Origin of the sequence: Pseudoalteromonas sp. SG41-5, from assembly GCF_014164495.1 — a bacterium.
GTDB classification, from domain to species: Bacteria; Pseudomonadota; Gammaproteobacteria; order Enterobacterales; family Alteromonadaceae; genus Pseudoalteromonas; species Pseudoalteromonas rhizosphaerae.
Map to the genome: position 1 here is coordinate 1 of NZ_JACJFH010000035.1, position 45,298 is coordinate 45,298.

Annotated in this window: 46 protein-coding genes; 14 read left to right on the top strand and 32 right to left on the bottom strand. The window is 37.1% G+C overall.

What is annotated here, in order from left to right:
- Nucleotides 1-226: 226 nt before the first annotated feature.
- Nucleotides 227-1,240 (bottom strand): hypothetical protein, encoded by a 1,014-nt coding sequence (locus H5232_RS11000; RefSeq protein ID WP_182830866.1) that lies wholly within the window; start codon nt 1,238-1,240, stop codon nt 227-229.
- 303 nt (nt 1,241-1,543) lie between these two features.
- Between H5232_RS11000 and H5232_RS11005 the strand changes: the two genes are divergently transcribed.
- The 4 genes from H5232_RS11005 to H5232_RS11020 are packed head-to-tail and all read left to right on the top strand — an operon-like array spanning nt 1,544 to nt 4,881.
- Nucleotides 1,544-1,876, top strand: coding sequence for a hypothetical protein (locus tag H5232_RS11005; protein ID WP_182830867.1), 333 nt, complete (start codon nt 1,544-1,546; stop codon nt 1,874-1,876).
- 2 nt (nt 1,877-1,878) lie between these two features.
- Entirely contained in the window at nt 1,879-2,532 is a 654-nt protein-coding gene (locus H5232_RS11010) for a hypothetical protein (protein WP_182830868.1), read from the top strand.
- 10 nt (nt 2,533-2,542) lie between these two features.
- Complete coding sequence (gene traF / locus H5232_RS11015; RefSeq protein ID WP_182830869.1) at nt 2,543-3,523, top strand: conjugal transfer protein TraF; 981 nt, start codon at nt 2,543-2,545, stop codon at nt 3,521-3,523.
- Nucleotides 3,523-4,881: a conjugal transfer protein TraH gene (locus H5232_RS11020; protein WP_182830870.1), complete on the top strand. Its 1,359-nt coding sequence runs from the start codon at nt 3,523-3,525 to the stop codon at nt 4,879-4,881. The genes traF and H5232_RS11020 overlap by 1 nt, the downstream gene beginning before the upstream one ends.
- A 442-nt stretch (nt 4,882-5,323) precedes the next feature.
- Here the strand turns inward: H5232_RS11020 and H5232_RS11025 are convergent, their stop codons facing one another.
- The 6 genes from H5232_RS11025 to H5232_RS11050 all read right to left on the bottom strand — a co-directional run bounded on the left by H5232_RS11025 (nt 5,324) and on the right by H5232_RS11050 (nt 13,433).
- Nucleotides 5,324-6,565, bottom strand: coding sequence for an LAGLIDADG family homing endonuclease (locus H5232_RS11025; protein ID WP_182830871.1), 1,242 nt, complete (start codon nt 6,563-6,565; stop codon nt 5,324-5,326).
- Between the two features lie 671 nt (nt 6,566-7,236).
- Complete coding sequence (locus H5232_RS11030) at nt 7,237-7,986, bottom strand: RES family NAD+ phosphorylase (protein WP_182830872.1); 750 nt, start codon at nt 7,984-7,986, stop codon at nt 7,237-7,239.
- 73 nt (nt 7,987-8,059) lie between these two features.
- Entirely contained in the window at nt 8,060-8,923 is an 864-nt protein-coding gene (locus tag H5232_RS11035) for a DNA replication terminus site-binding protein (RefSeq protein ID WP_182830873.1), read from the bottom strand.
- 152 nt (nt 8,924-9,075) lie between these two features.
- Complete coding sequence (locus H5232_RS11040; RefSeq protein WP_182830874.1) at nt 9,076-12,060, bottom strand: Tn3-like element ISKox2 family transposase; 2,985 nt, start codon at nt 12,058-12,060, stop codon at nt 9,076-9,078.
- 780 nt (nt 12,061-12,840) lie between these two features.
- Nucleotides 12,841-13,023 (bottom strand): hypothetical protein, encoded by a 183-nt coding sequence (locus H5232_RS11045; protein ID WP_182830875.1) that lies wholly within the window; start codon nt 13,021-13,023, stop codon nt 12,841-12,843.
- 95 nt (nt 13,024-13,118) lie between these two features.
- Entirely contained in the window at nt 13,119-13,433 is a 315-nt protein-coding gene (locus H5232_RS11050; protein WP_182830876.1) for a hypothetical protein, read from the bottom strand.
- A 423-nt stretch (nt 13,434-13,856) separates the two neighbouring features.
- Between H5232_RS11050 and H5232_RS11055 the strand changes: the two genes are divergently transcribed.
- From H5232_RS11055 to H5232_RS11065, 3 genes are all read left to right on the top strand, one after another.
- The gene (locus H5232_RS11055; protein WP_182830877.1) at nt 13,857-14,132 is read left to right on the top strand and encodes a hypothetical protein; all 276 of its coding nucleotides are present in this window, start codon (nt 13,857-13,859) and stop codon (nt 14,130-14,132) included.
- 15 nt (nt 14,133-14,147) lie between these two features.
- Nucleotides 14,148-14,291, top strand: coding sequence for a hypothetical protein (locus H5232_RS11060; protein WP_182830878.1), 144 nt, complete (start codon nt 14,148-14,150; stop codon nt 14,289-14,291).
- An 86-nt stretch (nt 14,292-14,377) separates the two neighbouring features.
- Nucleotides 14,378-14,728, top strand: a complete 351-nt coding sequence (locus tag H5232_RS11065) for a hypothetical protein (protein ID WP_182830879.1) — start codon at nt 14,378-14,380, stop codon at nt 14,726-14,728.
- Between the two features lie 639 nt (nt 14,729-15,367).
- Here H5232_RS11065 and H5232_RS11070 read toward each other — a convergent pair.
- The 7 genes from H5232_RS11070 to H5232_RS11100 all read right to left on the bottom strand — a co-directional run bounded on the left by H5232_RS11070 (nt 15,368) and on the right by H5232_RS11100 (nt 20,687).
- On the bottom strand, nt 15,368-15,820 hold the full coding sequence (locus H5232_RS11070) for a hypothetical protein (RefSeq protein WP_182830880.1): 453 nt from the start codon (nt 15,818-15,820) through the stop codon (nt 15,368-15,370).
- Between the two features lie 168 nt (nt 15,821-15,988).
- Nucleotides 15,989-16,996, bottom strand: a complete 1,008-nt coding sequence (locus H5232_RS11075) for a site-specific integrase (RefSeq protein WP_182830881.1) — start codon at nt 16,994-16,996, stop codon at nt 15,989-15,991.
- A 251-nt stretch (nt 16,997-17,247) separates the two neighbouring features.
- Nucleotides 17,248-17,841 (bottom strand): hypothetical protein, encoded by a 594-nt coding sequence (locus H5232_RS11080; RefSeq protein WP_182830882.1) that lies wholly within the window; start codon nt 17,839-17,841, stop codon nt 17,248-17,250.
- Between the two features lie 253 nt (nt 17,842-18,094).
- Nucleotides 18,095-18,298: a hypothetical protein gene (locus tag H5232_RS11085; protein ID WP_182830883.1), complete on the bottom strand. Its 204-nt coding sequence runs from the start codon at nt 18,296-18,298 to the stop codon at nt 18,095-18,097.
- Between the two features lies 1 nt (nt 18,299).
- On the bottom strand, nt 18,300-18,668 hold the full coding sequence (locus tag H5232_RS11090) for a hypothetical protein (protein ID WP_182830884.1): 369 nt from the start codon (nt 18,666-18,668) through the stop codon (nt 18,300-18,302).
- Nucleotides 18,669-18,790: 122 nt separating this feature from the next.
- Entirely contained in the window at nt 18,791-20,212 is a 1,422-nt protein-coding gene (locus H5232_RS11095) for a hypothetical protein (RefSeq protein ID WP_182830885.1), read from the bottom strand.
- A gap of 88 nt (nt 20,213-20,300) precedes the next feature.
- Complete coding sequence (locus tag H5232_RS11100) at nt 20,301-20,687, bottom strand: hypothetical protein (protein WP_182830886.1); 387 nt, start codon at nt 20,685-20,687, stop codon at nt 20,301-20,303.
- Nucleotides 20,688-20,870: 183 nt separating this feature from the next.
- Here H5232_RS11100 and H5232_RS11105 point away from each other — a divergent pair, with 183 nt between their 5' ends.
- From H5232_RS11105 to H5232_RS11115, 3 genes are all read left to right on the top strand, one after another.
- Entirely contained in the window at nt 20,871-21,590 is a 720-nt protein-coding gene (locus H5232_RS11105; RefSeq protein WP_182830887.1) for a hypothetical protein, read from the top strand.
- An 83-nt stretch (nt 21,591-21,673) separates the two neighbouring features.
- Nucleotides 21,674-22,456, top strand: coding sequence for a hypothetical protein (locus H5232_RS11110; RefSeq protein WP_182830888.1), 783 nt, complete (start codon nt 21,674-21,676; stop codon nt 22,454-22,456).
- A gap of 162 nt (nt 22,457-22,618) precedes the next feature.
- Nucleotides 22,619-22,867 (top strand): hypothetical protein, encoded by a 249-nt coding sequence (locus H5232_RS11115; protein ID WP_182830889.1) that lies wholly within the window; start codon nt 22,619-22,621, stop codon nt 22,865-22,867.
- Nucleotides 22,868-22,997: 130 nt separating this feature from the next.
- Here the strand turns inward: H5232_RS11115 and H5232_RS11120 are convergent, their stop codons facing one another.
- Nucleotides 22,998-23,540, bottom strand: a complete 543-nt coding sequence (locus H5232_RS11120) for a hypothetical protein (RefSeq protein WP_182830890.1) — start codon at nt 23,538-23,540, stop codon at nt 22,998-23,000.
- A gap of 139 nt (nt 23,541-23,679) precedes the next feature.
- On the opposite strand from H5232_RS11120, the gene H5232_RS11125 reads away from it, so the two are divergent.
- The 4 genes from H5232_RS11125 to H5232_RS11140 are packed head-to-tail and all read left to right on the top strand — an operon-like array spanning nt 23,680 to nt 27,638.
- Nucleotides 23,680-24,816 carry a PD-(D/E)XK nuclease-like domain-containing protein gene (locus H5232_RS11125; protein ID WP_182830891.1) on the top strand — a complete coding sequence of 379 codons (1,137 nt, stop codon included), beginning with the start codon at nt 23,680-23,682 and terminating at the stop codon, nt 24,814-24,816.
- 60 nt (nt 24,817-24,876) lie between these two features.
- Nucleotides 24,877-25,662, top strand: coding sequence for a recombinase RecT (locus H5232_RS11130; protein WP_182830892.1), 786 nt, complete (start codon nt 24,877-24,879; stop codon nt 25,660-25,662).
- Nucleotides 25,662-26,576, top strand: a complete 915-nt coding sequence (locus tag H5232_RS11135; protein WP_182830893.1) for a hypothetical protein — start codon at nt 25,662-25,664, stop codon at nt 26,574-26,576. The genes H5232_RS11130 and H5232_RS11135 overlap by 1 nt, the downstream gene beginning before the upstream one ends.
- Nucleotides 26,577-27,638, top strand: a complete 1,062-nt coding sequence (locus H5232_RS11140; protein ID WP_182830894.1) for a hypothetical protein — start codon at nt 26,577-26,579, stop codon at nt 27,636-27,638.
- Nucleotides 27,639-27,887: 249 nt separating this feature from the next.
- Here the strand turns inward: H5232_RS11140 and H5232_RS11145 are convergent, their stop codons facing one another.
- From H5232_RS11145 to H5232_RS11225, 17 genes are all read right to left on the bottom strand, one after another.
- Complete coding sequence (locus H5232_RS11145; RefSeq protein WP_138534076.1) at nt 27,888-28,148, bottom strand: hypothetical protein; 261 nt, start codon at nt 28,146-28,148, stop codon at nt 27,888-27,890.
- Nucleotides 28,149-28,253: 105 nt separating this feature from the next.
- Nucleotides 28,254-28,481, bottom strand: coding sequence for a hypothetical protein (locus tag H5232_RS11150; RefSeq protein WP_036973827.1), 228 nt, complete (start codon nt 28,479-28,481; stop codon nt 28,254-28,256).
- 65 nt (nt 28,482-28,546) lie between these two features.
- Nucleotides 28,547-28,789 (bottom strand): class I ribonucleotide reductase maintenance protein YfaE, encoded by a 243-nt coding sequence (gene yfaE / locus H5232_RS11155; protein WP_036973826.1) that lies wholly within the window; start codon nt 28,787-28,789, stop codon nt 28,547-28,549.
- A complete protein-coding gene (locus H5232_RS11160) occupies nt 28,786-29,910 on the bottom strand; it encodes a toprim domain-containing protein (RefSeq protein ID WP_138534075.1) in 1,125 nt (374 codons plus the stop codon). The genes yfaE and H5232_RS11160 overlap by 4 nt, the downstream gene beginning before the upstream one ends.
- A gap of 109 nt (nt 29,911-30,019) precedes the next feature.
- Nucleotides 30,020-30,178: a hypothetical protein gene (locus tag H5232_RS11165; RefSeq protein ID WP_182830895.1), complete on the bottom strand. Its 159-nt coding sequence runs from the start codon at nt 30,176-30,178 to the stop codon at nt 30,020-30,022.
- 81 nt (nt 30,179-30,259) lie between these two features.
- Nucleotides 30,260-30,754 carry a DNA repair protein RadC gene (gene radC / locus H5232_RS11170; protein ID WP_182830896.1) on the bottom strand — a complete coding sequence of 165 codons (495 nt, stop codon included), beginning with the start codon at nt 30,752-30,754 and terminating at the stop codon, nt 30,260-30,262.
- A 338-nt stretch (nt 30,755-31,092) separates the two neighbouring features.
- Nucleotides 31,093-32,697, bottom strand: coding sequence for a VWA domain-containing protein (locus H5232_RS11175; protein ID WP_182830897.1), 1,605 nt, complete (start codon nt 32,695-32,697; stop codon nt 31,093-31,095).
- A 102-nt stretch (nt 32,698-32,799) separates the two neighbouring features.
- A complete protein-coding gene (locus tag H5232_RS11180; RefSeq protein ID WP_182830898.1) occupies nt 32,800-33,897 on the bottom strand; it encodes a DUF3150 domain-containing protein in 1,098 nt (365 codons plus the stop codon).
- A 94-nt stretch (nt 33,898-33,991) separates the two neighbouring features.
- Entirely contained in the window at nt 33,992-34,516 is a 525-nt protein-coding gene (locus H5232_RS11185; protein WP_118845611.1) for a hypothetical protein, read from the bottom strand.
- 62 nt (nt 34,517-34,578) lie between these two features.
- Nucleotides 34,579-35,631 carry an AAA family ATPase gene (locus H5232_RS11190; protein ID WP_175083336.1) on the bottom strand — a complete coding sequence of 351 codons (1,053 nt, stop codon included), beginning with the start codon at nt 35,629-35,631 and terminating at the stop codon, nt 34,579-34,581.
- Nucleotides 35,632-35,716: 85 nt separating this feature from the next.
- Entirely contained in the window at nt 35,717-36,037 is a 321-nt protein-coding gene (locus H5232_RS11195; RefSeq protein ID WP_182830899.1) for a hypothetical protein, read from the bottom strand.
- 9 nt (nt 36,038-36,046) lie between these two features.
- Nucleotides 36,047-36,658, bottom strand: a complete 612-nt coding sequence (locus H5232_RS11200) for a hypothetical protein (protein ID WP_138533951.1) — start codon at nt 36,656-36,658, stop codon at nt 36,047-36,049.
- An 85-nt stretch (nt 36,659-36,743) separates the two neighbouring features.
- Nucleotides 36,744-36,884 (bottom strand): hypothetical protein, encoded by a 141-nt coding sequence (locus H5232_RS11205; RefSeq protein ID WP_162898092.1) that lies wholly within the window; start codon nt 36,882-36,884, stop codon nt 36,744-36,746.
- Between the two features lie 270 nt (nt 36,885-37,154).
- Nucleotides 37,155-37,748: a single-stranded DNA-binding protein gene (locus tag H5232_RS11210; protein ID WP_182830900.1), complete on the bottom strand. Its 594-nt coding sequence runs from the start codon at nt 37,746-37,748 to the stop codon at nt 37,155-37,157.
- Nucleotides 37,749-37,918: 170 nt separating this feature from the next.
- The gene (locus H5232_RS11215; RefSeq protein WP_182830901.1) at nt 37,919-38,107 is read right to left on the bottom strand and encodes a hypothetical protein; all 189 of its coding nucleotides are present in this window, start codon (nt 38,105-38,107) and stop codon (nt 37,919-37,921) included.
- Between the two features lie 963 nt (nt 38,108-39,070).
- The gene (locus H5232_RS11220; RefSeq protein ID WP_182830902.1) at nt 39,071-40,903 is read right to left on the bottom strand and encodes a UvrD-helicase domain-containing protein; all 1,833 of its coding nucleotides are present in this window, start codon (nt 40,901-40,903) and stop codon (nt 39,071-39,073) included.
- 8 nt (nt 40,904-40,911) lie between these two features.
- On the bottom strand, nt 40,912-45,252 hold the full coding sequence (locus tag H5232_RS11225; protein WP_182830903.1) for a hypothetical protein: 4,341 nt from the start codon (nt 45,250-45,252) through the stop codon (nt 40,912-40,914).
- Nucleotides 45,253-45,298: the final 46 nt, after the last annotated feature.

A 45,298-nucleotide genomic window follows, 5' to 3' on the forward strand; every position in this document is an offset into this window, starting at 1 on the left:
ATGAAGAAATAGTCGAACAGGTTTCGCAAGCGTGGAATAAATTCATTTCTGTTCCTGATACGGTTAAAAGCATATGCTCTAGAGACTGGATAAAATTGACTTAATCTTTATGCAGATTGGTATAACTACTCCCTCATTATTAGTTCGCTCACTTCGGATATTTCTGCCCTTACTTCGGGGGTTTTCAGCATAAATACAATCTAAGAAATTAAAATGAAATTTTAACCTAATCAAAGTCAAAGCATGCGCCTTTGATTTGATAATACTCGATCGGTAAATTAAACTTGCTTTGCAGTTCATTCAGATAGGAATGTTCTACACTTGTGCATTTTACAGGACCAGCAACAATTAACTTTTCAACGAAACCTGCTTGATAAAAGTAGGCATACTCTAGAAGTTGCCCAATTGCTTGCCGTATGCATGATTTAGCACTAAATGCTGTTTTGATTTCATACAATCTGTACTTATCACCCAATTGGAGAGTCAGATCAACTCTTCCGCATCCTATAACGTTTTCAGTGCCGACGTTATCTCTGCCATAGACTAGCACTAATTCATCATACAAAGCTTGTTGAAGATCATTGTGTAGGAGGCGTACATCAATTTGTTCATCTATCTTATAGGTTAGTTTGGTAAATGACTGTTTTGTTCTGCAACCTGGTTTGAAAATAAAAGGTGGAGTAGAAGGTTTGCCATTTTTTGATGCTATCTCTATGTGAAGGTACAAAGGTAGTAAGCGATCTAACACTTCACAAACTCGGTGAAAATCAATTCTTTCACGATTTTGTTTTTCACCTAGGAAAATAAAAGCATTAGTTTTGCACCATTCTGACTTGATTATGGTTGGCTGAAAGTCTTCACTTCTAGAGCCGTCATGTTCAACATCATAGTGCCACATGCTTAAATCGTAAAACTCAGTTCCGAATTCATAGATGTATTCATTGAATAAATTAATTTTCTCTATTAGAGCATTAAGGTTTGGATGATCTCTACTAGGGCGAAGGGAGAATGCTACTCCGTATCGAAACGAATTATTTTCAAAGCCGATGTTAAATTGAAGCTCGGCTCGACCTCCGAAATGAGCTCCCCAATCTTCATTTAATCCCCTTTGGTCAAATACATACTTTGAGGGAACTCGTGATAAAGAATGAATTTTTTTCCTCAATTCTTGAAGGTTACCCAGCTCATATTCTGTGAGCATTTCATTAATTTTACTTGCAATGTGAAACAGAGATTTCATTTAAAAACCTAAAAGTTATAACTGAATTAAGTATTACATTTGGATTGTTATTGGCCAACTTTGATTTTTGATAACAGTACTTGATTTAATTTTTCTAATCATAAAGTGTTAGTGATAGAGGTTGCGTTTATTTTTTATGCATCATAATGTTGTGATTTATAATAAAATAAAAATTAATATAATCAATCGTTTAAAATTCCTATAAATTTTAATTATGAAATATACACTTTGTATAGTTGCCAATTTAGTGACCTTCTGTTTAAAATATAGCTTCATTGTTAATAGTTTTTTATTGGTTGTGTTATGGAAAATCGAAGTGAATTTTTGGATGAAGCAATATCTATTCAAGTTAGTGCGTTGCTTCTAGTGAAACAAGCTGCAGTTGTAGATATTCAATTGGCTGCGCACCTTTTCTGTATTCAATCTGAAGCTGATGTGGTTGCTATACGTGATGCAAGTACAATGACATTGCAACGACTAGCTAGAGAAAAAACAGTTATTAACGCGGCATCGCTTGGTTTGAATGGAATTAAACAAATGCTAGATGCTATTAAAAGTGCTGAGAATAATGATTCTAAGCTTGGCAAGCTTAAAAACTTAGCTGCAAGTACCTCAATCGCTGTGGTGGGGAATTAATTATGAATGCAATTAGTTCAGAACTCATAGGTTTAGTGGATGGAAGAAGTGTTTCATATAATATAACAAGAGACATTTCACTGATTGTTACGCTGATGTCTCTTAATGCAAGACCAGCTCTTGTTGCTGAGCTCTTTCCGTATATCAAAATTGGACGCTATAAAGAAATAAAAAGGGAAGTAGACACTATTTCTTCTAAGCCATTTGAGTTCAAGAAAATTGCAAATTCGGTTGGTTATGGATGGGTTGATTCAAACCGCGAAGGCTTTTTGATAGCGAATCTGCTATTTAATGAAGCTAAAGCTCTGTACCCTAATTTTGATTTTGATAATGATAATGTCTTTGCCGATATGCTTGTTAATGTTTGTATAAGCTTTAATAAGCGATTCCAAGATTTGGTCGACCCAATTGACATTAATCAAGTTAATTCATTGTTTTGTGGAATTTCTAAGCAGGACTTATATCCAAATAGATGCTCATGTGGCCGCTTTTATTTAAGAACAACCCAAAGTTTCACTTCTTCTTGTCCTTGGTGCCGTTGTGGTGTTAATCCTAAATCAGTGAAAACAATCAAACTTAAAAAAGTAAATATCCATCATTTCTTTCAAGAGCAATCAGTTCGGGTACAACACACGCAAGTAGCTAAAATTTCGTAGGTTGAAAGGAATGAGATTCTATTTAAGTTTAACCGTTGTAGCATTGGGAGTTATGAATGCTGGCTTTGTGTCTGCTAGTAGCTCACCGGTTTCTGGAAAAGAAAAGCCTAGTAGAGGATGGCACTTTTACGAAGATCCTGAGCTTGTAGATGAGGAAAAGCAAGAAGTTCCAAAGACGCAACCTTCTGCACAGCCAAATGTTAAGAAACAACCAGAAATGGTTGAAATTAATTCAGCGTGGTTGAAAAAAAACCTTCCTAAATTACTCAATACAGCTATTGATGATCCTAGCACAGAGAACATTTCTAACTATTATTACGCACAACGTTTAGCTATCGACAAAGCGAATGCATTTAGCGATCAAACAAAAGAGTTTTTTATGTTTGAAGAGCAACTTTCTGAAAGTAACCGCCGACCAAATTCAAGTAACGCGCTATTTGCTCATAAAGTAAAAACAAATAAAGATAAAGCCAAAGTGTTCAATTCTTTATTTGATAAAGCTGGGCTGTGGATGTTCTATCGTTCTGACTGCCCTTATTGCCACCAACAATTTCCTGCGATGGAGTCCTTAGCTAAGATTATGGGGGTTGATGTGTTAGCAATCTCGATGGATGGCATTCTTTTAGATAAAGAGTTCCCGGGTGTTAAGCATGTGATCGACCCTAACATGACTTTATCTCGAAAATTTCAAGTGAACATTACCCCTACAACAATGCTTGTCTCAAATGATGGCCAGCACTTTCAAACAATTAAATATGGCATGGCATCAGGTAGTGAACTTGTTCAAAGAGCACTTTATGCAGCAAAACGTATGAACCTTATTAGTGAGGAACAATTCGTTAAAACACAAGAAGTAAAAGACATTCTTTTATCAAAGGAGCCTTTAGTAGTTGAAAAGCAAAAGTTAGAAGATAACCCTTCAATTCTATCTGACCTACTCAGAAAACGGCTTAATGAGATTAACCTTTCAACGACATCAAAGGCTCAGTAATGTTTAAAATTAATAAATTAAGAGTGTTAATTGCACTTAGCGTTTTGTCTCCATCAGCTCTTGCTTCAACTGTGATGGAAGATGTCTTTACTGAAGCTGTAACATTTCAAACTACAACAGCTACTTCATTTAGCACTCCAACAAGAAACGGTTTAAGTTTTGGTGGGGCTTCTTACAGAGTAAAAGGGGTAAGAGCGAATGTTGTTAATTTTCAACCTCCGAAAATATCTGGAGGCTGTGGTGGCATCGATTTTTTTGCGGGAAGCTTTAGCTTAATAAACTCAGACCAATTAGTGCAAATGGGAAGGGCGATTGCACAAGGTGTACCATCATATGCCTTTAACTTGGCTTTAACTTCAGTTTGTCCCTCATGTAGTAAGTTAATGTCAGACCTTCAAACAAAACTTGATGAATTTAATCAAATGACGGCTAATGGCTGCGAAAAGGCTGTTGGATATTTGGGAGATCTGAAATTAGATGACGGAACAAATGCAGTCGATACTTTCAAGAGCTCAGTGCAGTTTGGTGCTTTAGAAGGGCTCGCAAATGATGCTTCAGGTTGGCTGACAGATAGAGGTGAGGCAAACGCTACGAAAGGCGATACAGATAATACAGCTGTTAAAGCAGAAAAAAATGGTGTCGAAGTAGAAGTTAATACAGCTCATCATATTCTAGTAAATGCAAATGTCAGTGCATATACCCATTCTTCAATTTCAGGTTTGGGTGGTGCAAACTTAAAAGATCTGATTATGTCGTTAACCGGTACAACAATTTCGAGAAAGTCTGGAAGCACAAGCTCGACAGATACCGGGATTGACGTAATAACTAAACCTGCAACTGTTTCATTGAGAGATATTTTCGAAGAGTCTGATACAGGCTCAATTAGATTAATGAAGTGTGAAAGCACAGATCCAAATTGCTTAGACCCTATTGAACAAACTATCTCAAGCAGAGGCTTGGAGTACATTTTTGATGATATAGCAGAAAAGCTCGTTGCCAAAATAGATAAAAGGCTGAATGTAGCTCAGACGGCAGATGAAATAGCACTACAAGCTATTGCAGATATAAATGCTTCAGAGTTAGTTAGCGTATTAAAAAGCCCTCGGTTGGCAGCAAAGACATTATCATTAACAGCACAGGAAGCTGTAGCGCAGCAAATAATAACAGTACTTCAGGAAGTACTTCATAACATCAAGTCTAATTCATCTGTAGGCGTTTCACTAAAAGGGGCTGTTGCTAAACCGTATATCGAATCACTGGATAAGCTCAATGATGATCTTGATAAAATGCGTTACAAAATAGGTGAAGATTTGAAGTTGGTTGCCACGCCATATGCGGTTACCCAGGCAATGAAGTAATTTAAAAATAAGCTGGTGGCATTTAGCTCATGTACTATTAAGTTGTTGTGTCAAAGCGCCTTAACAAACAAATATATGGTAAAATTTGTTTGTTAAGGCCTTTTTATTGAAGATTGTTAAGAGAGTACTCATCCAAAGTATACTTAGAAAATAGGCGAGTTAGCTCAATACAATGTAGGCGAAATATGGCGGAATCTAGGGAATCTAGGGAATCAAGGGAACTTAGAAGCTTTTGGAATATGGCGATAGCTGTTATTGGTATAATTTATCTTTTGCATACCTACGTTACAAATAGGGTTGTTGCATTTCTCAGTGATGGTACCCCAAATACAACATTAGTTTTACGAGGCTGTACATCAGTTGAATGTCATATCAAAGGTACATTAAGAACAGATCCAATATCTTTGGAAAGCTACATTTTGAAAAGTGATGGAGCAAAGCTTTATTTTAATCGCGATGAAATTTCAAGTTTGTCATGGCCAGTTGTAGATGCCAATTCTGAATAAGCTTTTGTAATCTTGCTATTCTGGTTAGAGACAGGATATAAGCGCTCTAACAAGATAATGCTAGCCGAGTTTGAATATTTTAATGATACTGTATTTTGGTTGGTGCTAAATGATCCAGTAATTCCCAGCTGGCTCTTTATTTCATTATGAGCCCATTCAACGAACTGTTTTGAGCCACTACATAAGCCAATACCAAAGCATTTATTATTTCTTTGGTAATATTTCCTAACCCATCCATCACCTTCAATATAGCCTGCAATAAATGCCAGTACATTAGTTGATTGAGACAATTTAGGTGGGCTTAGAGTTAAACTTTTCCTACGTACAATGCCAAATTGTTTTAATGATTTAGCAATTACCTTAGAGGTAAATCTAAGTTCAACCATAACCGCGTTACTTGCTGAAAACCGGTAACTTAAGGTGTTACCAAAATCTAAATACTTAGCAAAATCGATCAAAATGGGCTCATTGTTAATGTGTTGAGAAAGGCCAATACGTTTATCACCATCAACCCATCCATCTGCAGCAATAAAGCCAGCCCAGAACGCACTTTCAATTGATTCGTCAGAAAAACATTCATCATTTACTGCAAAGCGGTCATAAGCGAGTTTTTTAACTTCAAACTTGGGGTTAAATCCATCTTTACTGGCTGGAAATTGTTGAAGAAAGCTAAGGGTATTTGGGTGCTCGTGGTTTTCTCCTGTACGTTTTACATGAAGATTGCAATTGTATGTTTTAGGTAGCGGTGGAGACAATATAAACCCTCTTTTACTAACAATATCTTTAAGCTTATTAAAATTAAAATATCTCTTTTCTTGTGATGAGTTTTTGTAACATTCAGCGCAGCCGTAGTGTTTTTGGCTAAGTATAATTTCAAAACCAGTTTGAAATTCATTACCGCAGCGACATAAAAAGGTTGGTTTTAAATCTAGTAATGCAAGTTGCTGATTAGTTACTAGTGATGTCCAGTGCTCGAGGTCTATAATGCTTGGGCTTATAGATTTGGCGCATGCAGGGCAATCGGTGAGGTGTTTATTGCTTCTAGGGGTTACTTTATCCTTGTTTAAAAAGGGATGAATTTTCTTGTTAATTAATAAACCGCATTTGTGCTTAAATATTGCGTAGCCTCCAACCCCCTTGTATGAATGGAGGTTATATTCCGAACCTTTGGCCAACATTAACCGTTCTTTTAATTCAATGATACTTAGCCGAGAAGACTTACCTTTTAACTTTGAATCGCAGGGACCCTGGCAAGTAATGTGGGTATTATTCTTTAGAAGGGCATGCTTAATATTACTCAGTTTATGTGAAACTTTTTTTCCGCATTTCACGCCTGAGCCAAGACTTTTGGTACATATTAGGTCAATTTTATCTTTGCTAACCAATATTAAGTTGCTCTGGTTCTCTACCTTCGCTAGATATTTATCGCACAATTTAAACTGGAATGTCTTACTTTCAAGGATAAGTTTTTGTAGTTGCTCAAGTGTGAAGCTTTGTCCAGTATCACAAAGAGGGCATGTGATTTGTTGACACTTTAAAGAGCGGTTTACTAAGTACCGGGGTTTGGATTTAAAGTGTATTTGATGAATATTGCAAAATACACTTAATGAGGTATTTCGACTCTCGATAATTTCATTGTCTCCAGAATGAACAGTGAAACACGCTCTGTAATTGATATCTTTTTTTTGGGGGTGTGACTTGCACTCGATGGCAAACCTTTTAAATAAGGAATTGAACTTTTCAACTGAAAGAGGGTATCTAAACATCAATAGTTCTTGCTTTATAAAAATAGCAGCTCAGTAATGGCGGGTTCTGGAGCAATTCTGAGTTTAACGTAAGTTTGTGTTTGTTACATGTAACGTTCATCATCATGGTTTTCAAATGAAAAATTAATCCCATTAACTTTAAATAGATTGGAGCCTTTAAAGTCCACAAAATCCAAATCGAATAAAGCAAGATTAATCCCTGCGCTTAAAGAGCTTTTAAATGCGATTCCATCATAACCTAAGGATTTTATTAACTCCGCAATAATTTGAGTAGGAGCATAGTCTGATTTTTGGTCACTATTAGTTAAAGGTTCAGAGAAGGCTTTATCAATATACTTCCAAACAGCTTCTATTTTCTTAGCATCATCAGGCTCTGCAAAGAAAAACGGTAAAGTAACATTAGGATGTCTTGAAAAGTCGATTAGTCTAAGCTCATTTTTATTTGAAAACTTAGCAACTGAAACAGTTGAGCCTAACCAAGGGCGTATCTCTGACATAGCAGTTTCTTTGTCTGAGGCAACATATAAACAAGGAATCCCCTTGGGGTTGGCTCTGCCCTCAGTGGCACTATCTTTCAAAGGTCTCATACGGGATTCTGGATAAGGTACAAATATATCGTCTACTTCAATATTATCTTGCATAAAAGGTACGGTGTTATGTCCCATTTGTGCTCGCCAAAGCTCTGAGTTTGGAGGGATAATCATAACTCGACTGGTACATGTGTCCTTAATGCCTTTTAAAAAGTCCTGTGAATCACGGTCTAGAACGTATCTTGATTTATTTCTTACTGATTGACTGAATTGACTATAACTAGCCCAGGATTTAAAACTCATAAAATTCCTTTAGATATTAGTAAGTACCCAATTTATTCAATTCACAATTTAAGTGTATAACAAATAGAAGGTTTCATTCATTCATTACATAAAGTCTTTTGATTAAGTAATTGTAATGTTCAGCTTCACTTGTTGATCTGATACAGCTCTTTAATGGAGAGATCTTACAAGGCTCATCACCAAAAACAATGATAGGTACATGGCCATAAAACATAACCGTGTTAGTGTCATCAGTGAAAGAAACGTTCAGCTTAGGTGTAATTGGCAAAGGTCTTTTCACCTTGATAAATTCGCCTGGTTTTGATTTCACTAATTCAATTTCTTTTTCAACCCATGGCGCCCATTCAGATCTAGTTTTACCTGAAGGTGGGTTATCTTTACTGCCGGCTAAATACGTAAGAAACTCTTCTTTGTTAATTGTTCTCATACTGTTTTTGTTACACCAAGTAAAACCAACTCGTTTAACTGGGCCATCAGCAACTTTGATCAGCCTGTATATTTGCAAGGTGATAGCGTTAGGGCAAATTGACTGTATTAGCTCTCGCTTTTGACCTTGATTGAGTTTGCTGCTGTTGATGAGCTCTTTTATTATCACTTTTTGTAAATTACATGCATCCACCAGCTGTGAAGCTGATTGATAATGATTTGGCGCCAATTGGATAAAGCCAGGTAGTCTAAATGGGTATTTAGGTGAGTGATTATAATCTGGCGTAAACCGGGCAAAAGAACCTGTGGCCATACTTAATGCAGTAAAGCCGGTATGCTTTTCAGGGGTTACTAATTCCCAGCCACTAGTATCGGACATGTCACCAGCTGAAGCTGGTAACTTATAGCATTCAGCATGAACCACCTCACATTCATGAAGGAATTGGTTAAGTACTTCAGTCGCACTAACTAATTGGTTGAATGCAAACTCAACATCACTATACAAAGACATAGGCAATTCACTTTAGCGGTTACTATCTATACCATCATACCATTAGTTTTATATAAAGCATACAGGGGTTCTAGGGATTTTCCCCTCTAAAGTAACATAAATCGCCACAACCCTCGCAGTTAATGGCTTGTGGAGCTGGGTTACCTTTCATTTTAGACTTCATTTTCAACAATAGGCCTAGTTATTTCCTGTAAATCAGGTAGTTTGCGGTTACTAGCGAACTGATAAGTGCCGCTCAGATTAATGTTCTGCCATGCAACGGGTGATACTTGTCGAGTTATTGCTGCTTTTTCCTCGTCACCAACTTCTTCAAAGTGCAGTAATAGATGACTTAGGATCATCGAGTTAAAGTAGATAATAGCATTTGCCGTCAAACGGGCACACTCGTTCCAGACGACTATTTCTGATTCGTTTTTTCCACGGAACTGGTCACGATTGACCGATGCAATAGCTCGCCTGAGGAAATGCCAGGCTTCGCCTCGGTTCAGTGCTCGTTGAACATATTGGCGCAGACTTGCATCATCAATATAATCAAGTAAATATTGGGCTTTGATGAGCCTATTATATTCCGTTAATGCTTGTAATATAGGGTGTCTAGATTGATAACCAGATAATTTGCGTACTAGCAATGCCTGTGTTGTGCGTTTTTCTTGAAGGGATAACACAATACGCTGAATATCCTGCCAGCCTTCTTCAATCACATTCATTTTTATCGGCTTTTTCAGCGCCAGATGCGTGTTTCCGTCGTCGCTTTCAGTTACGTTAAATAGGTCATTGATCACACTGGTGAACTGAGCATACCTAGGCGCAAAACTATAACCGCATAAATCCAATAAGGCATAATTAACATGATTAACACCATGGGTGTCGGTTGAGAGGACATCTGGCTTAAGATCACTAGTATTAGATTGTAGTAAGTCGTAAATATAATGGGACTCATGCTCATTAGATCCTATGATACGGGCATTTAACGCACTATGATTGGCAACTAACGTCATGGCCGTAATACCTTTGTTGGTGCCGAAGTATTTCGAGGAGTAGCGAGTTTTAAAAGTCTCAAGGTGAGTTTCAAATTTTTGCCCATCGGTACTGGCGTGCAGGACGTCTTCTTGGATGTGATAGTGGCGGAAAATAGGGAGTGCCGCTACTGCGTTATTGATGATATCACTAGCCTCTTGCAAGGTTTCAGGCCTAATATAATTAGCTTGTATAGTGCTTAGATGCTCATAACTGCGATCAGATATTTGTGCCATCCCATATACGCCGCGATGTGTCGCATTCGCAATTAGAATAGCCAATAAATCATCCTGATTGGCGCCTACTTGTTTTTGTATTGGCAGCACGTGTGCGAAGCATTGCATAAAGTTGGTTTCTTGTTCAACATAACGCAACACATCAGCAATACTGACGGGGATCATTTGTTTAAAGAAAGGGTTGTTGACAAGTGATTGGGAGCCTTTAACTGGCAGTCGCCATCGTGTGCCACTTCGGCTCTTCATGATCACATTGCGGTTATCACCATTATCAATGTGACGAGCAACATCTTCTAGGGATGTTGTTAAGCGTATTTGTTTTACTTGCAGTAGCTTCTGAATCGGCTGCTTTAGCTTTTCCAATGTTGATGATGCCAATAGATCAGGCTGTATTGACGATGCAATTAAGTCGTCTTCTAGCGCACGATATTTAGTGACGTTTGATAAGTAAATTCGACCATTAAGCCGAGAAGCCAGTTGACGGTAAAGCAACCATTCGTATCGCTGTGGATGAACAACATCCTTGTTAATTAACCATGGACGATGTTTTTGTTGGATAAGTGTACTATCCATTGTTTGCAATGTATTACCTGCTAATAGTTCTGTTTTTGTGGTTTTGAGCTGGGTCACTAATGCTTCTGAGCCTTTACCTGCTTGGCATTCAAGACATAGAAACACGGGCCTTAATAACTGCTCAATTAACCCGTTTTGATCATCATAATATTGCCATTGATATTCTTCTACCGTGCGTTTTTGCTTTTTTAAGTACAGGCATAGCGTTTCTATATCTTGGTTATTCATTACACTTAATGCTTGTTGCCTAACCGTTGCAAATGGTTGATTATCGTCGATACTGTCATCAACAAACAGATGCAGTAATTCTGCGGCTTTGGTGACATTGTCTGCAGCTGACCTCCATGAGTCAAACACTGCCTGTTGGGCAAACGCATGCGCAGCTTCTTGTTGTTTACGGATATGATGAATAAACCCATCAGCCAATCGCTCTAGGCTTTGCCGTATGCGTTGAGTCAGAAAACACAGCAACCATAGGTGTTGCTGTGGACGCTTAAAGCGTTTTAGTTTACTGCCATAATAATCCACCATTTCACCGAAGTGTTGTTGGTTTTTAGACGATAAGGCTAAGCCCTTAACAGCATTATCAATCTGTCTTGTATAAGGCTGTAACTGATGATACACCGTCAGTTCTTTTTTTAGCTCTGTCACCATAACGCTTTTTGCACCGGCTCGAAGCTGGCTTAAGGAGAGCCCATCTTTGTCATCGATAATAGTATTTAGAAATCCGTGTAGTTCAGATGAAACATGAATACGAAGCTTATTATTTAACGCCTTCTTGACCTGTTGGATAACACGACTGATAAGCTTTTGTAAGACAGTATATTTAGGGATGGCAATTCTATGCGTTGCTAGATATTCAGCGGCTGCATCGAATAGATAACGAGGCTCAAGCCAAGCTTTGCCGACCATAACAAGATGTTCGTACAGCGGCGCAAAGTGCAGACTTTCGTCCCATTTCTGATAGTTTAATAACCTCAGTATTCTTTGATATATACGGTCACGCTGCATCTTATTAATGCTGAAAGGCCTGATCCCTTTGCCTCCTTGAACTTGCGTTGAAATAAACTGCATATCGTCAAAGATGAGGTTAAAGCTAGGTGAAAGAATCACAGGCTTAGACTTAAAATACCCTAATAACGCAATGAAATAGCATCGGTGGTTCCTTAGGCGAATACTTTTCAACTCTGTTAACTCGATCTCGTTTGGCGTAAAATACAATCGTTGTTGTTCAAGTGATAATAGCGGCGGAGAATATAGATCAAGCTGCTCAGCTTTGGTAAGAATTGATAGTTCGTTTTTTATAGCCATAGGAATTAAATTAAGTTTAAGGGGTTGTTAACCTCATAATTTGCCATACTTTGGAGAAGTAACCCACCTTTGTATGCCTTTAAATATGGTGAGTATGGCGATTTATGTTACTTTAGAGGGGAAAATCCCTAGAACCCCATACACCTCAGCATCTGCGTTTTTGTCCTTTGTTTCATTTTTCTTTTATTTATTTTTATCTTCTTGAAGTAGGGCGCAACCCAATTGGGGCTGTTCAATGGCACTATGGGTGGGTGAGTATTGATTAAAGGTATTAGTATGATGGTATAGCTTTAGTGTTTTAAGGTAGCCGGAATTCTTAGAAACAAGTATCTATAAGAAAATAACAGTGAATCTTTTATATCCTACTAAATGCTTAATAAAATGTTAGCGTTTGTAATGCTCATATCGAAAAATTATGCGAAAAGAAATTCCTGCTCCCGTTATTGCTGTTTTATCAGATAATCTGCATGAGATAGAGTCACACGTTGGATTAGATAACTTATTTACGTATGCTGACGCACCAGGAGAACCGCCTGTAGGGTCTAAACAAGTAAAAATACAAGCTTGATTATTTGTCCTCGAAACTTGGGATGAAAAAAGTCAAATAAGCCTAGGAGTGTTTAGGTTTTGAATTACCCGTTTAATGCTTGCGTCCTAAATGGCCAAGATTTGAGCCGCTGGAATAGAAAATGTATTTGGCATGGGAAGATCTACTTCTTATTTCGTTTTTAGGCCGATTTCGAATGGGCCGCGAAGCCCATAAATGAGTAAATAGAATTCTTAATGGCTACACTGCGGCAAGGGCAGTTTGATACTATTAAAATTGGGTAGGGTATTATTAGAAAGCGTTAAAGAAAGAGTTTTATCTGAGCCAATAATTTTTATATAGCCAGACTCTTTATCTAATGTTTTTAGGCCCGTAAAAAATACCTCAGCAAACCAAAGATCTTTGTCTTTATCCAATGTAAATCTTTTTTTGCTACATCACCTCCAGCGCCACTATAACCAATTTCTACAACGTAATATTCTTTCATATTTACCCTCTTATTTTAGATTAATTACTTTTTTACTATTGAACCACAAAGTTGGCCATCACGCTCAGAGTAAGAAAATTTAAAATTTTGAAACTCAGTTGATACCACTTTTATATTCTCAAGTTCAGCTGAGTAAGTGTCATTCAATAGTTTTTCCTCTCCACTTATAGTGTTTAAGGCCGCATACGTAGTAAGAAGATCCACTTTTATTTGCTTTTCGATTGCAGCTCTATCATATGATAATGGATAACATGCAGTATTATCCCCAGGGATAATTGCTGTAGCTTCGCTAGATAAGCACGCTAAGATTATTGATATTAGTGCTGTACTATTTTTCATTGTAAGTCTTCCACATCGAGCATTTAAATCTAAGCTATCACACTCTTTAAATCGCGCTATTTTCCAGAATTAAACAATTTAACAGGGCCGAAACGCACAGTTCCTTGCTTTGAGCTCAACAGAGGCAATATCAAAGTAATGATTAAGGGAGTGTAAAATTCAAGTGGCAAAGTCATGCCGTATCGAAAATATGAATTCAAGCTGCAACTTACAATAGATAATGAAATACAAAGTGAAATGTAAAATAACCCGCGTATTGGGCTTTGCTTATTTTTAATGAGTAACATTTGAACCTCCAATTAACATCACTCAATGATAAATTTCAATGGAACATATTAAGTTTGTTTTTAATTAAAATTTCGCTTTTTTTAGACCAAACATATTGGCATAAGTGGTATTGTAAAAAAAACATAAGGATTTCATATGATTAATATCTTGTCCCCGGATATATTGAAAGCTTGTATGCTTGCTGAGAACACAAGTAGGCATAATCTAAAGGTGGAAATGGAAGTGCTTACTCCGTCATCCTTTAGATCTGTTAGGCGTATCTTTATTTACTTCATATTAGACGGGGAAAAGATTGGCACAAGCCTTGCTTTTTATAACTTGAATGAAGCTGATGACTTTTTAACGTCACTTCATGAACAATTTAAACAAATAAATGCACCGCTCAGGGTAGAAATTCCTTTGTGCGGCTAACGCAAGGAGTTCCATATGTATGCTATTTTCGCCACCTTTATGGCATTTTCTCAGCCTCAATCAACTGAAATTGAAGTGGTGAACATTAAAGAATTACCAGCTGTTAACCTTGAACGTGGCGCTGGAATTCTTCCGCCTAAGAAAAAAGGTGAAAGATAACAAATAGTCACATAAAAGCAATAATAAAGCACTATTGCTGGTGGACTCTCAGTACATTATTATTACACCCGATGTAGTAGTTAAAGATGGATGTTAATTTGGGAGTTTCACCTGTTGCCTTAATCGGCTTGTTATTCTGCTTCGTTTTTTGGGTTATTTCTTTAGCTGCATTCTTAAAGCGCGAATCGATCCGTTCCCTTGCAATAGCGCAGCGTGTCAGAAAATTGGTTCAAGAATCAATTCAATTGGAAATTTACATGAAAGGCTTACCAGTTAATGATGAGCGAGCTGCGGTCTTTCAGAGAATTCAAGAAATTAAAGCTGAGCTTGCTGATATCGAGGGTTACCCTCAGAAAAATAGCTTTATCCCTGCATATACACCAAATATAGAGCCTGAAAATGTAGTTAGTTTAACTAGTTACAAACGCAGAGCTTAATATGGATTACATTAAAGCATTTATAGTCTACTACAATGAGCTATTTACTGTAGGGGGGGCTAGTGACTTCTTTTTAAAGTACCTGATGAGTTTTTCAGGTTTACTGTTTTTGGTTTTTTGCATAACCATCATTAAAGCCTACCTCAAAAAAACATCATCTTCACACTTGTGTTTAGTAGTATTCGTTACATTGTCCTATTTATCAACCGACTACTTAATGACAATCGAATACTTAAGTGAAACTGCTGGTTTTATTGATGGTATAGTCAATATGTACTTGATGTTCTCACTTTTTGATAGCATCACAGCGCTTCTTATTGCTTTATTGTTCCCATTCATACGAAATGGAAAAAGGTACTCAGACGCTTCAATAACTACAATGTATGTCTTACTGGTTAATTCTGTCTTGCACCTAATTTTAATGTCTAATTATATTACTCAAAATTCCCTTAACCCTTATTTAGGCTTTTTTTATTCCATTACTGTAAATATAAACGACTTGATATTACTTAGTGCATTTCTGGCCCCAACATTTATTACTAAAGTAAAAAATCATTTCACGGAAAAACTGTTTTTACGCCTGTCGGATTAAAAATGGCCAGAGTCCTTCTGGCCATTTTCTTTCTAATTTGATTTTTCCTAGGCTGATTTGGACGGTTTGGCTTTAATCGTTAAAGCATTTTCTAATGAAGTTTTAATCTTTTTAGTAATTGTTGGAACAAAAGTAGGATCAATAATGCCGAAATCCGCACTTTCCTCTAATGAACCTGCAACTATTTTGTTCACAGTTTCAAGAAGCTCCTCTGGTCTAACATCTTCTAGGCTCGTGTTTTCATTTATGTTCAGAAGAAGGTAGTCCAGGCTTACATTTTTTTTAATCGCTGTAGTTAAAATAAAATCCCATGGCATAGAAGGGCGGCTCAACCACATTTTCATAGTGCTCGCATTATGCCCTAAAGCTCGACGTCCATTTTCATCTTCAATTTCATGTAGCTCATCAACATCCCACACCTGCTTGCATCGTTCTAAAACTTGCGAGACGTATTTTTTCTTTGAGTCATCATCTAGATTTTTAAAGTATGTATCAGCCATGTTTGGTTGTTCTTATAAGATCACTATCTTATATTCTAACAAAATAAGATAAATTTAAAATGAACAAATAAAATTATGTTGATCCTTGTCACTTTTTGTTAGGCAATAAACTTATATATTTCAGTAAATTGAACCCAATATAGACAACCAAGAACAAAATATTTGAGATCAAAACAAATTATTCAACACATCCTCAAATGCCTTTGAATCTTCATCTACAATATACATTGCAGTTGTAACTTCTTTAGAATGGCCCAGAAGTTTACTAATTCTGCTTATCTTTACACCTTTTTCATCGAGCCAAGTCGCGTATGATCGTCTTAGAGAATGGGGAGCAACAGTATTATATTTTTTACAAAGTTCATAAATAGCGCTGCCAGTTAAAGGGTTACTATTTTCAACATCAATATTTCCACTACGTGGCACTTTGACAAATAACGGACCAGGCTTTATACCTCGAACGTTCAACCAGTCTTCCAAAGCAATTTTTGTAACAGGGTGGATTGCAACATATCTTTCCTTATTACCTTTACCAATAATCTTCAAATACTGAGTATTTACTGTAACTCTATCTTCGCTACTAAGCTCTAAGACTAATGATGAAATCTCTATTGTGGCCAACTCACTTCTTCTTAACCCTGTACCAATTAAAATATGAAAAAGCGCCAAATCTCTCAGCATTTTATTTCTATTAGTTGGGTTTGAGCTTGCTATTCTCCCCAAAAGCCCCTGGAAACTAGAACGAGAAATTACCTGATGTTTTTTAATTCTAGAGCCGGTTTCTCCTTTCACTTTTAGAATGCCATCTAGCTGCAATCTAGAAATCTGTCCTAACAAATAGGCATGCTCACATACACCTTTTACAACGGATACATATAATGAAATCGTTTTTGGAGATAGTTCCTTGGCCTTTAGGTTATGGATAAGGCTATTCAAATCAGTTGAACTAATTTCTGCCCAATTAATATCATAAAAATCTGTGTAGCCGGTATGTTTTGCAATTGCTTGCAAACATCGAGTGACAGTCTCTTTGGATGTATCCGCCGCCAAAGAGTTAACATAATTAAATATCGGACATTTAGGGTTTACATAAATCTCATTTAATTTTTGTTTTATCTTGGTGGCCGGTAATTGAGGCTCTTTTAAATCGATAATCTTTTCCAATCTGCTGTTCATAATTTTAATTCATACGAAAACTTAAGCACTGTACATTTATACACCCCAACTCAACTTTTGTAAATACCCATTTATGCAATTAATGTATTATGTTAAATTGATCGTTTTGTGAAAATTAGCAACGCAATATCCTGTGTAATTTAAATTTTGAAAAATAGAATTAGTGGAGTGATTGACTAACCTCAATGTAAGGTCAGAGCATTATAAAACGGGTTGTTAAGTGAAACTAAGTGTGTTTTTCTTCTAGACCTTTATGGTAATCGTAACTTTATAAATGCTGCTCCAGTTAATTGATATAGCAAAAGTATGCTTAGAGCCTCTTTAATACTCATTATAACACTGACATACGGTAAAGAAATTTCTAAGCCGGTAATAGCTAATATGAACACTGAAAGTATAAAAAGAATCAACATACCTGGCATTGAGTTTTTAACATCTTGCCATGAAGGGATCATGCATTGGGTTATGGCAAGAACAACCAGCCAATGAAAAGCAAAAAGTGTTATATCAGCAAGGCTATGTGAGGCCAGTACAACTGGACCAATTAAATATAGCGTTATAACGCCTAGGTACATAGGGGCCATTCCGATAAGCAAGTCAATAACTTTAGAAAAGAGTGAGGAGCCATTTTTATAAGCAACAAAAGCTGCTGGCTGAACATTAATGCTCGGGATGAATTTACATGATATGACTTCTCTAAAAGTTAATTTGGCCATGAAGTAATGAGCTGCTTCATGCAACAGCATACCAATTAACCAAAGCAACTTTGTAAAATAACTATGACTTCGTTTAATGTATTCACGTAGAAAAATATTTACAAGCAATAAGGATATTAATAAAACCATGATCGTTCAAATTTTATAATAGTCTGATAGTAGACTGTATCGGGATTAAGTCTATGATTTATCAACAAATGCATGGTTGCTAATTATCAACCTCATTAGACAATAATACAAACTCAATCAAAATAAGCCCAACTATAAGTGCAGATATCATTGTTATACTTTATTTATCCATTTTCACTAAATATAAGAAAGCTAAAACTCCCCCTATAAATACCCACATCAAAATTTGAAACTTCATACTCGAACCTCTAACTCATTGTATTCTGTATTCTTCAAGCATTTCTAAGGCGCTGTCTATTTTCGCCATGGTTTTAATATCAATTGATGATACTAATTTAGGGTTAATCTTGGAGGGGTCTGATATCCATGTGACATCATACTTTGCAAGTAAAATTGATTTAGCCGATTTTAGATTTTGTTCAACACTATCAAGAGCGTTCTTTTTTGTCTCTGCCATGTTAGACTCTCAAACTAGCGTGCTTTTTAAAGACATCACCGGTTATTGGGTTAATAAATACATCTGCCATCTGAGTTAATGATTCAATGGTGAACTGTGGATTGTTTTTCAAAACTCTTTGCCTCACAACCTCGTTTTTAAAAAATTCATCTGCTGGTATCGTGATTTGCTTACTATCATCAAGCCCAAGAGTAGTATCAAACCCTAATTCAGTTATTGTATCTATTGCGGAATTTAACTCGGTGAAAATAGCCAAACCAATATCGTTCATTTCATTCTTATTGATACCTCCCCCATCTTTATAAGAATATTGAATTAGAAAGACTTTTAAGGCACTTTGTATCTGATTTCTAATATCATTCAATGACATATTTAATTTTCCCAGTTAAATTAGCTACTTTTAATATACCGTTCAATCTCGATCAGAAACCCGTAAAAAAGTGAAATATAGTATTTTTATTTATGCTTCAAATAAAAAGTTTAGATTAAACATTAAGGCACAACTGTCTCTGTCATTGTGCAACGCCCCCCTTCGAGCTCCCACCCTTCTATGCAAGTGTTAGTGCTTGGAACACTTTCAGTTTTTATGCAATGCTCTTGAGCAAGTGTATATTCAACTGGGCAAGAGTAAGTTATGGGTGACGTTACGGTATTCACACAATCACTTTCGCTTAGTGAGCCACCATTGGGGCATGAGTAAATTAAATCTGCGGAAACTGTCATATTGCATTTTGAGCCAGATAAATCGTATTGTGATGGGCAAGTGTAGGTTATATTTGCAGTATGCACTTTTTCACATTGGTTACCTGCATCTAAGTATCCACTTGGGCACGATTTATTTGCCTGATAGCTATGAATTGACCTACAATTATATAATCCGGCACCACCAAGATAGGTATATCCATCTGGACACACTATAGGAGCATCTCTAGACCCTCCATTTGGGCCCTTACATTGGCTCGGTGATAAGTAACTAATGAGTAAAGTTTCATCTTCATCGCACTTATATTGTCCCATTCCATATTCTTCCACAACGCATTGTGAAGCTGAGTTAGTAGTAAACGTACAGTTATATGAATCTGGAACAGGATAGGTACCAGTTGGGCAAATATTGTAAACTGTATCGTCTTCATATTCGTGGCTTTGCCTACAGTCCATATAGTTATATTCAACAGTTTCAACTTTTTTACACTCTGAACCAGAGACACTATATCCGGCAGGACAATTCTTTGTGGCGTTTATCTGCGTGTCTTTGTAGCACGTGTTACTTGATCGTGTGTATCCTGCGGGGCACGAACTTGAGGCTGGTGTTGATGTTGTACCCTTGCATTGAGTACCTTCCAGACTTGTCCCACTTGGGCATGTTTTTGTGGCGTTTATTTCTACTGTTTTGGTACAGTTATTATTGCTTTCATTGTACTTAAACCCTGAAGGACATACTTTAATTGGATCTTCTACCAATGTTTTATAACAAAGATCTCCAGATAAAGTAAAACCCAATGGACAACTTATTCCTTTTACACTTAAAGATATCGTATAGTTTGCTTCCCCTGCAGCTCCAATTAAACCTGGGTAAATTGGAATATCTAACCCCCCATTGCTACTTGCAGTCACTGTGATTTGAATTGTTTGTCCTTGGCTTACGGGCTGCCCATTAACAACAACAGGGCCTGGAGCATCACCATGTAATGTAAAATTTAATAGTTGAGGACCACTAGCTTTATTACCACCAGCCGTATAAAGAGGCGGGATTTTGATAACAGTGAAAGGCTCATCAGTCTTACTCTTGAGTAAGTTGTTTGAAGAAAGTGTTTCAATTTGTGGGATTGATATAGCTGCATTAGCTTTAGCTATAAGAAATACAAGACTGACAATAGAAACCAACAAGTATGATGTAACTTTACCAATCGACATTTTAATTAACTCCAATATTACTATTGGTCTATTAAAACACCGCGATTAACGGTAAAGCGCTAAAAAAAAATCTATTTTAATTAAAAAATTACTTTATTGTATCTTCTCTACCAGTTAGGAAATGAGCCCAGCCTTGCCATTCATCCTTATAATGCAAATTAGGATTAGAAGGTAAATTTGAAGGTCTTCCACCTTCTTTACTTAATTCCCTGTATTGGCTCATAGTTTGCACACCCAAAGTTCTAGCTATTTCACAAGCCTTTGTAAATTCAACGAACCGCCCACAACCTGGTGCAGTTTTAGGCGCTAAAACTTCCGACCACTTGCAACCATATACGTTTGGGGGACGTTTAGGCATGGAATCAGGAAACTCAGCATTTTCGCTGGCCTCAAGCCACTCTTTTATTGAAGATAACTTTTGCTTTCTTGCGTACAAAGCAGCTTCTTCTAAAGATACATATTTTTGTTGTGACATGAGCTCTAAATGGTAGATGCATATCTATTAATTTTACGATCAATTTTAAAAATTTAAAACATAGAAGGGATTTTTAGTTATGTTTATTAAAAAATCGACCTCAATTCAAGTTAATTTTTTAAAATTTGCGCGATTTTAAACCTCCAGTAAATTAGGTTTTGAAATTCAAATCTGGAGAACTTTATGAATACCATTAAACGTAATTTATTTTTTATAACTGCTTTGATTTCTATATCTGCATGCTCAAGTAATGATGTTCATGATCGTATCGAGCAACTACAAGTAGCTCACCAACAACAGCTAGATAAAAAAGCTGAAAAAATGGACAACCTCATTAATTCAATCCCTAGCTGGTATTTAGAAGTGCCGGAACCAGATTCAACTGGGGTATACGGTGTGGGTTATGGTTCATCTAATACACCACCATTTGCTCTAAAGTCGGCTGAGCTTCAAGCTAAGTTTGATTTAGCTAAAAGCTTCAAACAGATGATTTCTGGCCAGGAGCGCTCTTATGAAAACCAAACATTGAATTCAAACATTGAAACACAAATTAATATGCTAATTGACTCACTTGTTGAGGAGGTTAGTGTAGCGGGGGTTAAAAGGGTAAAAAGAGAGTTGTATAACGTAGATGGTGTGGCAAATGCGTATGTGTTACTTAAAATGCCATATGAAGAATACAACAGGGCCTTGCAATCTATGCGTACTAAAACTGTAGAAGAAAAAATGTCCCTTGCATTTGATGAACTAGAAAGTCGAATACAAAAAAGAAAAGACGAAGAAAATCAAATTATACAGTCTTCTCATAAGCGAGAAGTTGAGCTCAAGGAGCTAGAAATTAAAAAAGATGTAGAGCTTCGTAATGTCCAACTGCAGAAGCAAGAAAAACAAATTAAAAAATGATTTTTCTTTAAAAAAATGAATTTTTCAGCCTCTATGCCAAGTTTATTAATGTAGATTAATAAATCATATTTATGGAGGCGTTTATGATTAAATCTTTACGCCGCTGCTCAATTAAATACATAGCGACAGCGGCCATTTTGTTTTTAGTAATTTTATCAACTGTATATATTTTAAACTACAAAATCCAGCCAAAAGCAACTGAAATAAACTTATCACACGACCCGCTTAATGTAATAAATCGCACTATTTTAAAATTTAACGATGGTACTTATCCTTTTACTGAACAGGTAACATGGAGTGGTGAATTTATTCCAATAGAATCATACGCTCTTATAGACTTCAAAAACCTTAGCGATGAATTTTTGAATGGTTTTGTATTGTATTGGCTTCATAGATTAAAGTTTGCTTCTCATGAAGAAGTAAGCTTGATCAAAAAAAGTTTCAAGATTGCTACTTCAAATTTTAATAATCAAACACCTCATTCTGAATTCTTAGACTGCTCATTATCTGGGAATTGTAATTACAAGAAACTTATAATGAAGCACGAGAACTCGGTTTGGGTACCGCTATGGGTGATGCTATCTGAGATAGAATTCCTTAAAAGTCAAAGCGATGAATTAAATAATTTACAGCTTTCTTCTGTGAAAGAACTAAAATTTTTTAAATTTCGACAGGAAGCCGGGAAACCTGAAATTGTGCCACCAGCGGTAGCTGACTACCTTATAACCCTGCCATTTTACTTAAACTGTGAATCAAACAATCATAAGTTATTGATGTATTTATATGAGGTTAAAAGTAGGTTCCATCAACTTAGCAAAGTGACAGATGAGTATATGCTGTTAGCATCAAATAATAATTGCGCCTAAAACTGACAAGAAAATTAAGAAGTTAGCTTGGCCAGAGCTTAAACCTATCGAAAGTTCAATGATTTAATAACTAAGTAGTAAAAATTAAAATTATTTTTTAAATTTTCGGAATTAGAATTAAATAAATACTAATTTGGCTTTTTATACAAAAAAGGAAATCAAATGTTAAGTAATTTAATTCATAACCCTTGGGCTGCAGCACATGTTAAACAACAGTCATACTTAACCTTCAGATGCCAACAAGCTTCTGTTGGTGACCCTATTCTCGCCATGCATAAATTAAAGTGCCAACACCTTCATGACATTGTAATCTCAAGCGACAAGTCGGAAATTGTAGAAGCGCTCAAAATTTTTCGCGTGGCGTGCTTAGAAATGGATCAATATGTCAAACTAAAGCTAAGTAAAGGATAGTTCACAGCTTACAGCCCCAACTTACTAAAGTATTTTAATAAAGTTGGGGCAAGTTGTTCTATTAAACAAATGTCTCTAAAGAAAATTGAATTCAAAATTAAACACAACCAAAAAATTCGATTTTTTAAATTCAATTTACTGAATTTGATTTTTCATCAAACAAGGATAGTTGTAACCGCAAAGTTGTTTCTATGAGGTAGTAGATTTGATTGACAATTGTTTGTGCTGTCACCCCAAAGGTAGTAGTTAGTAGGGTGCTTGAATAAAGGCGCTCATTCATCCTGAATAGCTTTAGCCCAGGGATTGATTCATTGATTTCATTAATTGTGATCAAATTAATGAAATTGTACTTTTCACTAAAGCTGGCCACAACGTTTATTTCACCGCAAGGTATTTCTTCACTCCAGTCATTTAATGGTATGAAGTCGATATTAAAAGTAGACGCCTCGCACTCAATTCGTTTAACTAAGCTATCCACGATTAGCGTATTTTTAATGCTCAAGTCTTCAAAATAATTAGAAATAATTTCAACTATTTCATTAGGCACCAAATCTGTTAACTGATGATGTGGCTCAACGCTAAAATGAGTTTCCGGCACCTCACTGCAAACGCTCCCAATAATGTCTTTTAATGCTTTTCCTTCAAACATAAAATTTCCTAATGATATTTTCATATTAGCATTATATTGAGTGATAAAATTCGTGCCACAACAAGGTTAGAAACATTGTCCAAGTTATTGTTACAAGTTCAGCACGAAAAAACCTCTATGTCATGATGGTACTACTTTAATCTAGTAGAGCAAAGGTAAAAACATGGCATCAGCTAACCTAAAAGTTCAGTCAACTCAAAATTACGATGAATGGTTTCACATGATTCAACCTGCATATGATGACATAGGCAACCCAAATTTTTTGGATTCAAACGGTGATCTAGTTGAAGGTATTTATAGCGGTGTACCAAATAGCATATACCATGAATTAGATGCCTATAGTTCTTCATTAATAAAAGAGTTGGCAAAAAACACTCCTGCCCATGTATACCGTCAATATTTCTCTGATGAAGAAAGGAAACGTACAACTGCACAAAGAAACACGCTCGATACGGGCTCATTTGGGCATGAGTTAATATTAGAACCAATTGGGTTTTATGACCGCTATTTTCGAGTCCCCCTTGCAATTGAGTATCCAAATGCTCTACACACGAACGCTGAACTTAAAGATGCATTAAAAGCCCTTGGTAAAAAGGTCTCAGGGACTAAACCAGATCTAGTAAAGCGATTGTTGGACACTGATCCAAACGCACTTATTTTTGATGACTTAATAGCCAAATCAATTATAAAAGGCGCTGGGGTTAAAGCATATAATGAAGCTGTAAAACTGGTTGATTCTAGTAAGTGCTCTACTGTATTGGCAGCTTTTAACGATGGAGCGCTATCACATATAACTAAGAAAACACCAATAGATGGCTTGGTTTGGGATGACGCACATAGAATTTTAGAAACGTTCAAATCTCACGCAAGAGCTAAGCGTTTAATATCAAATGGTTTTGCGGAGCTTACTGTTATAGCGCGCGATCCTGACTCAGGCTTAATGCTAAAAGTAAAATTCGATTATATTAATAAGCATGCAATTGCCAGTGATGTTAAGTCTACTCGATCAGCCAATCCAAATAAATTTAGATTCCAATGCAGAGACCTTCGATATGACGTTCAAGAGAGCTTCTATAAGTATGTTGCTAATTTAGCGGGCATTCCCGTTAAACTGTTTGCTTTTATCGGTATAGAGTACTTAGAGGCCGATATTTGCGAGGTTTTTGAGATGAAACGTACCCGTCAGGTGGTTGCCCACCGTGATATGAAAAAAGCAATCGCCACACTTAAAGAATGTTTAGATAGCGAAAACTGGTATGGATACACAAAAAACGATGAGGTCGTTGTTATCGACTGGTGATAAGCGCGATTTTTTAAATCATATATTTTTATTATATATCCAAGTTCAACGGTGAGCGTTATGAGTTTATCACTTCAAGAATATCAAAATTTATTGTATGGAAAATTAACAGCATGCAAAGGACAGTTTGATGCTTATATTTCAGAAAATGGTTTTAAGTTAGACTTTAACACAGAGCTAAACTACGTCTATCAAATTGTAATGTCAGGAGTAAACGTAGAATACAGCTTCCCTTACACCCCAGTTGAGTCCGTGATCAGTTCATTTTTAAAAGCTGCAAAACTAGGCCTTTCACTTTGCCCTAATGAGCAACTTTGCTTTTTAAAAACTGAGTATAGGGAGTCATCAGGTCAATATGTAACTGAGCTTGCATTAGGGTATAAAGGAATTCTTAAGCTTGCTTATCGTTCTGGAAAAGTAAAACAGATTAATGCGAATGTTTTTTATGAAAAAGACAATTTTCAATACAACGGTGTAAATTCAAAAGTTACTCACACTACAACCGTACTTTCAAAATCGATGCGTGGACAATTGGCCGGTGGGTATTGTCAAACAGAGCTTACTGACGGCTCTTTTAAGACAACAGTTATGCCACCAGAAGAAATTCTAGCTATTGAAGAGCAAGGTAAGGCAATGGGTAATGAAGCGTGGCTATCTGTTTATGTTGATCAAATGAGGGAAAAAACCCTTATTAAGCGCCACTGGAAGACTCTGTGCCCTTGCATTTACATCGATAGTGTTATGAATGACCCAATGTTGTTTGATGATCAAGATTGTCAGCACAATTCCAATCAGCAAGCTTATGAAGAACAATTCGAAAGTGCTTATTCAGGCGAGGCGTACTAATGTTATCAGTTCAAATTGAAAAGCTAATCAAATCTGCTTCAGACAATATTAAACAGTGGGAAACATTGTTCAACTTGGCTTCACATTCTCATTATTCCGCTTTGATTAAAGAGTGCGCACTAGATGACGTTGTTGCGACAATTAAAGAAGTGGATATGTTGATCGGTTCTCTGAGTCCTGAGCTGCTTAACCTAGTAAACATAAGAGTTAGGAAACATCCCTACACTACTGCATATTGTCTGTTTCCTGCACTAAATACAGATAATGTAATTGCCTACCTTGAAACTCAAGGTATTGTAAAAAGCTATGAACTTGCAGTCGTTTATGACAACGATAAGTTTTCAATTGATGTTAGCTCAAACAAGGTATCTCACGTTAAAGGTGATAGCACTCAGGAAGCTTCATACTCTGGTTCCTATTTATTATTAGAGTTTGAAAATGGTACAAGCAAAGTTTGGTATATGGATGAGTATGAAATGCACTCTGCTTTTGATGTATGGCAAAACAAAGTATTTGGGGGGATGGATGTATTCAACAATACTCTTGAATGGGCAGGTTTTGCATTAATTCTACGCGCCATGAAAACACTGGACATGCAGGATAGTGTAATTAGCCATCCAATATTACCAGTTTTAAAAAGCCGATTAACTTCATATTACTCGGATTTTTTCAAGTACTACAAAGAGGCCAATAACGATAAGTTTGCTAGCTGCGTTATTACTTCACAGTACGTATCAACAGAAGGTGGTGAACTTGAAGAAGCATTAAAAAAGCTAGATGACATCATTGAACCACCTGCAAATATTATCGTACTAGGCCAACATAACCGCCAAGTAAGTAATGAAGATACCGAAATGAATGAAGCATCAGAAGATCAGTGCGAATTTTATAACCTTGATTTTGGAGTTATCTGAATGATTAAAGTTGAGTCAGAAATTTTAAATAAATCGGGAAAGCGTGAAAACTGGCGTGAAATTGCATTTTTCGTAAACGATGACGAAACACAGTTTGAAGTTAGAGAATATTATGGCCAGCAAAAAATAGGTTATATGAAAGAAACAGCTCGGTTACCATTCGATTGCCTTGGGATTGCTCGAATGAACTACTCTAACATGCTTCGAACTAGGGTTATTGATGGATATGAACCTATCGAGCAATTAAAGACTAAAGTTCCATGTTTGCCATTTAGCAATTTTAAGCCTCCTATGTATAAGTGTGACTTTGACGTGCCTTTTGCAGAACAGCTTAGCAAAATAAATGACCCTGTTGTTATTCCTGTACAGCAAGGTAAGCGGGCTTATATAAAACTTGGCCAAGAATCGATTAATTCAATACAAGCTGTAGATATTAAAGGTAATGCTTTCACATTAGACAAAAACATTCAGGAAATGCTTGCCTCTAAAGTTGCAATTGGAAGCTTTGAAAGTGGCGTTTTAGAAACGTATATCCTCGATGATGGCTCAGTCTGCTTATACGATGTGATCATGCTAAATGGTACTGAGATTAACTCTAGCTATAAAGATAGACAGAAGTCATTAAAAGGAATGTTTGGCCATAAAAGTGGATTTACTTACCCGGATACGCTTGAAGCAAATACAGACCTTAAATCTCACCCTGGTAGACATTTTATTGTTAAAGACAATAGTGTGTCATGCTTGGATAGCAGAACCTTTGTAATACCAAATTTTTACAGTGTAAAAGTATTGATTGAGGAAAAGTATAGCTATAGACCAGGTTATTATAAGGTAATGTTTACAACACCTGAAGGATACGAGTCTATCGGTGATTTATATCATCCTCATGAAGAGTTGTATGCTAATACACAAATTCAAATAGCTTTTAAGAAAGTGGAAAACGGTAAACCGGTTAACTTTTGGTTTAGTCCCATTCAACATAAAAACAAGCTAAATTATGATGAAGACGGCACCGATATTTATCAGATGGCCCAACTCTCAGAGTTCTGGCATGGCTGTTAGTTATTAAGTTAGCTTGGAATTGATTGAAATTTTTCTATTTTCAGCAATATAGAAGAGCTTCGCGTCTACCCCTTACTGGTTATTGTTCTAGGCGCAGTAGCTCCTCTCTTCAAATTTTGACAAAAAAAAAGACCGATTAACGGTCTTTTCTTATTTTATTTTTTGCTTATTCGGTGGTGCATCCATAAATAACTACCGAAAAAAACTACATTACCAATAATGAAAAAGGTCAAACCAATAGCTTGGATTTCATTCATCTTGATCGTCCTCCTCGGAACCATTTAGGAAAGTTATATAGAAACCTATCACAACAGATGCCAACATACAAACAAAAGCAAGGACTAGCTTTATAAGTCCTTGAATTTGAATTTCGTAGCATGTTTTGTTGTCGAAACCACACGGGCCAAACATATCCGCAAAACCACTAACAGAGAGCTCTGGAATATAGCCAACAATTGTTGCTAATAAGATTAGTTCAACCATGATCTTATTTAGCATTTTGTTTTTCATAAGCACTCCTTAAACAAGTGCTTAGCTAATAAGCAATTCATTTGCATCTCCTCAAAGTAAATTTGAGGGATCACACCCTTGAGGGAGTAATCCCCCAAGGGTTGTTTATGCTTCGAATAGCAATTCTGCCGTTTCACAGGCATTTGCGATTGTCACATTGTGTATCACAAGCAAATCTACAGTCTTTCTATATTTTTCAATTAATAAAAAGTGAGTAGTTTTTGCTATGAAGTGTCTGATAACCATATCTGGATAGTATCCATTACGGTATGCTGCGAAATGACGTAGCTGAGAACCACCAGCTTTTGCCATTTCAATATGATGTTTACTCATTGCTCCTCCAAAGAACAGGGGGAGCTTCCCAAGCGGGGCTCCCCGCATGGGTTGGTTGTAAAAATCTAAAAGGTTACTTCAACCTCAATGTCACCTTTTGGCTTACAAACGCAAGGTAATATCTCACCTTCATTTGTAAAGCCAATTGGTTCATCGATATATTCGACATTGCCCTTTAGTAATTTGATGCGACACGCCCCACAAAAACCTGATTTACAGTTAGATGTTGGGGCAACACTATTCAGTTCTAAAGTCTGTAATAGTGTTCCATTTGTGTCATTGTAAACTTGACCAGAAACGCTAATCATTTGACACCCCCAGTATTAACAGAGATGTCAACAGGTAAGCGAAATGGAAAAGCACTAGGGCCTGCTAAGTTGTAGGTGTCCAGCCAGTCCATACTTTTGCTGCCATTAGGTATATCTAAAGGTGGCATATAAATATCAACAAACTTTCCTTCTCTACGTAGTCTTGCAGCTAATGCTTCTGCTTTTTCTTGACCTGCTCCAGATGCATCCTTATCAGCAAAAATTAATACTGAAGTCACATTATCTGGAATTTTAACCATTTCTAGCAAAGTGTCCGAATAACATGACCACATAGGACAGCCTGTAGCTTCGCGTACAGCTAATGCAGTTTCAATCCCCTCACATACGCCAATGAAGGTGTTATCTCCTTCAGTTACTGGTGAGTCAATTTTGATAGAACATCCACCAATATAGCTTGGCGGAGGCATTAACATTTTCGCATTAGGTACATCAGCTTTTAAGCCTTGATTGTTCAGGAAAATTCGATGAATCGTGATTCGATTACCATCTGAATCAGTCATTGAGCCTAATAAACCGTGAAGTTTCTTAGGCTTAGACTGACCATCTCCCCACCAAAGCTCATCAGCATACCCAAGTGTATACGGTAGAGTTTTCGCATCAGTTTTAAGTCCACGACTGTTCAAGTAAGCTTGTATCCGACCCGATTGATCATGAGCTGCAGGAATAGCGTGTTGAAAAAGCTTCTCAAGTTTTGCGACTCGTTTTGCTTTTTCATCATCGTTAATACCTTTTGGCTGTGAAGCTTTCACATTTTGAACGTATTCGCGCGAGATGCTTGATAAGTCACCACCACAGATATCGATTATTTTGTTTAAAGCGTCGCTTTTTGAGCAACTTTCCATAAACGCAATTACATCGATTCCGCCGGGTAAAGCACCTACGTCGTTATGGTATGCGCCACCGGTATCAACCCAATCGCGGAAAAGGCGAAACTTAGTTCTTCCGTTTCCAGTTTTTGGGCATGGTACTTGTGGTGAACCACCGTGGTTATTTGATTTTGAAACTGCTTCATTAAGTCCTGGGTAGGCTGAGTAGACAGAAGACCACCCGCCATTTGACTTAACTAAAGCAAGTACTTTATCTATTTTTGATTCAATCATTACAACTCTCCTATTCCTCAAGACGACCCTAAAGCGTCCTGAATACAAGGCGCTTTAGGTGGTCGCCTCGAATAAAAAGAAGAGTTAGCCCTAAGGCTAACTCATACGTTTAGCCTTGAGCTTGAGCTCGTTGTTGACCTTCAAATAAAGGTCCCCACTTAGCACGTAATGAAATAATCGTTTTACCGCCAATATGTACCTCTCTCACTTCTGTGTTAGGTATTGACGATGGGATTGGCATAATTGCCTTTTTAATTGAATTATTCATGCGTATCTCCTCCAAAGAGTACAAAAAAAGGGGATACGCCCCTTATGGGAAGTATCCCCACAAGGGTTGGTTTAATTTAAGTTAGATAAGGCCGCGCTCAGCAAATGAGACTGTGTTTTCACCAATAATGATGTGATCTAACACACTTACATCAATATGATTGAGTGCATGTTGGATCTTAGTGGTTATTAGCTTGTCCGCTTGCGATGGCTCAGCAATACCTGATGGGTGGTTGTGCGCTAAAATTACAGAGGCTGCATTCTTTTTTAGTACACTTTTTACAATCTCCCGGGGATAAACACTTGCAGCATTTATCGTTCCGGTAAAAAGTATTTCTTTGTCTATTAGTCTATTTTGGTTATCAAGGTAAAGCATGTAAAAAACCTCATGCTCTAACTCCTTCAAATGGACTTCAAGATAATCAGTTACTTGAGTAGGACTATTAAAAATAGCTCCTCGTCTCAGTCTATTGTTTAGAAACTTCTTGGCTGTTTCAATAATTTCATCAGAGCTAAGCTCAGACGTGATTATATATTTACCAGTTACTTCATTTAGTTTTAAGTTAGAAATAGTCATTGTCTCCTCCAAAGAAACATTAAGCGGAGACAATTACCCTGAGGATAATAATCCCCTATGGGTTGATTTAAGTTTGTTGAACACAAGCAAGCTGAACTCGCTTATGCTAAGTCTAGGGTTATACCCAAAGTAACAACGAGACGTCGATACTTGTTCTACACAAATACAAGGATTTGAGTAGCTTTTATGCTTTATCAAAATTAATTACCTTACGGTAAATTTGATAGCAAGGTGCCATCAGTAAATTAAGATAAAAGCAGAAAATCTATTTGGCTTATAGCCGCATTTTAAAACATTGTGTTTGCTTTAAAATGCGTCCAAAAGGGCGCATTACTTGGTTAAGCAATTAATTTATTTTTAATTACTTGTTTTAGAATTGAAGGTAACTCTTCAACGGTTTGAATGTTGAGTAATTCCTGATTCTCAAAGCCATAAAGCATTCCTGTGTTTATACCAATGCATACTATTTGAATACCTAGAAGTTCCGACATTTCAATCGACTTTTCTAAATACATTAGATCGCTTGCTTGGCCATCAGTTATGATAAAAACAACTTTCTTTTGCTCGACACGTAGTGAAAGCCTACGAATTACAGAATAAAGACTTAACCCTGTATGTGTTCCGCCTCTACTACTGACTCTAAAGTTGTCTTTAACGGCTTTAGTTGTTGATTTAAAGCATTTTGCTTCATATAGGTCACCGGCACTGAAATATATGCATTCACTATTTACGCCTTTCAACTTATCTATTGCTAAGTTAATTGCGAGCGCAGAAGTGTTTGCACCATTCATCTCAACAGCACTCATTGAACTAGACCTGTCAACGAGGACTGATATTGCCATTGTCGGGGCTTTAGTAATTCTTTCTGATTTAAAAACATTAAAATTACCAGCTTTTACTCCAGCAAGTCTATTTGCCTCAACAGTTCTACCTTGCTTAGAAAAGTTCACACATTTTCGGTCTAGCCCATAAATTATTTTATGGAGTTCTCGACTTATAGGTGTTGAAAGTCTCTTAGCTAGGTTCAGCTCTGCAGTACCAACTGTGCCACGATCATTTTTTGATATTAAAGGAGCATTGAAGTCAATTAGTTGCTCCATATGATTACTTGATCTTACTTCATCAGACATTTTCTCTAGCTCGTTATTAACTTGTTCATGCAAATCTGCCATGAGCTGACTTTCATCGGCATTTAGGCATTCATTTACAAAATTAATTACTTGCTGGCTAACACTTGAGTTTTGACCTTGGCTATCGCCTGAGTCATCACCTTGGCTATCGCCTGAGTTATCACCTTGGCTATCGCCTGGTTTAAACTCTATTTTCTTAAGTAATTGAATGATCTGTTCTGTAAGTTCATAACTATGTTGGTTAGATTGAAGAGCTGGTATCGTATCCAATAGCAAAATTAAATCGTGTACTGGTTTTTGGCCAATACAATCAGTTAATAAAGCTAATGCAATTTCACAGAACTCCTTTAGTTGTACTTGGTCGTTAATTTTATATCGACCATAATATACAACTACAGCTTGTAGCAGTAATGAAGGCGGGAAGCTATCAGTTGGTTTACTGAACCATCCCTTTTTAATACCTTGAGTAACCATCTTAGATAAATTTAAGATGGCACCCGGCCACTCCAGACAAACCATTCTTTCCATACGAATATCCTCAATGCCATTTCTAATAGCATTGAAAAATGCTCCTTTTTCATACGACTTAGCTGTCCATGTTCTATCGGTCCATCGTAGATGGCCTACTTCATGATCAATAGCGCCTTCCAAAAGTTCGAGATAATCGGGGTTTTCAAGATCACCTACGGGTAAAGTAATGCTGTTGTAATCTGTATAGCATCTGTTACCAGTTAAGTTAATCGTAATGTCACCACGGTTACTCATTACTCTTGATAGCATTCTAAATCGTTTTAATAGTTTTGATTTATTCATTTGCATCTCCTCCAGGAATGTTTAAGAGGGGATACACCCACAAGGGGTGAGTATCCCCTGTGGGTTTAGAATTAAAGGAAGCTAAATTGCTTCCTTAATTTGTTACCAATTAAATCCAAAATCACCTAATGAGTTGTTGCGCTCAACAGGCTCGGAAAAATCGGTTTCTTCTGTAGGCGCTAGGTCAAATTCAAAAGAATTTTCTTGATCAGCTGTTTCTACAATGATTGAACTCTCAGAAGCGGATTCACTTGACTCACCTGAAACGAAGTTATTCGCTTCGTCGGTACCCTCATGTGTAATTACTTCCGGCTCTGGTGTTGCACTATATTGAGGTTTTCCTTCTGCATGAAGGCGAAGTGTGTCTTCATTACTCATCACGAGTAACCAGTTGGTTAACTCTGAAAATGAATGACCTTCAATGTAGCCACTAGAAGGTAAGTTATTTAAAACCTCCTGTATTGTACTGACCACATTCTCAATACCACTATCTACAAATGATAAATCAATAAGTTTATTCATCATTCTTCTAAATGGTGAACGTACTTTTTGGCTTACGCGATTAACTGGTGTTTTGTCTTTAAACCAGTTTGTTTTATAGACACTACTTGCTTCCTTAGCAATTTCTTGCCAAAGAGTTTCTGCAACATCATTTTTGATATCGTCTTCATCATCATCAAAAAGCGCTTTCATAGCCAGAGGCTTTGTAAACGTCAGTTTGAATTTTGATTGGAACTCAACCTGAGATAAGGCATATTTATGGATCAGTGCAGCGATATCCGAATTTTCAGCCATATGTTGATTAACTGACTTATCATATTCAGCAATTAATACTGATACTTCGTCTTGCCAATCACGCTTTATTTCATCAAGCTCTGACTTAAGTTCATCTAATCTGGTTGTTGGGACAACCGTAAAGTCTCCGTACTTAACACCATAACTATTAAAAGTTCGTGTAAGACGGTTGTTGTACTTCGTTGTAAGCTTCAGCTTGCTTCTAGGAAACCACTGTAGTTTACTCCCCTTGATTTGATTAGATGATACTTTCTGACCATCTAGTTCTATCTTTGCGTTCGGTAAAGTTGATTCACCACATGGCGATCTTAATTGCCAGCCTAACAAACATGCTCCATTTTTAAGTGAAGTGTTTTGTTCTGCTAACTCTTTGCCATTTGCGATTGCTTCGTTTGATAAAGACATGTTGTCTCCTCCAATTTGATAAAAAAAGGGGAGACTTCCCTGTTGGGGAAAGTACTCCCCAAAGGGTTGGTTGATTAATAGGACCTGTGATTGGTTACATCACTTCAATATCCCATGTATTTTGATTAAAGTGGCCTATTCCCATAAGTGAATAACCTCTTTGTTCTTTATTTTTGGCAAGAGCATTTCTCTCACCGTTTACAGACATAAAAACCCATTTCCATTCAGTATTATCATTCTTGAACAACACATATGTCGTATTTTGGAATGATGTTACAGCCCAATATTTACCTTCACCGGCATGATGATAAACATCAAACGGGTTATTGCATTTCAGGTTACCTTGAGCATTGAACATAACTTGAGCTCGACAGTTTACAAAGTCACAGTTCTTCATTTTCTCATCCGAATGAATAAGAAAATAAGGATTGCCGTTCCTAATGTAATCAATCTTATCGGTTGCCTGAATTAACTCAGACATACTCATAGCTTTAATGTCTCTTACATCGTCAATTTTAAGTGGGTCTTTACCCCCTTCAATACGGAGGTATTTACCATTTGATGGTTGGTAGCTAAAACCAACAAAACGACCATTTTCAATTTCAAAGCACTCAAACACTGTGTCCCCTCTCTCAACTTTTAAGTTAGCCGAGTTAGAAGATGTGTTAGTGTTTGAGGTAGTTACTTTTTTTGAATTAACTCGCCAAGTGGTTTATTAATTTCATCACCCCATACTCGTTGAACAACAGAATTAACCTCTTCAATTTCATCATTATCAATGGAACCTAAGAACGAAAATTCAAATGACTCATATGGAGAACGATTGGCACCAAATGTCATCATGTAAAAACCCCAGTGGACTAAAGTTCGTGTTGAAAAAACACACCCCAATCCATTATCGATGTTGCCATCGTGGTCTTTACCTAATGCAGCTGTTCTTAAAGAGTCAGCTGTTTGTACCATAAGCTTGCGAATCGGCAATGTTAGTTTCGGAAAGTTCTTTTCCAAAATTTCCAACTCAACTGCTTTGCTTGGATATTTAGTTTTCAACCAACCAAAACGTGAACGTAATGCTTGGTCTAAACGTTGTGAAGTAATATACCTATCACTATCACCACCACCGGTAGTATTAGCTGTAGCAGCTATTCGACAGTTAGCATGTTTGTTTATGGTTTCACCGAAAACACTAAGTGTCCAAGGCTTGCCTTCAACAAACAAATGAAGCGATGTTGATAAATCTTCATTAGCTTTATCCACTTCATCTAAGATAACTAAACCACCGTATTTGTATCCGCATGCAGCTTGGCTGTATCGCTTGCGAGTAACATTATTACCTTTTCCATCAACAGCTAATTCATAACCACCTTCTAAGCGCTCACCACTCATGCCTACGGTTACTTTTTCAATGAAGACAGGCTCATTAAAGCGATCTGCAATGAATAGTAATAACTCCGTTTTACCTGTACCTGTTTCACCAACCAAGCCAAGAGGCTTCGGTTGAGCAGGCGCAAGCCACCATGCTAACGCTTTACGAAGTGTTGCTTCATCCGGCGTATAATGCATGTCTGCTTTTTGACAATTAGGGTGGCGGTGTTTACGAATTTTAATCTTATATTGATTAGGGTCGAAGATTTCAGGGAAACGCTCATGAGCGTCAACCTCTATCATTTCGTTATAATCAATTTTAGTTGCTGGTTTAATTGTAGATACGTTTGATTGTGTTTGAGTATTCATATTGTGTCTCCTCCAAAGAGATTTTTGAGGGACACTTATCCCTTCAAGGGTATAGTGTCCCTTGATGGGTTTGATTTCTTAATATTTAAAATGGTACTTCTAAAAAGTCTATATAACTTTTTTCATAAAGATGAAGGTTTGGTGAGTCTAGAACAGAACACTTTTCATATACTTCTTCTGTTTCATCCTCAACTGCAAGGTCTAGCATAAAATTCACTTGAGCCTCTGCCGCTAATTCCTTAGTTGCATAACTGGTAGAATTCCAAACTTCAACTGAGTCTGGCCAACCATCAATATGACCAAAGTGATAGCCTTCATCACTCTGACCTAATAGCAGCTTTCGCTCAGTAACATTATCATCAAGTAGAATCCAAGTATTAGACTCATGAATAGAATAAATTTCCATTATCAACTCCTAAAACTTTAGATCATGCCAAAGAGGGATGTCAGGCCCTTCTAAGTCACTATAAAGGTGAGAGTTAGACGATGAGAAATTGCTACCATTTAAGATGAAGTGCTTGTATTCACAAAGAGCTTTAGCGTATTTGTTAGTTACAAGTAATTCATTAAGTTGATTATACTGTTGTAAGATCTGTGGTACTGCAATTCTAATTGAACAAGCATCTAAATCTAGACACTGGCATACATAATCAAAATTTGCAGAGCAAATCCATTCAAGTTCGTCGTTTAGCATCTCTGAATTCGCTTTAGCATACCGAAGCATACCAAGTGAACGATACAAAACACTTTCCCATAACGCCTTAATGTTCTCGTCTGACCAATGAATGTAATATTCACCTCTTGCAGCATCCAAACAATCATCCATTAAACCAAAAAATACATCCTGCCCTGGGGCAACTTTACCTGCTCGATGAGCTGTTATGATGTCTTCGTCTAACGAATGGCACGTATATTCTGCATTTACTGACAGAAAGTGATCAGTTGTTCGCTTCGGCTTAAACTGCTTCTTTCTTTCAAGTTCTGCATTTATTTGAGCTTTGGTTATGGCTTTTTTTGGTCTAGCCATGATGTTCTCCTCCAAAGAGATTTTTAAAGGGAACATCCCCAGCAAAGGGAAAATTCCCCTTGTGGGTTGGTAGATAGGTTAGAGATTAACCGTGAAAAACGCGGTTTGACTCTTGATATAAACGGCTTGCGCGAATAACTAACTTGTTAGATCCATCACGTTTTGCTCGTTTAATTAATTTGCGTTCGCGACGACGTAAATATGCGCCGGTTGATTTGTTATTCATAAGTTCCTCCAAATTTTAAAAACCTGAAGGATTAACCTGTGAAGGTTAAACCCTCAGAGGTTAAAACAAGCAACGATGCTGCTTGGTGTGCACTCACAAAATAGATTTTTGCTTTTCAACTTGATGTTGAGAGTGCGTAACTAATATTCAACTTTAACTGCCATAGCAGAGTTATTCGCGAGAAGCGAAAAGGTATTATGAATATTAGAAAAAACAAAAGTGACATCCTTGTCATGCAAATTCCTAGGCTAGGAAACCTTATCTAGCTTGTTATTGTTGACTACCGCCATACCCCCCTGGTTGAGGTTTAGGAGCAAAACCGCCCTGCGATTGCGGATAGTGTATTGGTGCGCTCTGGTCTTGCTGGCTGCGCTGATAGTTTTGTGCATTATTTTGCTGTTGACTATGATGCTGAGGCGCACTTTGGTAGTTTGAAGAACTATTTTGTTGTGGGTGACTATTTTGTTGGTTCTGATTGCCAATTAAGCCAGAGGCTTTTAAACATTCCACTTCAACTTTTCTAAGATGTTGAATTAGCTCGATAGCTTTAATCTTTGTTGAAGAGCGGTTTTGCCCACTATTATCAGTCCACTTTTCTTGAACAAGTTTTCCTCTTAAAGTTACTTCGTCCCCTACTTCAATAGCTGGTTTAAAATTCTTTAAAAACCGACTATCCACTTTGACATCAAAAAAGTAAGTTCTGTCAACCCACTCACTTTGTCCGTTAGGTTCGTTTGACTTCTTAAAGTAGCCGTCATCACAAGCAATTGTCACAGTACCAAAATACCCATCTTGACCATTTCTGATATCAAGACTCGCGACTCTACCACCAAGCCTTGCTGAATTATCTTTTGCAGTACGCATAAATAAGCCCTCTATAAAGTTATAAAATCATCACAACTGATGTAGATATAATTACATAAAGAAAATATCGCGCGACTTAATCAAAAATAACGGCAATATTCACCGTAACCCTTTGAATAAACTCTAATATATAAAGCTCATTCAGAGAGTAAGGTTTACCCTACTATCTGTTAAACATCCCATTCACATACAAAATCGCTTTCGCCAATTAAGCCTCTAGAAATGGCCTTTTGCTTTACAGCTGATAGGTAGTCTGGTTTGTCTAAATGATTAACATCAATCTGTTTTATCTCACCTGAGAATAATGTAAGTGTTGATGTTGATTTGTCGAAAATATGAAAAGCAGTATCTTCAAACATAGGTTTCTCCTTACTGGTTATACCTAAGCATCCTGCTTCAAGCTGGATAGGTATAACCAGTAAGGAAATTCACAGGGAGCTAATGCTCGCCTGTGAAAGTTGATTTAATCAGTGGATGACTCATATTTGCTTCAACAAAGAATTCAAAATTAACAAGGTTCATTCCAAGAATATTACTATGTGAAATATTCTCATCTGAAAACCTAATTTCACCGGGAACAGCGAATACTTTGTCTTTGTTGAATATCTCAGTTGCTATTTGACTGGCCTCGTTATGTGTTTCAGCTGTTGCTAAAACTTTTAACGTTATCCTGTCATATACAATGCAATATACACTCTAAATCTTTAACTGATTGTGATTGTTGTAGCCCGAATAGGTTGGAATTAGTTTATTCAAATTAACCCCAGCTTGAACTAGCTATTGATAGAATTGGCTTAACGATGATGCTGTGAATTTTGATTGCAACATATGTGCACGCCAGTAATATAAGAATGATATCCATAATCTCCTCCAATGCATTTGACCGAAAACGCAGAACTAAAAATAAGTAGATCTGTATAGCGGTCGCATCGAATGAGATTTCGATTCCTATACAGAAGAGTATCCCGTATAGGAATTGGTTAGGTATTTGTGAAAGAATCACTTCAACCGTCTTAATACCAAGAAGGTATTAACGCTGAGATTTAACTTCAACAGCTAGAAGCCACTTTAAATACCAATAGGCATAATTATGCATAGTGCAAAAATCAAAGACCTAAAAGGTAAAGTGGATTGAGAAATCATTATTGGAAGTTTGTATTCCGATAATGACTCAGAAGAGTGGTTGTGACGTTGATAGTCTGTGTTGATTGGTTAACCCTAAAGGCTGAACCTTTAGGGTTATAATCAATATAATTGCTTATAAATTTTTAGTCAACAATACAAAAGATTAAATTTCCAGAAATAAGTCAAACAACATTTGATTAATCGTTAGTGTAGTAAATCTCTTCGATAAACTCGCTTGGAAAACAAACATTATTAATATCTGATGTTATTGGCGGGCTATATTCGTAATCTTTTTTGAATAGTGCCAATTCACCCACATCCTTTAAATCATCAATATCAGCCTTATTTAAGTAGCTATGAATAAATAACCGTTGCTCAGCGCGTGTCATCCCAACAAACAGCAAACGTCTTTCCTCATCGATTGGTGACTGCATATTTGGCATTGTTTCATGGATAACATCAAAAATAGCCACATTAGTCCACTCTAGGCCTTTAGAGCCATGGTATGTGGTTAAAGTTACCACTGATTTATCAATTTCAGATTTGCTGTTTTGCTCTTTAATTTTATCTGAGTAAAGCTTAATTCTTTCGAACCAAGAGCCTGTTTTTGTCTTGAGCCCTTCAAGAAGTAATGTTTCAACAGCGCATTTATTCAGCTTGTCGCCTTTTGAGCGGCGCTCTATGATGAAATCAATCAACAAATCAATTCTTGTGTTTATCTCTTTGGAATCATGAGTGTTTTCAAATAAATAATAATTTGAATAGAACATTTCAAAAGCCGTTCCATTAATTGATTGACCGTAATTATTTAGATATGACTCAATATCAGAATTACTTTTGATACTTTCAGAAATTAAAGGAATTAGGTTCTCATCCTCTTTTAAGTACCCTAAAACTTCTGACAGATGGTAGTGTGCAAACTTATTTAAAAGATATAAACACAGTTTAATTACGAAATCACCAGCGCTTGTTTTAAAAATACTTGTTTGATTGTTTCTTGAATACGCTACTTCATGTTCTATCAGAAACTCTTCTATTGAGTCCAATGCAACATTAGTTCTGCTTAGGATCGCCCACTCACCATCATATTTATTGTAGTTTTCTAAAAATGTTAACAGCATACTTTTTTTAAATTTATGTATGTATGTTTTAACAGTGCCACCAACTTCCTTCCCCGAGACCATACCTTTGGGAATTCTATCTTTATTAAATTCTATTAGATTTTTACTGGCATCTATTATTTCAGGTCTACATCTAAAACACTTTGCAAGCATATGAATATTGGGTTTAAATTCATCTTTAAACTTAAGCATTGTTTCATAACTTCTAGCGCCTCTCCATGAGTAGATACTTTGATCATCATCTCCAACAGGTGTTAGATTAATCCCTCCGCGCCCCTGCAGGGCAATCCACTCATATTGTAGTAAATCTGTGTCTTGAAACTCATCAATCATTAGGTCTGTACAATTTAATAGCGGTATTTCCCCACTTAAAGTTCCTTCTACCGCGCGCCTGGTTGCGTCATCTAAGTCATACAGGTGGTTCTTTATCTTTAACTCTTGATAACATTCTTTAACTAGCTTAACAGCGTCTTTATCAAACCCTTTTTTTTCATCTAATGGCTGATCATTTAAAATGCTCGTAATGTCACTGAATGTTACTTTTAACTCCGGTAGTAGGTGCTCATTCTCGATGTAATTCTTCAATCTCTCAATAAAGTTGAAGTATGTTGCTCCAATTAGTAGCTTACCTTGCATGAGTTTCTTTGTTTGGTTAAGAAACTGCCTGTGAAATGTAGTTACAGAAACTCTATTTATTGATGATTGTGGAAGAGCTATTTCCAACCTTTCTTGCATTTCGTTGACGGCCGCATTTGTAAATGTAACGAGAATAACCTTCCTGTCATATGATTTTTTTAGTACGTTTTTTACTTTTTCAATTAATGTTTTTGTTTTACCACTACCTGCTGTAGCAAGAATCAAAGAGTGATTATTAACATCGTTAGCTGCTGATTCTTGCTCTAATGTCATCGTCAATGTTAGCTCTCCAACGTTCTTTTGATTTGTAATGATTCAGCTATGTAATTATTTGCCTCTAGATTGTCAGCCAAATCTAAAAGCTCTGTTTTTTCTTCCTTTGTAAATGAGCTCAAATTGGAATTTGCACCTAGAGACAAGATATTTTCCGCTTTTAATAATGCATCATTGCTCATTTCTGTATTATCAAGAACTTGCCTTAATCCAACCTCTTGTGACTCGGTCATAGTGACTTCACCACCAGCTACAGGATGTAGGCTAGACGGGTTTCTCTCTTCAATTGAATTTTCTCTATTGTTAACCATCGCTGCTTCACCAGCGTTTGTTTCATTAAAACTTAGGTTCTCAGAACTAGAGTTGTTCAAAACTGAACTTTCATCTGAGTTAGATTGCTCAAAAGACTCACCTTTCTGAGAAGAATTAGAAGCAGTTAACTGTGTTTGAGTCTGCACATTATCATCGCTTTTGTCAGTTTTTAGACTAGACTCAGCAACAATAGAACCACCACTTGCCGATGTCTGAAGGTTTTCTGATTGGTCTGTACTCACAGGGCTGCTTTGCAACTCTGGACTAGTGGTGCTGCCAATAGAAGCATTCTCACTATTTAATGTACCACCAGTATTTACCGAGGCCTGAAGGTTTTCTGATTGGTCTGGACTCACAGGGCTGCTTTGCAACTCTGGACTAGTGATGCTGCCAATAGAAGCATTCTCACTATTTAATGTGCCGCCAGTACTTACTGAAGCCTGAAGGTTTTCTGATTGGTCTGGACTCACAGGGCTGCTTTGCAACTCTGGACTAGCATTGCGATCAGTCGAACCATTCTCACTATTTAACGTACCGCCAGTACTTGCCGATGCCTGAAGGTTTTCTGATTGGTCTGGACTCACAGGGCTGCTTTGCAACTCTGGACTAGTGGTGCTGCCAATAGAAGCATTCTCACTATTTAATGTACCACCAGTATTTACCGAGGCCTGAAGGTTTTCTGATTGGTCTGTACTCACAGGGCTGCTTTGCAACTCTGGACTAGTGGTGCTGCCAATAGAAGCATTCTCACTATTTATCGCACCGCCAGTATTTACCGATGCCTGAAGGTTTTCTGATTGTGTGCCCACTAAAGAACGACCTGAATCTGTAGTATTCGGATAAGAATCATCTTTTGTGCCAGAATATTGGTAGGTATCAATACGATCCCTTGAATCATTGCCTGCAATCGATGCCTCTTTAGATAAAACATTCCCGCTTTCATCTTTACCAGTACTGTTAACCCCACTATTTACCTCACTTGGCTTGATAGGGGTTTCTTCTATTGCTTCACCACGGTTATTATCAACTGATGAGCTTTTTGGTGTTTCGCTCAGTGAATTCTGTTGTGTGACAGAGCTCTTATCATAATCACTTTCATTTACAGACTGTTGCCGCACTGAGGCTTCGCTTGAATTAAGGCTGTTTACAGGTGGATTTGCTTCTTTAGTACCGGCATCACTATAATTCGGTGTGAAGGCAGTTGTGATCGCTTCGCTTAATGTTCTTTGTGCTTCTGGAGCTGTGCTTAGTAAGTTGTTTATTGTAAGTAGATCTCTCATGTCATCATGAGAAAGATTTCTTGGAGTATCGCTTGTGCCATAAAGGGCGTTCGCAGCAAACTCCTTCGCTTTACTAGAAACACCTTCTGAGTGAATTGCGTTATTAATTACTTGGCTTTCATGCTCCTTAGATGCACTTGATTCATACCCATTTTTAGTTTGCTCATCTGAAGTAATAGAAGCAATTGTATTTGTTAGTGTTTCTGCCTCGCTATCTTTACCTGCAATTAAAAGTGCATCCCTCATCTTATTCAGATCTTCCATTGCTTCAGGGGTGATGTTAGTAAAGTCAGGAATACTAAATTCTCGACTAGAAACTTGTGCTGATTTAAAATTATCTAAATTTCGATCATTAAGTTCCTTAAAGCTAACTCCTGATGTATCACCAGTTGCATTAAAGTTTGCTAACGCATATTTAGCTATCTCTTTGGCATCTTGGTCATAATTTCCTTTGGTAATACCATCAACAAGACCTTGGCCACTAGGTTTCGATCTGTTTTCAGTTCGATCTAAATTTTCTCTCTCATTTAATCCAGCAAACCCAGCCATTGAGCTAGCTTGAGAGTCGTAGTTTACTGATTCCAAACTACCTTTTTGACTTGGCTCATCTTTATACCTTGATGGGTTGTACTGAGGTTCTAAACCTAACTGTGGGGATAACTCATTTAGCGCTTCTAAATGACGAGCGTATTTAGCATCATTAATACCTAAGAAACTATCATCTCCTTTCGTGGCTGCAATTACGTCCTCAATTTGACCATCATCAAGGTTTGCCAATGCTGAGTATGCCGCAATTAACTCACTACTCTTCAGGGCATTATTAATTGATTCATTCTCTCTCATCTCCTGTACAGCTGAGATATTTTCTTGAGCATTTCTGTAAGGGTTATTAGGTAGCGTTGAAGCAAGAAGAGCTGAGTTTGAATTTAAACTTTCATTGAAGGCAGCTAGAGACTCAGGGCGCATTGCTGTTTGAACAGCCCCAGCATACATTAGTGTTTCATTTGGAGATAAGCGTTCACCATTAATAATCGAACCTTCACCATTTGCTGCGCTAGTTAGTAAGTTTCTAATAGCTTCTGGTGTATTGTTTGATAAAACACCAAAACCCATTTCAATTAGATTCGAATTAATACCTTCACCATTACCAGACTTCTTAAACTCATCCGTAACAGCCTCACCCACTGAAGAGGTGAATAGTGAGCCAATAGAACTAACTACACCGCCAGATAATTCATTAGATTCTGAGCCTAATACTTTTAATGATCCAAATGCATGCGCTAAATTATTTGCATTTTTATCTTCTGACTCAGAAACAACATCCTCACCCTTAGCTTTAACAGCACCTGTACCAGATGCCCCTCTACTACTAACCTCGTTTTGAGATTGCTCTTTGTGTTCAGCAAATGCTTGTGCATTACGCTCATTATTGAACATGTTTGTTGGATCAGTCTTTATGCCACTGTTTACATCATTACTTAAAGTGTTGGTGTCTATGCCAGTATTATCTTCAGGTTTTGGAATATGTGAATTATCACTAGGTTTATATCCATTCAATTGGTCACTAAGTGAAATTAGGCTCGGCGCTTGTAATGTTTCACCTAGTTCTCTCATTAAGCCTGCAGAAGCTCCTCTTTCGGTATTAGCTTGTTTTAGTGCTGTAACTCCAGTTGAAAGAGGAAGTTGGTTACCATTATGATCTGTAGACAGCACTTCAGTATTTCCAGACATTCTTGCGATTGCATCAGTAACCGTATTGGCCAAAGCAATATTATTTTTTTGGCTTTCTGGTAATCTCGCGTTATCACCTTTATTTACCTGCTCTTTGTGGTAGTCGAACCTGTCTCCCAGCTCAGAAATTAAAGCACTTCTCTTGTCACCAGATAAACTATTTAAGCCTTCATCACCAATCAAACTACCTAAAAGAACATGCTGCTGCTCATCTGAAAGTGTTGAAACAATTGAGCCGATTGATGCTTTATTTGCTCCTGTGGTTGAGTTTTGAACCTCACCTGCATTCATTTGCGTCATTACTTTTGAAGCGGAGCTAGCTGTATTCCCCTCAGCTTCAAGGGCTTGAGCTTGAAGCATATTTGTATGAGCATTTGTAACAGCTTCCTGTCGGGAAACCGCCTCTTTACTTGCAACTGAGTTATCACTGCTCGATGATTGAGCCATTTTTACTGCATTCCCCCAGTTTGCTTTTATCGATTCAGAAACTTGTGCACGTTCGTCCTCTGACAATCTTTCTGAGGCGCCTACTTGCTTTTGTGATGCAGCTTTTGCTGTGATCGCTGCTTTCGCATCAGCACCTAAACCAAACCCTGCTATTGATGGAGCCCCCTTTGCTACCATGCTTGCGGAGCCCTGTAGTATGTGATCATATGCATCAGATAAACTCATGTTACTTTCAGTTGCATATGCTGCGGTTTGTGCCGCTAAGAAAGCTTCATCCTCTGATAATTGTGAAGTATCCACACTCTCAAACGACTCTCCTTGTTTATACCCTTTGATTGAATCTAAAGTAGCAGATTTACTATCAGTGGCAGTTTTTTGTAATGTTTGGCTAGCGGCTTCAGTATTTGCCAATTGAGTATTTCTAGAGCCAATCGCTGACAACTCAGCTGATGACTGTTTAAGGTAACCCGAGGCTGGCCCTGCGCCACCCGGATTAATACTTACATCATTTCGTTGTCCACCATTCAGTTGAGCTTGGCTCCATTGCCCATATGAGGAATGAACATCACTGGCTTGCATAGTAGTATCACCTTGACTTGCTTTACCTCCATTTGCAGATGTTGTG

Coding starts and splice junctions, on each gene's coding strand:
- H5232_RS11000 (WP_182830866.1), bottom strand. CDS start 1,240: ATGAAATCTCTGTTTCACATTGCAAGTAAAATTAATGAAATGCTCACA.
- H5232_RS11005 (WP_182830867.1), top strand. CDS start 1,544: ATGGAAAATCGAAGTGAATTTTTGGATGAAGCAATATCTATTCAAGTT.
- H5232_RS11010 (WP_182830868.1), top strand. CDS start 1,879: ATGAATGCAATTAGTTCAGAACTCATAGGTTTAGTGGATGGAAGAAGT.
- traF (WP_182830869.1), top strand. CDS start 2,543: ATGAGATTCTATTTAAGTTTAACCGTTGTAGCATTGGGAGTTATGAAT.
- H5232_RS11020 (WP_182830870.1), top strand. CDS start 3,523: ATGTTTAAAATTAATAAATTAAGAGTGTTAATTGCACTTAGCGTTTTG.
- H5232_RS11025 (WP_182830871.1), bottom strand. CDS start 6,565: ATGTTGGCCAAAGGTTCGGAATATAACCTCCATTCATACAAGGGGGTT.
- H5232_RS11030 (WP_182830872.1), bottom strand. CDS start 7,986: ATGAGTTTTAAATCCTGGGCTAGTTATAGTCAATTCAGTCAATCAGTA.
- H5232_RS11035 (WP_182830873.1), bottom strand. CDS start 8,923: ATGTCTTTGTATAGTGATGTTGAGTTTGCATTCAACCAATTAGTTAGT.
- H5232_RS11040 (WP_182830874.1), bottom strand. CDS start 12,060: ATGGCTATAAAAAACGAACTATCAATTCTTACCAAAGCTGAGCAGCTT.
- H5232_RS11050 (WP_182830876.1), bottom strand. CDS start 13,433: ATGAAAAATAGTACAGCACTAATATCAATAATCTTAGCGTGCTTATCT.
- H5232_RS11055 (WP_182830877.1), top strand. CDS start 13,857: ATGATTAATATCTTGTCCCCGGATATATTGAAAGCTTGTATGCTTGCT.
- H5232_RS11060 (WP_182830878.1), top strand. CDS start 14,148: ATGTATGCTATTTTCGCCACCTTTATGGCATTTTCTCAGCCTCAATCA.
- H5232_RS11065 (WP_182830879.1), top strand. CDS start 14,378: ATGGATGTTAATTTGGGAGTTTCACCTGTTGCCTTAATCGGCTTGTTA.
- H5232_RS11070 (WP_182830880.1), bottom strand. CDS start 15,820: ATGGCTGATACATACTTTAAAAATCTAGATGATGACTCAAAGAAAAAA.
- H5232_RS11075 (WP_182830881.1), bottom strand. CDS start 16,996: ATGAACAGCAGATTGGAAAAGATTATCGATTTAAAAGAGCCTCAATTA.
- H5232_RS11080 (WP_182830882.1), bottom strand. CDS start 17,841: ATGGTTTTATTAATATCCTTATTGCTTGTAAATATTTTTCTACGTGAA.
- H5232_RS11085 (WP_182830883.1), bottom strand. CDS start 18,298: ATGGCAGAGACAAAAAAGAACGCTCTTGATAGTGTTGAACAAAATCTA.
- H5232_RS11090 (WP_182830884.1), bottom strand. CDS start 18,668: ATGTCATTGAATGATATTAGAAATCAGATACAAAGTGCCTTAAAAGTC.
- H5232_RS11095 (WP_182830885.1), bottom strand. CDS start 20,212: ATGTCGATTGGTAAAGTTACATCATACTTGTTGGTTTCTATTGTCAGT.
- H5232_RS11100 (WP_182830886.1), bottom strand. CDS start 20,687: ATGTCACAACAAAAATATGTATCTTTAGAAGAAGCTGCTTTGTACGCA.
- H5232_RS11105 (WP_182830887.1), top strand. CDS start 20,871: ATGAATACCATTAAACGTAATTTATTTTTTATAACTGCTTTGATTTCT.
- H5232_RS11110 (WP_182830888.1), top strand. CDS start 21,674: ATGATTAAATCTTTACGCCGCTGCTCAATTAAATACATAGCGACAGCG.
- H5232_RS11115 (WP_182830889.1), top strand. CDS start 22,619: ATGTTAAGTAATTTAATTCATAACCCTTGGGCTGCAGCACATGTTAAA.
- H5232_RS11120 (WP_182830890.1), bottom strand. CDS start 23,540: ATGAAAATATCATTAGGAAATTTTATGTTTGAAGGAAAAGCATTAAAA.
- H5232_RS11125 (WP_182830891.1), top strand. CDS start 23,680: ATGGCATCAGCTAACCTAAAAGTTCAGTCAACTCAAAATTACGATGAA.
- H5232_RS11130 (WP_182830892.1), top strand. CDS start 24,877: ATGAGTTTATCACTTCAAGAATATCAAAATTTATTGTATGGAAAATTA.
- H5232_RS11135 (WP_182830893.1), top strand. CDS start 25,662: ATGTTATCAGTTCAAATTGAAAAGCTAATCAAATCTGCTTCAGACAAT.
- H5232_RS11140 (WP_182830894.1), top strand. CDS start 26,577: ATGATTAAAGTTGAGTCAGAAATTTTAAATAAATCGGGAAAGCGTGAA.
- H5232_RS11145 (WP_138534076.1), bottom strand. CDS start 28,148: ATGAAAAACAAAATGCTAAATAAGATCATGGTTGAACTAATCTTATTA.
- H5232_RS11150 (WP_036973827.1), bottom strand. CDS start 28,481: ATGAGTAAACATCATATTGAAATGGCAAAAGCTGGTGGTTCTCAGCTA.
- yfaE (WP_036973826.1), bottom strand. CDS start 28,789: ATGATTAGCGTTTCTGGTCAAGTTTACAATGACACAAATGGAACACTA.
- H5232_RS11160 (WP_138534075.1), bottom strand. CDS start 29,910: ATGATTGAATCAAAAATAGATAAAGTACTTGCTTTAGTTAAGTCAAAT.
- H5232_RS11165 (WP_182830895.1), bottom strand. CDS start 30,178: ATGAATAATTCAATTAAAAAGGCAATTATGCCAATCCCATCGTCAATA.
- radC (WP_182830896.1), bottom strand. CDS start 30,754: ATGACTATTTCTAACTTAAAACTAAATGAAGTAACTGGTAAATATATA.
- H5232_RS11175 (WP_182830897.1), bottom strand. CDS start 32,697: ATGAATAAATCAAAACTATTAAAACGATTTAGAATGCTATCAAGAGTA.
- H5232_RS11180 (WP_182830898.1), bottom strand. CDS start 33,897: ATGTCTTTATCAAACGAAGCAATCGCAAATGGCAAAGAGTTAGCAGAA.
- H5232_RS11190 (WP_175083336.1), bottom strand. CDS start 35,631: ATGAATACTCAAACACAATCAAACGTATCTACAATTAAACCAGCAACT.
- H5232_RS11195 (WP_182830899.1), bottom strand. CDS start 36,037: ATGGAAATTTATTCTATTCATGAGTCTAATACTTGGATTCTACTTGAT.
- H5232_RS11200 (WP_138533951.1), bottom strand. CDS start 36,658: ATGGCTAGACCAAAAAAAGCCATAACCAAAGCTCAAATAAATGCAGAA.
- H5232_RS11205 (WP_162898092.1), bottom strand. CDS start 36,884: ATGAATAACAAATCAACCGGCGCATATTTACGTCGTCGCGAACGCAAA.
- H5232_RS11210 (WP_182830900.1), bottom strand. CDS start 37,748: ATGCGTACTGCAAAAGATAATTCAGCAAGGCTTGGTGGTAGAGTCGCG.
- H5232_RS11215 (WP_182830901.1), bottom strand. CDS start 38,107: ATGTTTGAAGATACTGCTTTTCATATTTTCGACAAATCAACATCAACA.
- H5232_RS11220 (WP_182830902.1), bottom strand. CDS start 40,903: ATGACATTAGAGCAAGAATCAGCAGCTAACGATGTTAATAATCACTCT.
- H5232_RS11225 (WP_182830903.1), bottom strand. CDS start 45,252: ATGCAAGCCAGTGATGTTCATTCCTCATATGGGCAATGGAGCCAAGCT.